Genomic DNA, 57,671 nt, shown 5'->3' on the forward strand with positions numbered 1-57,671 from the left:
CTCGTTGTTCAGTTTTCAAAGATCAATTTCTTCCTTATTCATCCATCGCCTTCAAAAGCGACCTGATCAATATACCACATCAGCCTATTCGATTGCAAGAACTTTTTTTTAGTTGCTTTCGTTCTTTCGTTCGACCGCCGAAGCGACAAGAAGTAATATAACAAATACGCAAAGGCATTGCAAGCCTTTTTCTAATAGTAAAATATGGTAACAAAAAAGCTCCAGCGCATGATGCACCAGAGCTTAAAGCTTCTTAACCTTGACTTCCTATAAAGATGTAACGAGCTAGAACAAGAATCGCTAGAACCCACATGAGCCAGTGAATGGAATAACGCTTCTCACTTTTACCACCCAAGTTCGCTGCTGCTGCCAATACCACGTAGGTGACGACACCAAAGGAAATACCATTCGCAATATTGTAAGTGAAAGGCATCAATACAATAGTAAGGAACGCCGGAATCGCGATAACGAAGTCTTGGAAATCAATCTCACGAATCGATTGCACCATCAGAACACCAACAACGATCAAAGCAGCCGCAGTAGCGGAACCAGGAATCAACATCGCGATTGGAGCTAGGAACAGAGCAAGCAAGAAACATACGCCCGTAGTTACGGCCGTCAAACCAGTACGTCCACCCTCTGCCACACCCGCTGCACTTTCAACGAAAGCAGTAACAGTACTTGTCCCAACTAATGCACCACCGCTAACGCCGATTGCATCAACGAACATCGCTTTCCCTACACGTTTGTTGCCTTCTTCTTTGTTCTTCATAATACCAGCGCGACTCGCTGTTCCAACCATGGTGCCGAATGTATCAAACAACTCAACGAATGTAAATGTAGCAATAACAGAGACGATACCCGTTGTCATAATCCCTGCAAAATCAAAGTCAGCAAAACGAAGCTTACTTAAATCGGGTACCCATGTCGTCTCTGCACTTGTTAAAGTACCGAGATTAACCATACCCATGAAGTAACCGATAATTGTAGTAGCCAAAATACCGAACAAGATAGCACCGCGAATACGAAGTACCATAAAGATGGAAATCAGCAGAATACCCACAATCGTTAGAATAACGCCTTTATCTTCTAATGAACCCATATGAAACACAGTTTCAAATGAAAGAACATCTGTAAATTGATGTGCTTTGATATCATTGCCGCTTTCTACAGCAACAGTAAGAATACCGCTGTTTTTGAAGCCGATCATAGCGATAAACAATCCGATCCCCACCGTAATTGCATGCTTCAAGCTATCTGGAACAGCGACAAGGAGCATTTGACGAATTTTGGTCACCGTTAAAATAATAAAGATAATCCCCGAAATGAATACAGCGGTAAGCGCCATTGAGAACGTAAACTTACCTTGTGATGTCAAGATAATCGTTGCAAAATAGGCGTTCAAGCCCATTCCCGGCGCAAGCGCAACAGGAAAGTTAACGAATAACCCCATAGCAATCGTCATGACACCCGCAGCAATCGCTGTTGCCAAGAAAATCGACGTCCAGTCCCCGCCTGTAGCTCCCGTTTTGAAAGCACTCAGCACGTCTGGATTGACTGCAAGGATGTAAGCCATTGTCATAAACGTTGTAATCCCCGCTATGATTTCTGTTCTTACGGTCGTGCCGTTTTGTTTCAATTTAAAAAAGCGATCCATTTTTCCTACTCCTCCTAAAACGAATGGTGGGGAACAGCAAAAAACCCGGAATCATGTTACCTGATTCCGGGTACGAAAAAGGAGCTTCCCTATGAGAGTTGCCCCTTCTATGCATAGCACAAAAAGTCGTCGTAACTCACACAGATTCCGTCCTTTTTTTCGTAGCCAGATCATTTGCGGTGATCTCGTAGAAACTCTCGGGCCAATCCCCAAGATTATACGAAAAACTGTTATCCATTTCACATTTTAGTGCGGAAATAACCCTTTGTCAATAAAAAAGACGAACGTTCCAGGGTTAAATTTTCCCAGAACGTTCGTCTTTTCTAATTTATCTATTCCCACTCAATCGTAGCTGGCGGTTTGGACGTAATGTCGTAGACAATACGGTTTACATTCTCAACTTCGTTCACGATACGAACCGAGATTTTCTCCAACACATCCCAAGGAATACGCGCCCAGTCGGCTGTCATGCCGTCGATGGAAGTTACAGCGCGAATACCTACAGTGTAGGAGTACGTTCTAGCGTCTCCCATAACCCCAACACTTTTCATGCCCGGAAGAGCCGTAAAGTATTGCCAGATCTCGCGATCTAGGCCTGCTTTGGCGATTTCGTCGCGCAAGATGGCGTCGGATTCACGAACGATTTTCAACTTATCCTCAGTTACCTCGCCTAGTACACGAATAGCCAGACCAGGACCTGGGAAAGGTTGTCTCCACACGATCGCTGCAGGAAGACCGCATTCTTCGCCCACTTTACGCACTTCGTCTTTGAACAAAGTTTTGAGCGGCTCGATCAGCTTGAACTTCATATCTTTCGGCAATCCGCCTACGTTGTGATGCGATTTAATCGTTTGAGCTGTAGCTGTACCGCTTTCTACGATATCCGTGTAAAGCGTACCTTGCGCCAAGAACGTAAAGTCATCGAATTGAGCGGACTCCTCTTCGAACACGCGGATAAATTCGGTACCGATAATTTTACGTTTTTGCTCTGGATCGTCTACGCCGGCCAATTTGCCGAGGAAACGTTCACGCGCATCGATTTTGACCACATGCATGTCGAATTTGCCAACAAATGTCTCCATAACGCTTTCTGCCTCGCCTTGACGCAGCAAGCCATGGTCAATGAACATACAAGTCAATTGCGGGCCAATCGCTTTATGCAAAAGGATCGCAACAACGGAGGAATCTACCCCGCCGCTAAGCGCGCAAAGGACTTTCTTGTCGCCTACTTCTTGACGAAGTTCTTTGATCATATCCTCAACAAAGGAGGACATTGTCCAATCACCTTCACAACCACAAACGCCGTAGATGAAGTTATGGATCATTTCGTTCCCTTGCAGGGAGTGACGAACTTCCGGATGGAATTGTACCGCATGAATATTGCGCTCACGATTGCTCATTGCAGCAATTTCAAGGGAATCCGTGCTCGCTTCAATCACGAAACCTTCTGGAAGAACGGAAACGTGGTCCCCATGGCTCATCCATACTGTTTGCTTAGCTTCCAAACCTTTCACGAGCGGGCTTTCATTGGTAAACGAAAGATCTGCCTTACCATATTCACGCGTATGCGCGCGTTCAACTTTACCGTTCAATTGATGAGCAATAAGCTGCATCCCGTAGCAAATCCCCAAAATCGGAATCCCCAAATCAAAAATTTGCGGATCAACAGCTGGAGCTCCCTCACCGTACACGCTGGATGGACCGCCTGAGAACACAATACCCTTAGGCTGAAGCTCGCGAATTTTCTCAACCGTGGTATTGAACGGCAGCAATTCGCTGTACACGCCCAAATCACGAATTCGTCTAGCAATCAGTTGGTTGTACTGGCCTCCAAAATCTAAAACGACGATCATTTCACTCGGTTTACTCATTATCCGACCTCCTAAGTTCATAGCGGTTGAGCTGTCAGGGGTACCCCTGTCCACTTACCGCTATTTATAGGTACTAATTTTAAACATTAGGTACCTAGGATGTAAAGGGGTTTAATGTGTCTTTTGAATGGCTTTCCATATTGCCATAATTTCCCGCTTCGTATAATGCGAAGTATTGGCGGCATCATACCGGATGCTTTCATAAATTAAGGCGAATTTGAGCAGCGCTTGTTTTTGTCCTTGATGCTTGAAGCTCATAGCTGTTACATAGTCTCTCACGGTTTGATCCTTAGGTTTGGCACCATACCTGCGGAATAACTGGAGCCATAAACGGTCCATATAAGGAATCATGGGATGCAGATTGTTTAAGCCGTGTTTGTAAAATGGAACGAGCGCTGCGTTCACCAAGAAACCTTTTCGCTTCAACAGAAGCACAACTGCCGCCAGAACGAGAAGGCCCCCTAGCAACATGATGAAATGGTTACGATTTGTTTTGGCATAATCAATGACTGTATGTTTCGCAGCTTGCAGCCATTCGCTTGAATTCGCTGTAAATTTCCCCGGCACCGGAATGTTCATCAGAGAAGCTGTCATCGCAGATTGTTCCATAGCAGCCGTAGTTAAGGTCTCTCTTGGATGGTCGGAAGAAATACCCGAGAATCCCGGCGTAGGTTCAAACGGCACCCACCCCATAGAAGGGAAATAAACTTCCACCCAGGAGTGTGCATCCGAATTACGGACCAGCACTTCTTGAAGCTGGTCTGCCCCACTGTCAGCTGATTGCAGCGTTCCAGGAGCGAACCCTTTTACCCAGCGAGCAGGCACGCCGACAGAACGCAGCATTACAACCATCGACGTTGAAAAATGATCACAATACCCGGTCTTATCCACGAACAAAAAGTGGCTGACAAAGTCCTCGCTCCGGCTTGGAGCCGTAGGTTTCTCAAGGCTGTACGTATAGGTGTTGCTCAAATACTGCTCAATCGCAACAGCTTTGGCATATGGCGTGAGCCGATTAGCTGTAATTTGCTCGGCAATGCTGCGAACCGACCTCGGCAATGTTGCTGGCAGCTGTAGATAATCGCCTGTAATCTCAGGCGGATAGGCACCCATATCCGAGTTCAGCAAAGTCGGATTTTCCTTAACAGGCTGCACGGATATTTTGTAATACGACAAAGGATCTGCCATTTCAGGCAAAACAACTTTACCGCTGAGCGGAGACTTGAGCAGGATGTCTGGTGATAACGGCTTCCCCTTTTCCGTCAGAAGAGAGTCCACACCAAGTAGATTGCCACCCAAGAACAACTGTTTATTCGGTGATTTATCGCTCCACAAAACTTCCTGTGTAACAAGTCTGTCGTTAGTTGTTTGAACGGGTGATGCATACGACTCAAGTGTTTGATTCGTTTGGGTCCAGCCTTTGCCGTCGTAGAAGTTTTTGGATTCCCCGCGCCAGTAAGTCAATTCAGAGGTTTTGGCTGTGAAAACCGGAGTCGTGTCTACTTGGAGTGGACCTCCTAAGGACGTATCATTTTGACCGTAGCCTGATTTGGCCACAGCTCCTCCAGCATGACTCTCCTCCTTGTAAAGTTCAACCAAACGATCGGACATATACGCCCAGCTTACCGGTTTCATCAAAGGTTCCGGCTCAGCTTGCTTAGCCGAATACCATGCAGTTGCGGCTAGAACCCCCACTATGGCTGCACTAACGGCCACCCACCTAAAAGCGCTCCCTGGACGAACCGAAGCAAAGCCGTAGGTTTGTTCAATTCTAGAAAGGTTCAGCAGTGCTAACAGTAAAAGTCCATATCCTATTGTGCGCATGATGCCTTGCACGGTATCCGCACCAAATACCAATTGAAGAACAACCAGATACATCAACGTGGCGGCGACAAACCACAGGCTGTGCTGCCTCTGCAGCATAAGCGCCTGGATCACGGAAATGAGAAGCGACCAGCCCAGCAGAAATAGCAAAGTCCGAAGTTCACCGCTGATGAGGTCGAAATGTGCTTGCATTACATGGCTAGCATCCTGAATGATCGTTCCAACTAAGTCAATGACCCATGCACCGGTTATAAAGGTTTCACGGTTAAACATAAATCCGACAAAAAGCAGAATCAATACACCTTTGGCTGTCCAACCCCATGCGTAAGGTACCTTAAAGCAATCTATAGCGATGCATAACGCAAAAACGACCAATATAGGGCCGGATTCAATCGACGTATCTGCCATCCATGCTAGTGGACGGAGCCATTCCGAAATCAGTAAGAACAGCAAGAGAGAGATTAGGATGTCTCGGAAAAAGGTTTGGTGAAGCGGCGATGATGTCGCTATACCGGTCACTGTGCTGGCGTGGAAGATGGGTCTCGGTGGAATGGCTCCCGAAGGACGAACAACCTCATCTGCTTTACGAGATGAGTTCGAAGATTGAAAGAGCATGCGCGAATCGCGCCGTGGTTCAAGCGGTTGCATCCGCGACACCTCCTTGTTTCGGCCACTGAATCCGCGGGTGCGGCACTTCCGTGAAACTGCAGCCTGCGGCCTGCAGCTGCGAAGCCCCCTCTCGCTCAGCGACCGAGAGGGAAGGCTTGGCGTGCACGTAGATCACGTGCACGGAACGGCGCTTGGTGCGCGCATCCGCAATCGCGCGCACCAGCGCCACATCCAGCGTCGATGTGATACACACCATCGACGCATCGGGCGGCAAGGCCGCCGCCTCTTTCCTGACGAGGTCAGGAAAGGCCATAGCGGGCTTGCCGCCCACGCTCGCGAGTACTTCGTACGCGAGCGTCAGGTCTGGGCGAATCGTCGGCGCGATTCGCTTTCCGTTCGAGCTGCTGGCGAAGCCGCAGCTCTCGCGCCCGCCAGCGGCGGCTTCGAAGAAGCCTGCCGCGAGGGCGACGCCCTTCTCCAGCAGCGGCTGAGCCGCCTCGGCTGGGCTCGCCGCAGGCGCCGCATCGAGCAGCAGCATCCGCTTCGCGGAGGCGGCCTGCTCGGGGTCTTTGGTCATCAGCCGGTTCAACCGGGCTGTGGATTTCCAGTGGATGCGGTGATAGGGGTCACCGCTGGCATAGTCACGGATACCGCTGATCAGCGGCGTCTCCGCTTTGGGACCGCGGGCGGTAGGCACGTCGCCGTCGTCCGCGTGAAAGGTCATGCCGGAGCGGCTGAGCGTATCCGCCTTCGGGTAGACGACGCACCGGTGGATCTCGTCCCGGTGCGTTCTACGAACAGCAAAACCGAACATATCCCCGGTGACCGCTTCACACCCCGCGAAGCGATAAACGCCGCGCATAAGGCCTGTTATTTTATAATGGAAAAGTATCGTGGACTGAAACCATGGGAAAAGCAGCTTGCTGTAAATCAGCTGAGCCCCGCTCCCTTCATGGACCCACGTTTCTTTGACGACCAACCATGGCATTGGCATCCGTGCGCGGTGCCCGATCCCGAGGGTGATGGTGATATCTTCACCCGATACAAACACTTCTCCTGATAACTGTCGGTTGATCGACAGCCCTTTGAATGCAAAGACATAAAAGAAGCCAGCCTGAATCCATATCAGGGTCAAGATGATCCCTAAATACCAGGCAGCGAAACCGCCTTGCCAATAAACCAGCAAAACCGATAAGACACACCCCACAAAGAGCAGCGACGTTTTACCCCAGCTTTTCATGAATGTGCCCCCTACTTCGACGAAACATAGCGTAGTACTGGAGTTTGTAAGGAAGCTAATAGTTCGGCTAGTATCCGTTCGGCTGACTTGCCCGTCATCCGGGCTTCGGAAGTCAGAATAAGTCGGTGCGCCCACACCGGCAGCACCAAATCCTTAATATCGTCCGGTACAACAAAAGTTCTGCCTTTCATAAAAGCAGACGTTTGGGCTGCACGCATCAACGCGTAGGATGCCCTTGGACTTGCACCGAGGTACAGGTCTGTATGTTCCCTTGTAGCTAAGGCAAGGCGAACGATGAAATCTTTTAAGGTATTATCGACATGAATCATGGCTGCTTCTCTTTGTAATTGCACAAACTCATCCTGCACAATAACAGGCTTCACTTGATCAATTGGATGGCGATCCTGCAGTCGGTCGAGCATCAGAATCTCTTGATCCGGCGTCGGATAACCTAATGATAGTTTCATCAGGAAACGATCCATTTGCGCTTCAGGCAGCGCGTAAGTCCCCTCGTAATCTACGGGATTTTGAGTGGCTAGCAAGACGAAAGGCTTCGGCAGTTCATAGCCCACTCCATCCACCGTAACCCGCTTCTCTTCCATCGCTTCCAGAAAAGCAGATTGTGTTTTCGGAGAGGTCCGGTTGCATTCATCTGCCAATACGATCGGCGTCATTAAAGGCCCGGGGCGAAACTCAAAGTCACCTGTCTTCGCATTATAAACAGACACGCCCGTCACATCGGACGGCAGCAAATCCGGCGTGCATTGTATTCTCTTAAACTCGCAACCAATGGTTCTTGCCAAAGCGCGCACAAGCATCGTTTTTCCCACACCGGGCACGTCTTCCAATAAAAGATGACCGCCGCTTAACATCGCGATGAACGCCTGCTCAATCGTCTCTCTTTTGCCAACAATGACTTTCTCCACGTTCAGGATCATCCGTTCCACGAGAGGCTGCGGCTGATCGAATATTCGTGTCTTCGACTGCATAGTCAAGAAGCCTCCTTACATAAGGGTATGCTTCTAGTTTTTCCAGTCTTCTACTATTTTAGACATTAGCCTGCTAGGGCAAATAGAGAGTTTTTTAGAATACTATTATTTTCTTTCAGCATATAAAATTGCCGGAATGCCATAGACACTTCTCGTCTGCCCTCTTCCATCACCGTATCCGTAATTCTACCTCCTAACGAATCTACCGTTTTGCGTAGGGGCACGACCATCGTCCCTTCCTGCAACTCCATATCAGCGAGCGAGTAGGTTGCTACGCTATTTCCCAAAGCATACGCGCGAATCGTTCTCGTCGGTAAGTCATATTCAATATCATAGATGCCGTAATGGGCATTAGCTGTCTTGGTTTTATCCTGCCACTGTACATTTCCACCTAGTTTTTCTATTAGAAAACGCAATGAAAGCTCAATGCGATTCGATCGCAACTGATATTGCGCCGGCTCCAAGGTAACACTGCTCCACCTAGAAAAATGGACCTTCAACGGTACGGGCGGTTGTATAGCGAGTAATGGCGACTCTTGCTCTCCTACTGCCACCTTTTGCTTCGCTAGCTGCTCGTCTGTGTTCTTAGGCTCCTCTTTGATCTGCTGCAGCCCCGGGTGCTGATGTACGGTCGCATATTGCTGTGTTTCCTCCCATAGTTGTTGAAAATGGGCCGCACTCATGTTTCTCGACCACTTGGATTTCCCCACCTGGAATTGCTTCGGCTTCACTTCAGTTGTCAGGGGTGCGAAAGCATAACCCAGGTTTTTATAGTATTCAATCACCTTAGGCAGGATCTCTACCGTCGATTCATGCCCCGTGCCGTCGTGAAATAGAACTGTTAATTCGTGCTCAAGCGGCGATTCCTTTACCGTTTGCCAGATCTCACCTGACGGCACATTAACTCTCTTCGAGTCTCCGCTGTCTACATTCCAGTCCACGACGGTATAGCCTGCTTTATCCATTAAATAGTAATAATAGGCATCAAAATTGGTATAAGTTCCTCCAGGCGCACGAACGAATTGCGGGCGGGTATCTGCGATATCGGCGAATATTTCCTCACTGCGCTGAATTTGATCCCAGAACGTTTGAAAATCGCTGTAAAGCTCTTTATATACATGATTATAGGAATGATTGCCTAAGGTATGTCCGTCTTTCAAAATTCTTTTCACCAAATCTGGATGCTCTTTGGCTTGTTCGCCCAGCGCGAAAAACGTAGCTTTCACGCCCTCTTGCTCTAAAATATCTAGAACCTTACCCGTTAGCTTGCTAGGACCATCATCAAAGGTTAAATAAACCGTAGGCTGCTCAGGAGTTACATAGTTTTTCTCTTCCTGCTGCACGCGCTTGCCTGTTTTGAGCTTTTGATAGACCTCCTGCTCATCTTTTGCGGAGTTTCCATCCTCCTCCGTGGCCTTTACAGGGACAGCAGAGAGAAACAGCGAAACTAGTAGTAGGATGACCATAGTGAGTTGGATACTTGTCCGTTTACTGGCTGCATGTTGAACTTGAAAACGCATGCGATGATCCCTCCGCTTGTTCTATCATTTTGCTAACTGATAGAGTATATGGGAGATAATCGGGGAGTATGTCTCTTATCTAGCAGTAATTTTCCGAAGATGAGCAGCAGCCACTCCCGATATGAGAAAGGGAACTAGAGTCCTCTATTTAGTCGTAATCGGGTGCTTTCATTAGATAAGCGGAACTACAGGTTCTTAATTGTTGAAAAATCCAGTATTTCCCCTAATTTCAGCTAGATAGAGGATCACAGTTCCTCTCCAGCTAGCGAAAAGCCATTCTCAGATGAAATAGCAGACTGTAGTTCTCATCCCCCTTACCTCGCGCCCACCGTGTCCATCGAATAAAAAAAGGCCGCCGAGAACATCTCTCGACAGCCATTCCTTCTACAATTCCACGACCGCATCCAGCACCGACTGGACATGATTTTTAATCCGCACCTTACTCCATTCCTTCACTATGTATCCTTCCTCGTCTATGAGGAAAGTCGAACGGACAATGCCCATGTACTCACGGCCATACAGCTTTTTGAGTGCCCATACCCCATACTTCTCAGCCACCTGATGGTCGCTATCCGAGAGCAGCAGGAAAGGCAGCTCATACTTCGCGATAAATTTATGATGGGCATTCAGTTCATCGGGACTAATTCCGATGACTTCGACCCCGAGCTCGGCGAACTTGCCGTTATAGTCGCGGAAATCGCAAGATTCCTGCGTGCAGGTTGGCGTATTATCTTGTGGGTAAAAGTAGATAACCACCTTTTTCCCTATGTAATCATGCAGGGATACGCTGCTGCCACTCGATGCAGGCAGTGTAAAATCTGGGGCAAGACGTTTGACCGTCTCTTGCTCTTTTTTCTTGGCCATTCTATGAACGCTCCTCTATCCATTCCTTCTTATCTCCCCCATTATGCGATATTTGCAGCTTCACATCAAACCTCAATGACCAAAACTAGCGTATGCCATGAAAAACATGGTAGGTTTAATAGGATGGTATAAAACTTAAAGGAGTGAAGAATCGTCATGCATCCTATTCAACGTATGTCATTACTCTCCACATTGGGACTGACACTAGCCCTTCCTACTTTATCAGTCTCTGCCGCAGCAGCGGATAATAGCGCACTTATTACACGCGGACAATTCATTAAACAAATTACCGACCAGCTGAAACTGTCACCTTTGAATAAGCAAACCGTACTGCCTTCCGACGTCAGTGCAGAGTCTCCCTATGCTGACACCGTACGCATCATGCGTGAACGCCAAATCCTGCAGGGATATTCGGACGGCACCTTCCGTCTGAACCAAGTGGTCAGCCCTGCGGAAGCTTCCCTCATTCTGGGGAGATTCCTAGGTATAGCGGACAGCAAGGCAAGCGCTGTTCTACAAACCGATTTCAGCGTTGATTTCAGCGGACAAGCTGCCGGCATTACCCTTGACACGGCAGGATCAGCCATTAAGAAGGCGTTAGCGAACGACCCATCGGTCTCTTCCTGGCTCGTTGCTGATCCAACTTCACCAATTGATCTAAAAACGTTCCGTGGTCACATGGAGATGGGCATGCATATTCTGTTTCATCCAAATGCAGGATCTCCGTTAGACAACTTGCAGACATCTGTCCAATCAGACATCAGCTATAATAAAGATCAGGGCCTCCATCAAACCATTACGACCACCGCACCAGGATCAGATATGGTCATGAAAACGATCAAAATGGACCAATACATGGTCAGTCAAGGCACTTTCATGTCGATGCCGAGTGCAGCGAATGACGGCATTGAATGGTATGATATGTCCAAGCAGGTGCCATTCACTTTCGAACAGCTGATGGAGCTGCAGAAGAAAAGCATGGACATGAGCAAAACCTTGGTAACGCCATATTTCTTCTACAAGGATCTTGGCACAACCGAGAAAGATGGGCAAAAGCAGCGCAAGGTTTCTATTCGAGGTAAACTGACCAACACCGCCGATATTGTCAAAACATTAAGCGGGCTTGGCGGCAGCCAAGATGCGTTCAAAGAGGTGCTTAACTCCCCTGCGATCGCAGGAATGAGTGTGTCCTTATCTGCTGTGCTTACGGTAGATGAGCAGTCCAAACTTCCTGTCAGTATGGATGGAGATTATATCGTCGAGTATGGCGAGGACCCGAATATTCCACTTGATCATGTGGACATGACTATGTCCATGACCTATCAGGATGTGAATCAGCCAATAGATATTCAATTGCCTGAGGAGGCTAAGAAAGCGAAACCTCTTCCTGTGCCTGCTCAATAAATACAAAAGACGAACCTTGATTCCCACAATTCGTGGAGATTGAGGTTCTTTTGTGTTTGGTGGCGGCGGAGGCTATCCATTCCCATTCCAATTCGCACTTACCGCTTTTTTCCATTAGAATGAATGTTAGAAATTTATCGCAAGCAGGTGATTCCTTATGTTTAAAATATTGCTGATCGAAGATGATGCAACTCTCTTCACGGAAGTGAAGGACCGGCTCGCTCAGTGGTCCTACGATGTGCATGGCATAACGGATTTCGGCCGGGTCATCGAAACGTTCGCGGCCTTGAAACCGGATCTCGTGATTATTGATATTCAACTCCCGAAATTCGACGGCTTCCATTGGTGCCGAATGATTCGAACCCACTCCAATGTCCCCATTGTCTTCTTGTCCTCACGCGATCACCCTACGGACATGGTGATGTCGATGCAGCTGGGCGCCGATGATTTCATCCAGAAACCGTTTCATTTCGACGTGCTTATCGCCAAAATCCATGCTATTCTCCGTCGGGTCTATAACTATAATACGGAGCCGCTCAAGCTGAAAACCTGGTGCGGTGCTACGATTGATTATGAGAAAAATACGGTGACTAATGAGGCCGGCACGATCGAATTAACGAAAAATGAAATTTTCATTCTAAAGTTCCTTATCGAACGCAAGAATACAATCGTTAGCCGGGACATCATCATTAACAGTCTCTGGGACGACCAGCGGTTTGTAAGTGACAATACCTTAACTGTCAATGTTAATCGCCTTCGGAAAACGCTGGACGAGCTGGGTTTAGGCCGTTTCATCGAAACAAAGGTCGGGCAAGGCTATATGGCCACGGAAGAGGCTCATTTCCATGATTAGGCGCTATCTCGTCGAAAGAAGAAGCTGGCTCCTTTTCTTTTTATCCGTACAGACCCTTGTTCTACTTATTGCCTTTTTGGATAAGGCCATTCCATTTGGACCTATTCTATACATTGTTTTTCTTACCACAACGTTATTTCTGATCTTTTTCGTTTTTCGCTACAACAAAGAAACTCGGTTCTATAAGCAGCTTGAAGAACGAGATAACAACCTGGACCTCACCAGTATAGAAGGTGCGGATACTCCCCTGGAGTCTATCGTAGAGACTAGCATGATGAATCTGGCCGAACATCTCCGTCAATCCGCGTCTTGGCATCAGGTGGCGTTGGAACAAGAGAAGGACGATTTGCTCGCATGGATTCATGAAGTCAAAACACCGCTCACGGCAATGCGGCTAATGATGGACCGTCTGGAAGATGAGCCGATGAAGACCGCATTAACCTACGAATGGCTAAGGATTCACCTTCTCCTGGATAGGCAGCTTCATCAGAAGCGGCTCCCGTTCATGGAGAACGACCTGTATATCGAGCAGGTGAATTTGGAATCATTGACCTATGCAGAAATTAAGACGCTCAAGACATGGTGCATCCAAAAAGGCATCGGCTTCGATGTTGATTTCGAAGTCACGGACGTGCTGAGCGATGCCAAATGGCTCGCTTTCATTCTGCGTCAGTTGGTGACGAACGCCGTGAAGTACAGCGATCCTCACGCTTCGGATATCATCATCCGAAGCCTCAGCGACAATGAACGGACGGTCCTTGAGGTCATCGACCACGGCCGCGGCATCGAACCTAAGGATCTGCCGCGCATCTTCGACAAGGGCTTCACCTCCACAGCCTGGCATCAAGACAGCGCAGCTACGGGGATGGGCCTCTATTTGGCCAAGAAAGCCGCCAAGTCGTTGCTTATTCAGATCACTGTGAGCTCGGAGCCTGGCGCGGGCACAACCTTCGCCCTCACCTTCCCCCAGCCGAATGAGGTCTTGCGCATCACAGGCATGTGACAGCTTTGTCACATGCCTTTCTTCTTTGTTCGCCCGATCGAGGGAGAAACGGGTCAGCTCTTTTTATAATAAAGCTAACGAATAAAGGAGTGTGTGTAATGACAATTCTGGAAGCAGTGAAAATTCATAAAAGCTACGGCAACAAATTTAACAAGCAAGAAGTGCTGAAAGGTCTCGATATTCGCATTGAAAAAGGGGAGTTCGTCAGTATTATGGGGGCGTCCGGCTCGGGGAAAACCACTTTGCTCAATGTGCTTTCCTCCATAGATAAGGTTAGCCAAGGCTCGATTCAAATCGAGGGCAAAGAGATTACGACTTTGAAGGAAAAACAATTAGCCGAGTTTCGCAAGCGGCATTTGGGATTTATTTTCCAGGATTACAATCTGCTTGATACCTTGACCGTCAAAGAAAACATTCTTCTGCCGCTTTCGATTACCAAAACTTCCAAGCAGGACGCGGAGACCAAATTTCAAACAGTCGCGACTGAGCTGGGCATTTATGAAATCAAGGATAAGTATCCGAATGAGATTTCAGGCGGGCAGAAACAGCGGACCTCCGCGGCCAGAGCGTTCGTACATGAGCCAGGCATTATTTTCGCTGACGAGCCTACTGGTGCTCTAGACTCCAAATCCGCATCCGATTTGCTGCATAAGCTGAGCGATATGAACGAGAAGCGGAAGGCGACCATCGTCATGGTTACGCACGACTCCGTCGCTGCGAGCTACGGGAGCCGGGTTATTTTCATCAAAGACGGGCAAATGTACACGCAGCTTTATAAAGGGCAGGAATCCAGACAAGACTTCTTTCAAGACATTATGAAAACTCAGGCAGTTCTAGGCGGTGTGCAGAATGAGCATTAACCAGCTGATTTTTCAAAATTTGAAAGCGAACATCAAGCACTACTATTTGTATATATTCGCTTTAATGTTCAGCGTCGCGCTTTACTTTGCTTTCGTCACTTTGCAATACGATCCCGCTTTGGATCAGACCAGAGGCTCCATTAAAGGAGCAGCAGCCATCAAATCAGCATCGGTCCTGCTAATCGCGATTGTCGCCATCTTCAACCTGTATGCCAATAACATCTTTGTCAAAAGGCGCAGCAAGGAAATCGGCTTATTACAGCTGATCGGTATGACGAAAACGTCGATTTTCCGTATCCTCAGCACAGAGAATTTCATCCTGTATTTCAGTTCCCTGCTTATAGGAAGCTTCATCGGATTCTCCGTGTCGAAGTTGATTCTGATGGTTTTGTTTCAAATTACGGGTGTCAACGCGATCGCAACGCTCCACTTTTCGACCCAGGCACTAGTCCAGACACTTATTGTGTTCGTGGCGGTCTATTTGCTTATCATGCTGGTTAACTATGTGTTTATAAAAAGACAAACCATTCTGTCATTGTTCCGAGTTTCCACGTCAACCGAAATCAAAGTAAAGCGGATGTCCCTTGCAGAAGCAGTCCTCGGATTGATTGGTATTACGCTCATCCTGCTTGGGTATTATGTTTCATCAAAGCTGCTCAGCGGTGATTTCACCACAATGGTCGAGTTGTTCTCAGCCATGATCTTTATTTTGGCTTCGGTCATTGTCGGTTCTTATCTATTTTATAGAGGCTCCGTTCGTATGCTGCTTAACGTCATCCGCAAGAAGAAAAACGGTTATTTGAATGTTCGCGAAGTACTCTCACTCTCTTCCATCATGTTTCGGATGAAATCCAATGCCCTGCTGCTGACCATCATTACAACCGTGTCCGCATTAGCCATCGCTTTATTGTCTCTAAGCTACATTTCGTACTATTCTGCGGAAAAAACAGCAAAAAACGATGTGCCGGCCCATTTCTCCATCACTCAAAAGGAAGATGCCGACAATTTCAAAGCGGCGCTGGACGACCGTCATATTTCACATAATGACACGACCATTGAAGTGATACAGGTAAAAGCCAACATAAAGGGAATTCTTGCGGGCAATATGAATGGGCTTATGGCCGATCCGAGCATCATGACGCTGTCCGTAATCAGCGACGTAAATACGCCTTCCTACGATATGGCACCCGAACAAACACTGTTTACCGGCACCAATGATCTATTGAGTAAATTTATGAATTTTAAAAAATCTGGGCAAATCGAGCTAGCCGGTCAGCAAATCGTTGCCCCGCTAACCTACTTAGGCTCGAAGAAGCTGTCCATTGTCTCTTGGTACTTCACAAACGGCGGCATGCCGACAGCCATTGTAGACGACTCTGTCTTCCAGCGACTAAAGCTGGATCTGGTGCCCTCGCTGCAAAAGAAGTCACCAACGTATCAGGGCATCGATATTGTGAAAGAGACTGAACTGCAAACAGCTAATCAGATTTTCGGAGAATTAGGCTTTGATACAAATGGTCGTGGTGATTCCCGGCTAGATAGCACTCTTAACCAAAAAAATAGAATGGGACTTACTATGTTCATCGTTGGTTTCCTCGGTCTTACGTTCCTGATCACATCAGGCTGCATTCTATATTTCAAGCAGATGGATGAGAGCGAAGACGAGAAACCGACCTACACGATTTTGCGTAAACTTGGCTATACGCAGGAGGACCTGTTAAAGGGGATTCGCCGCAAGCAGCTATTTAACTTCGGAATCCCACTTGTCGTAGGCCTTACTCATAGTTACTTCGCCGTTCAATCCGGCTGGTTCCTGTTCGGAGCGGAACTGTGGACGCCCATGATATTGGTCATGGTGCTGTATACCGCCTTATACTCTGTCTTCGGATTTCTTTCCGTCCAGCATTATAAGAAAGTCATCCGCAGAGCGCTTTGATTGACGGACGATTTATCCATTATCCAACTACTTAAACATCTATATCCGCTACATGCCTTAGCTTATCAGGGTTCACAACCAAATAGACAGCCGCAACCTGACCCCCTTCAATATGGAAAGTCATCACATTGTTCGGCTGTCCATCCTGATAAGAGACGACACCCAATTGCCCATTTACGGTCGTCAGCTCAAAGCTAAAGCCACTCGGAACTTTGGACAGTACGCCTAATAAAAACATCGCAATACGTTCCGCTCCCTCAATAGGCCGTATTGCCGCTCTAACCTTGCCCCCACCGTCCGAATATAGGACAGCTTCTGTTTTGACTACACTTAGCAATTGAGCCATATTGCCGGAAATTAAGGCATGTACGAATTGCTCAACGATAGCGTTAGCCTGCTCCCCCACTGGCTGTTTAGGCCTTATGCTCCCTATACTCTCGTCATCCTGACTGGCAAAGACGCTGATCGCGCTCTTGGCTCTGCGGAAAATCTGACGGCAGTTCACGCTACTTTTTTCAACAATGTCAGCAATTTCCTCATAGTCGTATTGCAGCACTTCCCTTAAAAGGAAGACCGCCCTCTCTACCCAGGAAAGCTGCTGCAGCAGTAATAGGTAAGCGGTGGATAGGGACTCTTTTTGCGTATAAAATAGTTCTGGCGCATCACTTTGGCTCTCTATCGCCACAAGCGGCTCCGGTAACCACGGGCCTACATAGACTTCGCGCATTTTGCTTGCGGAACGCAGTTTGTCGATGCAGCGGTTGGTTACCATTTTGCATAGATAAGCTTTAGGATTCTGGATGCCTTGCGGATTTCTCTCATTCATATATAGAAAAGTTTCTTGGACAACATCCTCGGCATCCATAACACTACCCAGCATCCGATAAGCTAACGTGAACAAAAGCGGTTTATACGCTGTATACATCTGCTCGGCATCACCAGCAGTTTCCATAGCTCACACCCCCTGCTATTGCCATTTTACGCCATGCTGCTGCTCTTTAAAATAGCGGTCGCAGCCCGCTTGGCACTTGCTGCTGAAGCATCGGCGAGCATTTCGCCGTGCGTGACCCAATCTCCGGCCACATAAAGGCCGCTGACTCCCTCAACTGCCGGCCCTGTGAACCGGCTCGACTTTCCTCGATGCAGCGTGTCATGGACAACGGTGATATTTGGAAGGAATTGACGTGCCACTAGCTCATCTTCCCAACCGGGATGAAGGGTATTCATCGCTGCGGTGAGCATGCGCTCGTCAGCTTTCGGATCACCTTCACCTGGACCATTATACTTCACCAAATGCACAACCAAGGTTCCATTGTCGCTTAATTTGGCGTTCACCGTATGGTGAGAGAAGAATATCGGTTGATCAAGGCCCATCGCAATATCTCGCCCGCCTTCAGGCAATTTTCTCAATCCAAGATCCAAGCATGCCGCCATGGACGGACGAGCTTGATCCTTCCACTGTTTAAGTAAGGTACGGTCGGCCGCATCACTTACTAGCTTATAAGTTTCTGACGGCGAAGCTGTGCTTATGACGTTAGCTGCCTGGATATGCTCCCCCTCGGCAAACTTAAGTTTATTAACCCTACCATTTTCCAGCACGATTTCTTTTACATCTTTCCCGCTTATGATTTGTACACCCGCTTGGATGGCTTTGTCTCTTAGCTGATCCACAATTGTTTGCCAACCTCCATGAAGGTAAAGGACACCTTTTAAAGCACGTTGCAACTGAGCAAGCGCCGCCCCCGCTAATTGAAAGTCGGGATCCTGTGCGTAAGTAGCCGTTCGGCATAGCGAGTAAAAGACGTGCCGGACCATCGGATCCGAAATCTCCGCCTCCGCCCAGTCTCTCAGGCTCATGTCAGGGATGCGGCTTGCGTCCATTCTGGCAAGCTTCATCACAAGTTTCATGAGCTGCATTTTACCCGGCCACGTCAACAGCTTCGAAGCTAGCATACTGGTGAGATTTGCAGGCATGGGGACGATTCGATTGTTCCACATCGCCTTAATTTTGGATGAAGGCTTTCCCCCGTCTAATTGGATTCCCAGCTCCGTCAAAATCGCATAAGCCTGCCCCGCGCGATACAAGGCATGCCCGCCAAGATTAAAAAAGGCGCCGTTCTTCTTATTCGTCATCGCCCGACCTCCCAAGCGTGCAGCTCTTTCAAGTATAACCACCGTCTGCCCGCTTTTTGCTAATTCGATAGCCGCGATTAGGCCTGCCAAGCCACAGCCTATTACAGCTGTATCGTATTGTTTATGCAACTCCGTCATGCTCCATCTCCTCCGTTTTATCTTTTCAGTACATATGGCGAGTGAGGTTTGCGTTTTGTGACAAAAGGGGCGCGTTGTTTTTCAGATGGTTAGTGGTGGGGCACGTGGGGCGAGGTTTTCCACGACAGTTAACGATGTTTTACATCGTTACAGCGGGCAATTGGCGCGTTCCGCATGCGTTAGCGATGAAATACATCGTTACGGCGGCGGGATCAGCATCGGTCGGAGACTTCCACGACAGTTAACGATGTTTTACATCGTTACAGCGAGCAATTGGTGCGTTCCGTATGCGTTAGCGATGAAAAACATCGTTACGGCAGCGGGATCTGTGGTGGTCGGAGGAATGCCAAAAACCTCCAACCCGCATAAGCAGAGTCGGAGGCCAAGGCCAAACTATTCTACGATCCCGCGCCGCGGTACCGTTTCACGCCAATATTCCAAACCGTAATACCAATAAAGCTGAAAACAACGCCCATGACCGGTGTCAGCAGCGCGAACCATTTCCAGTTCGCCGGATCAATGAAATACGCCGCAGGATAAAAGCCAACGAACGCGAACGGCAATATCCACGTCAAAATGCTGCGGAGCAGCTTATTGTAAATCGTAGCCGGATAACGCCCATAGTTCTGGATGTTCCAAATCAGCGGCAGAATGCCCGTAGGCGCATCAGAGTAAAAACCAAGCGCCGTCAGCGAGATGTACACGCCAGCATAGATCAGGATGGAGCCCACTACCATCAGGATGAAAACAAGCGGGTCATGCCAATGGAAAGGAATCCCCAGCTTCACCCAGGAATAAATCATGACAACCAGCCCTGCCAAAGCGCTAAAGAGTGAAGATGGACTGAGATTCTCCAGCATCAGCTGCCATAAGTTGTAAGCCGGACGGGTCAGGATACGATCCATTTCCCCTTTAACAATATATCGTTCACTAAAGCCCCACAGATTAAAAAAAGTGATGAATATGCCATAGGGGATCATAAAATAGCCGTAAATGAACAAAATTTGTTCTTGATTCCAGCCGCCGAGCGATTGTGTTTGCAAAAAAACGACGAGAATGAAGAATAAGTTGAGCCCATTGAACATCAAATCGGAAAGCACTTCAATCCAGAAGTCGGATCGGTAGGTGAGACGGGTTTTCATGTAATTTTTCAGATACTCAACAACTAGGGAGACATAGAACGCCATGTATTAACCCCCCTGTACGAATAAACGCGTTTTGGATTTGACCCAGAGAACTACCATGGGAACGAGCAGCAGCAAGAACCATAGAACCTGTATGCCGAGATTTTGAAAAATGGCCGCACCCGCAATTTTCCCTGTAAACACTGCGCTCGGCAAGTACGTAATGGCTTGAAACGGCAGCCACTCTAGAATCGATTTGGACCATCCCGGGAAAAAGGAAATCGGAATAATTAACCCTGAAAATAAGTCGACCGCAACGCGCTTCATGCGCATTAGGCCTTCGTTATTTTCCAGGAAGAAAGCAAACAACCCCGTGATGATATTAAGCTGCGTATTGATCAGGAAACTGAAAAACAGCATAACAAAGTAGATCACCCAAAGGCCAGGATCGCTTGGGAACTCAATCGGCAGCAGCAGCCATATGAAAATCATGCCCGGCACGGTGAAGAGCAGCAAGCGGAAGACACCTTCTCCGAGTCCCTGCATCATTTTCACAAATACATAATTATACGGCCGAATGAATTGGATCGCCACACTGCCGTCTCGAATTTCATTGGCAATTTCCCGGTCCAAGTTATTGAAGTAAAACGCGCGTCCCATCCACGAAACCGCGACATACGTCGTCATTTGGCCTAGTGTCAGACCGCCGATCATCTCTTGCCCGCCATAAATGGCTTTATAAACAAAATAATAGGACCCAATATTGAGAGCATAGATCAAAATGCCGCTGTAGTAATTCACCCGATAAGCAAGCATCATGAGAAAACGCATGCGAATAACTTCCAGATAAGCACTAAGCATGTGTGAAGGCTCCCTCTGGCTGCTTTGTTTCCTCTGGACGTTTCACATCAGCTGAACCTGCTTTATATATTTCTCGTACGATGTCATCTGTGTTGGTTTCGTTGATTTTGATATCTTGAATTTGCACAACGCCAACCACTCGACTTAGCACTTCAGATACGTTCGCGCGCTCGTAAGGAATGAACACCTTGGCGGACAATTCGTTCTCAAGCTGCCACGCCACATCCAGACCACTCGTCAACTCTTGCAGACGTGGTAATGTAATCGAATACTCGAACTGCAGCACCACTTCCTTGCCTTTGCCCCACTTGGCTTTCAGCTCTTCCAGACCGCCATCATAAATAATACGGCCGTCATCGAGCATAATAACACGCGAGCAAAGCGCCTCAATATCCTGTAAATCATGCGTAGTCAGCAGGATCGTTGTCTCATAACGCTGATTGAGTGATTTCAAAAATTCGCGAATTTCTGTTTTCACGACGATATCCAAACCGATGGTTGGTTCGTCTAAGAAGAGAATCGCCGGATTATGAATCAGCGAAGCGGCAAGTTCACAGCGCATCCGCTGCCCCAGACTCAATTTACGGACAGGTCGTGATAGTAAATCAGATAATTGCAGGCGGTCGACAAGTTCGTCGAGGCGCTTTTTGTAGTCGGCTTCGGAGACACGGTATACTTTTTTCAACAATTGAAATGATTCTACAACACCGATATCCCACCACAGCTGACTGCGTTGGCCGAACACAACACCGATTCCAGCTACGAACTTCTCGCGCTCTTTAAATGGAACGAAACCATTGACCTTAATGTGTCCGGAGGTCGGTACAAGGATGCCGGTCAGCATCTTGATCGTGGTTGATTTACCGGCGCCATTTTCACCGATATATCCGCAAATTTCGCCCTTAGGAATCTGAAAGCTAATGTCCTTTACAGCTGTAATATGTTTGTACTCTCTATGAAATAAATCTTGGAAGGCGCCCTTTAGCCCCCCACGGCTCTGCTGAACTTGAAATTCTTTGCGAAGCAATTCTACATCTATGGCTAACATGAACTTCCTCCTGTCTAGGTAGACTCGGCTACACTTGGCTACATATAACGGCAAAATTCGCCGTAACTTGCTATCGAAGTTTGGTAGCATCTATAATATGGATCATAAAGATAAAATGTACAACAACTGCACCAAACCCATGATACATGAATTCTGTAAGAAAAAAAAGTACAGATTATCCCTACCTTAGAAAGGAGCGCAGAACCATGAGAATTATTAAACGAACCTTGCTCCTGATCGGCTTACTCCTGATAGTGGTGGCTGGTTATTATTCCTATTCCTTTTATCATTTTGCGCAAAATATTTCCAACAAACCGGATGCGCCCAAAGGCAGCACACCTCTTATTGCCCAAGCGGTTAAGGACAAGGGTGACAAGTACACGCCTCCTAAGTGGGAGGGTAAGAACCGCGTTAACATTTTACTATTAGGCGGAGATTCCCGCGGCATGGTGAAGAATGAGCTGCCCCGGTCCGACAGTATTATGCTCGCTTCAATTGATCCGGTGACTAAGAAGGCTCACCTCTTCTCGATCCTTCGTGATACATATGTGAAAATCCCCGGCGAAGGCGAAGACCGCATCAACACAGCGATTACGACAGGCGGTCCGAATTTAGCCATGAAAACCGTCAGTGACTTGCTCGGTGTTCCGGTGCAATATTATGTTTATACCGATTTCAAAGGGTTCATCGCTCTTATTGATGCCGTTGGCGGGATTGAAATTGACGTCGAAAAGGATATGAAATATTCCGATTCGGAAGATGACCATGTGTATGATATTAATTTGAAAAAAGGACTACAGCATCTCGATGGGAAAACAGCCCTGCAGTATGTGCGCTTCCGACATGACGCTTTATCGGACTTCTCTCGTACAGAACGCCAGCGGAAATTCCTAACGGCCGTTGCACAGAAAATGCAAACTACGTCATCTCTCATTAAATTGCCTAAGATTTTGAACGCAATGGATCCTTACATTGATACGAATCTTAGCGTGACGGATATGCTGAAGCTCGCTTCCTTAGGCTATGAAGCCAAGGCTGATGGAATCGTCTCTTCTCAGCTACCACCGAGCGAGCTCCTTGTCGAGAAAAACGTTCGAGGAGCTGCAGTTATTACGGCAAACAAAGATAAATTGCAGCAGTATGTGAGGGACTTATTTGCTGGCAAAGCGGACGCGGATACAGGCCCAACGAAGCCATCGCCGTCACCTACACCAAAAACTTCCGTGAAAACAACGTCGAAGTAATTGGAGCGACTAAAGATAACGGATGATTGAGCGACTGAAGGCTTACGTAAAAATAACGGCAGAGTAAGTGACTGAAGATTAACATGCCTCTACTTGCGCTGGGCTTATTGCCCCTCAAGTAGAGGCTTTTTATGAGATCATTAACTGCTCGATTCGTCCGTAACGGACTCCATCGCCGCTATTTGGGCTTTTTGTGGCATTTAGCGAGCAGGTTCGGACACCAGAGCCGTTATCAGCCACGAATCTAGTAAAATCAACATCAGAAACATCAATTAACGGCATCTCAGTCCGTTACATCCAATATTTACGCTCAACAAAGGAAATAACGCCTCCTGAGTCCGTTAGTTACCGTCCAATATACATACTACTTAATAAAGGAATGATATCTACTTATGGAACGCAAAAACTCTGAGCAGCTATATCAAGAAGCTCTAAAGCACATCGTGGGCGGGGTCAACTCCCCTTCCCGCTCATTCAAAGCCGTCGGCGGCGGCGCCCCCGTCTTCATGAAGCGTGCGCAAGGCGCACACTTTTGGGATGTAGACGGGAATCGCTTCATTGACTACCTCGCCGCCTACGGCCCTATCATTACCGGTCATGCGCACCCGCACGTGACCGAAGCGATTTGCCGCGCGGCACAGAACGGCACGCTGTACGGCACCCCGACCGAACTCGAAATCGAGTTCGCACGAATGCTGAAGTCCGCGATTCCCTCGCTGGACAAAGTGCGCTTCGTCAACTCCGGCACCGAGGCCGTGATGACGACGATCCGCGTGGCGCGCGCCTTCACCGGGCGCACCAAAATCATTAAGTTTGCCGGGTGCTACCACGGCCACTCCGATCTAGTGCTTGTGGCGGCCGGCTCCGGGCCGTCCACGCTCGGGACGCCGGACAGCGCCGGCGTGCCTGCAAGCATCGCGCAAGAGGTCATCACCGTGCCGTTCAACGACATTCCGGCACTGGAAGCCGCGCTCGCGCGATGGAGCGAAGAGATTGCCGCGGTGATGGTGGAGCCCATCGTCGGCAACTTCGGCATGGTCATGCCCCATGCCGGCTACCTTGAGCAGCTCTGCGCGGCTGCTCACAGATACGGAGCCCTCGTCATCTACGACGAGGTTATCACGGCGTTCCGCTTCCACTATGGAGCGGCACAGACCTACCTCGGCCTCCCTCTCGTGGAGGGCGGCACAGCCGAGGCGGCGGCGCGCTTCGCCGCCGTCGAGCCAGACCTTACGGCCCTAGGCAAAGTGATCGGCGGCGGACTGCCGATCGGGGCCTATGGGGGCCGCAAGGCCGTGATGGAGCAGGTCGCTCCGCTCGGACCTGCGTATCAAGCCGGCACGATGGCGGGGAACCCCGCCTCCATCTCGGCCGGCATCGCCTGCTTGGAGGTGCTCCAGCAGGCAGGTGTTTACGCCAAGCTCGAGCAGCTTGGCGCGACGCTTGCAGACGGCATCGTGGAATCCGCTGCGAGACACGGCATCGCCTTGACGCTGAACCGTATCGGCGGCGCGTTCTCAACCCACTTCTGCGATCATCCCGTCACCAACTATGACGAAGCGCAGGATACAGACGGCGAACGCTTCGCGGACTTCTTCCGGCTCATGCTGGAGCAAGGGATCAACCTCGCTCCTTCCAAATATGAAGCATGGTTTATGACCATTGCCCACACGGAAGAAGACATCGCTCAGACACTCGATGCGGTGGATCATGCTTTCAAAATCATGAAAACAAGATAAGGTTAAATTTTTTCGAAAATACACACAATTAAAGTGATTACGTATAAAAAAACATCAAATCATGCCCCATCGCGCAAGGAATTTTCTGTTACCGATTCCGTTAGACTTGCCCTAGAAACGAACTATGATCCTATTAGGATGATAGTTCGTTCGTATTTTAAGTAGCCACCAAGCAATAAAAGAATTACCTTTATTCACCATTATACAAAAAAGGTAACGCTTACATTTTTGTTTTCGCTCTGCAACTATTGTCGGATGCACATTTTCGTGCTATTCTAAGATTACTTTTACCCTTTTAACGAAAAGTCTTGTTTTCGCAGTATTTTCCTAGAAAGTTAGGGCATGATTTACAAATTCACGTTCGTTTTTTGTATACGATGCCTTACTTTAAGACGGGTCGATTCTTGACTGATTTCAAGGGAGCCATTTCCTCGAAATTGGCATGCTATTCAGTTAAATTGCATTTTTATTCAAAATCTCGCATATTTCGTTTTTGATCACTTTCCGGTCATCCACTGAAAATGCTAAGAGTTGCGGGCTCACGAAAGCCAAAATGCAAGAAATGTAGTGAACGAGGAGTTAAATATATAGGGGAGGTGACGGTCAGGCGACTGACCTGAGCAATGAATGAAATTATGCGTAATGAAGGCCGTTTTCAAGATCTACTAGGAACCGAACACGACAGCTGCGGTATTATTTGTATTATTGAAAAGAACGGTCATCCTACCCGTGAAAACATCCAAAAAACGATTGATGCCCTAGTAAAAATGGAACATCGCTCAGGATTTATTAACGGCGAAGGCGACGGTTGCGGTATTTTAACTGACATTCCACGCGCTCTTTGGGAAAAGAAATTAACAGATGCGGGTCAAGACGGCAAACTTGCTTACGATAACCGTTTTTCTGTTGGACACATCTTTGTTCCGCGCAAACTTGACCTGACCGTTACCGAGATTCAGAATGGCATCCGTGAGTTATTTGCTTCCCACGACGTGTCCATCATTCTCGAGCAAGAAAACCAAGTTGATAGCAACGTTCTTGGTCCTAATGGACTAAACGATGAGCCTACGTTCTGGCAAATCGCTGCAATCAGCAACAAAACAGAAGGCCAAGTGGCTGATCACCTTTTTGAGCTGCATATTGCGATTGAAGATCGTTACAACGTTCACGTTGCAACATTAAGCAATGTAACTTCAGCTTACAAAGTGTTAGGCGCAGCAAGCATTCTTCCGAAATATTTTAACGACACGCGTGATCCGCTTTTCGCTTCCCAAGTTACAATCGGTCACAACCGTTATTCCACGAACACACTGTCCAGCTTCTTCCGCGTTCAACCATTCTCCCTGCTTGGGCACAATGGCGAAATCAACACGGTTAAGAAACTTCGTCTCGAAGCAGACATGGTTGGCGTTCCACTGGTTAGCGGCGGATCTGACTCCCAAGACATGAACAGAACGATTGAAACGTTCATTCACCGTTTTGGATTATCGCTTTTCGAAGCCATGGAAATGGTTTTCCCTCCTATTATTAATGAAATGAAACAATTCCGTCCGGAACTTCAAGATCTGTATGTTTACTACCGTCAAGTTTGGGGTCACTTCGCCCAAGGTCCAGCAGGTATCGTTTCCCGTTACGGTAACGAGTGTATTTTCAGCGTGGATGCGCTTGGTCTACGTCCTGTTTGGATGGTTGAGAGCGAAACTTCCCTATACTTCTCCTCGGAGCAAGGCGTTATCACGGTTGGCGACATGGTTGCTGATCCGAAGCCTATCGCACCAGGTGAGAAAGTCGGCGTTGTGCTGACACCGGGTGAACATGTTCAAGTCATTCCTTACCATGAAGTACAGACTCTTGTATATGAACGCGCAAGCAAACGTCTGAATATTAGCGGACTTCGCAAATATCTGAATCCTTTGAAAACTGACACACAAGCCGAGCTCAACGAGAACATGGTTGCAACGGATCAATTGTACAGTGCGTTCGGTTGGGATCGCGACGGTATTTCTTATATCGAAACGATGTCTGAAACAGGCGCCGAGCCAATCCGTTCCCTGGGTCACGACTCCCCTCATGCGGCTATTGCTTGGGAACGTCAAAACGTGCCTGACTTCATTAAAGAGAGCGTTGCGGTTGTTACCAACCCGGCGATTGACCGTGACCGCGAAATGGAGCATTTCTCGACTCGTGTTATTGCAGGATCACGTACGCCAGTTTACGCTCAGGTTGATGGCAATCTGCGTCTTGAGCTTCTAGCTCCGCTTGTACTTGAGGGTACGAACGGTGTAGACAGCGAAGAGCATTTGTCCCAGCCTTCCTATGAGCAGTTGGTTGCTTTGTTCCGTGCACAAGGTGACAATGCTGTAGCTGTGCTTTCCACGACTTTTGCAAGAGGAACTTCTCTTGGCGCTGGTTTGGACGCTTTGGCCGCTGACGCTATTGCTGCCGCTCGCGCTGGCGCTGCACTTATTATTCTTGATGATTCAGAAGCTCACCAAAACGATCGTTTATGGCTTGAGCCTCACTTAGTTGTATCCAAAATTGATATCGCACTTCGTGCGGAAAAGCTTACTTTCGGTGACAACTTGCGTCGTCACGTTACATTGGTGCTTCGTTCCGCAGCTATTCGCAACCTGCATGATATCGCAGTAGCTTGTGGTGTTGGCGCAGACGTTATTTCACCTTACTTGTTGTTCTCAACTGCTTCTGATAAAGAAGGCAATGCGGCAGCAGCACGTAAAGTATATGCAGCTCTTACGAAAGGTCTGGAGAAAGTCATCTCCACGATCGGTACGCATGAGCTTCGCGGTTATACACGTTTCTTCTCCTCCATCGGCTTCCACCCGGAAGTGGCTGAGGTGCTTGATATCGTGAACTACCTTGGTAGTGAAAAAGCTGGAACAGGCTTTGCACAGCTCGAAGCTGACGCTGAAGCTCGTTACAACGATTTCACCAATCCGAAAGCAAAAGCAGCGAAAAACTTCCGTTTCTTCCAACGTATGTGGAAAGCGCTCGGCGATGCGGCTTCAGGAGCTGCTGCTTACGGCGACTACCGCGACAAACTGCGTGAAGAAGAGAAGAAGAACCCAATCTCCATTCGCCACATTGCTGGATTCAATGTTGAGAAAGCACTTGGAGAAGGTCGCAAAGCACTTGATCCATCGAAGGTTGATATCTCCATTGGCGGTCATTCCTTGCCGATGCTGATTTCCTCCATGTCCTTCGGTTCACAGAACGAAACAGCTTTCCGTGCCTACGCTGAAGCCGGCGAACGCCTGAACATGGTAACCATGAACGGCGAGGGCGGAGAAATTAAAGATATGCTCGGACGCTACAAAAAAACGCGCGGTGCACAAGTGGCATCCGGACGTTTCGGGGTTAACGTTGAACTAGCTAACGCGGTTGCTTTCCTTGAGATCAAAATCGGTCAAGGTGCTAAACCGGGTGAAGGCGGTCACTTACCTGGCTCCAAAGTTACAGCAAAAATCGCTGCAGCTCGTAACGCAACAATCGGTTCTGACCTGATCTCCCCTTCGAATAACCATGATATTTATTCGATCGAGGATTTGGCTCAAATCATTTCCGAGTTGAAAGAAGCTAGCGGTCGCAAAGCGAAAATTATCGTGAAAATCCCAGTCGTACCAGGTATCGGTACAATTGCGGTGGGTGTTGCCAAAGCAGGCGCTGACGTTATTACGCTTTCCGGTTTTGACGGCGGTACAGGTGCAGCACGTATTCACTCCTTGACACACGTTGGTCTTCCTACTGAAATCGGAACGAAACTTGCCCACGTGGCTTTGATCGAAGCAGGTCTTCGTCACCGCGTTGAGCTGTGGTCCGATGGGGGTCTGAAATCAGGTTCCGACGTAGTTAAAATGGTTATGCTCGGTGCAAACCGTGCAGGTTTTGGTAGTATCGCTATGCAATCGATCGGTTGTACAACATGCCGCGGCTGTCACTTAGACACTTGCCACGTTGGTATCGCAACGCAAATCGATTCCTTGGAAGAAGCGGAAGAAAAAGGTCTTCGCCGTTTCGTCCCTCGTCAATTTGACGTAGCTGTAGACAGCTTAGTTCGTTTGTTCGGTGGTATTGGCGAAGAAGTACGTGAAGTTGTTGCTTCCCTTGGATTCACAAGCTTGCAAGACCTTGTAGGCCGTTCTGACCTGCTTGAGCAAATCAGCCACTTGGATCGCATTGATCTGTCTGACATTCTTCGCCCTGCTCCGCTTCAGTTCGTTTCTGATGCTGAGAGAGCTATGGAAGAAGCAGCAGTATCCTCTGATATCCGTATCGCGGCTGGTGCAGAAGGTCTGGAATTCTTCCCTGAATCCTTGGCGTTTGACGCTCCAATCGTTCGCAACTGGTCCAAAGTGGATGCAGAGTCACGTATTCTCGGAACTCGTTACTCCAGCCATCGCGTTAGAGACCGTTTCGACGGCAGCTACGATGAACTGCCAGCTATCGCTCTGAACCTCGTTGACGGATCTGTTCCAGGTAACGGCTTAGGTGCGTTCAATGCTCGCGGCGTTGACATTACCGTTCAAGGTGGTGCCGAAGATGGTCTTGGTAAAATGGCGTTCGGTGGTAAAGTGGCCATCGTGAAGTCACTTGGCAAGAACAACACATTCATCAATGGTAGCGTTGGTAAATCGTTTGGTTACGGCGCACAAAAAGGCTTGTTCTTGATTCAAGGCAGCGCAGATACACGTGCTTGTATCCGTTTCTCCGGTGCAGACGTCGTATTCGGCGGCGAAATTACGACGCCTCTACGAGATGAGCTCGGCGGTCTTGCTGCACGTGCGAACCTCAAAGGCTTTGCGTTCGAATACATGACAAACGGCCGTGCCGTTGTTATGGGCGATCCTGGTCCATGGATTTGTGCAGGTATGACAGGTGGAGTTATCTACCAACGTCTTGTACCAGAAATGGGTCTAGACCAAGCAGCTATCGAACGTCGTATTGCCAAAGGCGCAAAAGTTAAAATTGAGACAATCGGCGTACAAAGTATCAAAGATCTTACTGAGTTGCTCACAGCTTACCGCACAGAGCTTGCTAACTCCGGTCAAACGGATGCTGCAGTCAAAATCGACGGTTTGCTAAGCAATCTTGAAACTAACTTCATCCGTATCTCCCCGGTCAACATGCAAGCTGACCAATCCGTTGCTACGGAATAGATAAATGAAAGCTCCACAGGACCCTTAAGGTCTTGTGGAGCTTTTTTTATACCGTGGCGAGAAAACCACGAAGGCTCTGCATAAAAGAGCCGCACAAATCACACGTTATTAGGGCAACACCCATCCGCATACCATAGGAGGTTTTTTGCTATGAGCCAATCGAAACGCCGCGAAGAAGCAGCATGGAAAAGCCGCAAACAAGCTAGACATCCACATGGTAAGGTGAAGTCTCTGGCCGAATTCGCCAGTGAGTACGACGCGGGACGTAACAAGTAACTTAAAGCCCCCTCCAACGTCCAAAAGAGGGACCAACTCAAAGCAACCCGGTGATCGCGCATCCTAGGATACGCGGCCGCCGGGTTCTTTGAGTTACGCGAGGCTATTGGCACTATCCCTTTCACTCAGCATGCAGCTTGACATTCACTATTGACACTATCCCTTCCACTCAGGGAGTCACTCTGGATACCGTTCACCGACACTATTCCATTCAATCACATTCAATCCAGTTGAATCACCAAAAATCTCCTGACTCTTGGGGATAGTGCCGATAGTACCTTTCATCCTAACTAAACACATCCTTGGCGCTGTCCGTAAGCACATAAGTATCCTGCGGCTGACTCGTGATGAAATGACACGGGTCTCCTAGCGCGAAGATGTACAATTCGTGCATAGCTCGCGTGCAAGCCGTGTAAAACAGCTTGCGCTCATTCTCATGGCCGTACAGATGATGGGAACCATCATAAATGAGTACGGCATCGAATTCGACCCCCTTCGCCAGATACGAAGGGATGACGAGCACACCCGACTCGAAGGTCGGGCTGTGTTTGGTGACACGCCCCAGCGGCACCTGCAGCAGGGGCTCAAGGGCTTGATGCGCGAGCTCAGCCTCGCTCGCGGTTTTGGTAATGATCGCGATGGAGGCATAGCCTTCATCCAGCAGCCGCGCTACTTCGGCTGCCTGCTGGCTATGCAGCGATCCGCGATCGCTGGTCTGGATCACCCGCGGCTTGCTGCCGGCGCGGGTGAAGGGCTCTATGGCATCGCCGCCAGGCACGATGCCGCGGGTGAACTCCACGATCTCGCGCGTGGAGCGATAGCTGCGGAACAAACGGATGACTTCCGTTTGTTCTGGCCCGTACAGAGCGGCGATCGGATCGATTTCGCTGTACGCGGAAGCGTGGGAATAGATCGCCTGGCTCAGATCGCCGAGCGCTGTCATGCGGCAGCGCGGGAAGAGCCGTTTCAGGTAAGCCAGCTGAAACGGAGAATAATCCTGCGCTTCGTCGATAATGACGTGGCGCACGGCACCGTTCGTTTGGAAGCCGCAGACAGCTTCCTGCAAATACAGGAACGGCGTAGCGTCCTCGTACGGCAGCCTGGCCTGCGCCAGCTCCTCCAGCGTCCGCCCGCAGATTTCGGACCAATAGCGAGGTTTCTCTGCTATCAGCTCTCTTTCATCCGCGGCTGTCCCCTCTCTCTTTTCAAACAACTGTCCGTAAAGACCCGTCATATCAACGAATTTAAGCTGTTTCACCGCGCTTCGAATAGACTTTAAATGCTCTTTCATGACGGTCCGAGCGAGCATATGCCTTTCTTGCTCATAATCATCGAAAGAAGAATCAAGTCCCTCTTCCATTTTGCGCAGCTTGATGTAGGCACGATGGTACTCTTCACTGCTGAGAAGTTCGATCTCTTCATCGACCCAAGCTTCCTCGATCTCAAGCTTTGCAAAAAGCTCCAGCTGCTCTACTATCCATTCTTTCATAAGCTCCAAGCGGTTAGGAAGCCGAATCGCGGTATCATAGCTGTAAAAACGCTCCACCAAACGAGCCGCGCTAAGTACCTCTTTGTCACGAAACTTAATAGGGTTAAATAACATCCCCACTTGCTCAAGTTGCTTCTTATAAGCCTCTATAACAGCAAGAAAAGCAGTCGAAGATTTATAATAAATTCCGCTCAAACGCGCTTCATAGGCTTCTTCCATCCCTAGTGTTCTCTCAGACACATCGTCGAGGCCACCCCTCGTCAATACATATTCCAATTGTGTAAAAGAGTCCTCTACCTCAAACATGTAGCCCAATCGATGCTCCAAATAAGCTTGATAGGTTGTTTGCTGCATATTTTCTTCACCTAGCTCTGGCAGCACAGTGGACACGTAATGATTAAACAGTGGATTGGGCGAAAACAAAACCATCTGATCCGAACTCAGCTTATCTCGGTGCTTATATAGGAGGTAAGCAACTCTCTGCAACGCAGCTGACGTTTTACCGCTGCCCGCGGCCCCCTGCACGATCAGCATATGGGCGCTGTCGTTGCGGATGATACGGTTTTGCTCTTTTTGAATGGTCGCTACGATCGTCTTCATTTGTGCATCCGAGCTCCGGCTGAGCACTTGCTTCAGCAGTTCATCACCGATGGTTACACCGGTATCGAACATAAGATGAATCTGACGGTCACGAATGACAAATTGGCGCTTCAAAACCATTTGACCCTCTACCGTGCCATTCGGTGTAGTAAACTGCACTTCTCCTGGTGCAAAATCGTAATAGAGGCTGGAGATTGGAGCACGCCAATCATAGATCAGATACTGACCGGCTTCCTCATCCAGAAAAGATGAAATACCCAGATACACAGCCTCTTCTTCGTGCTCACCGCGTTCAATGAAATCGATTCGGCCAAAATAAGGCGAATGGACGAGCCTTCTCAGCTTGCTTAATGTTTGGGCTGCCTGGCGATGCGTTCGTTCCCGCTCAGATAGCACTTCTGATTGCTGTCTCATGCTCGCGATGGATTCTACCGCATCTTCTGCCGTACTCATATCCATCGTGACTTCGTCCCAATAATGCTTACGAATCTCGACAACATCCGATTGAACCAGGCCAACCTGCTCCTCCAGTTCCGTGATTTTGGCGGCTATCTGCTCTGTAACTTCCTGCACTCTTTGCTTTTCTGCTGCCTTTGCTTGATCTGTTAGACTCATTCCAACGCCTCTTTTCTTACCATTTTATTACGATTTGACATAGGGGTTGTTTTGGTGCTATAATTAAATTGGGATAAAAATGTTTAATAATTGAAAATATTTGAATCAATCTTTATTTTAACAATTAACTCTCCAAAAATCAATAAAAACCCTAGGTCTTTGACCTGGGGTTTTCTGGCATTCTTTTTCATAAATTCTTTTTCACACATTCTTTTTCACGACATCTGCTAGCCTCTGACTCCTGAAATCTCAGCAGCCATGCTGCTCACGAATTTGATTCACAGCGCGGATATGATGTTTTGCATGGCCTGCCATCATTTTAAGCAATTGCACCACGGACTCTTCACGGTTCATCGTGGTGACGGTTCTCTCAAGCGCATTAGGCAAATGCTCGCATAGTCCAAGAATATGCTGCCTCATAGCCCTGAACAGCTGTACTTCTGCGTGAATCGGCCGATTCCGATAATCCAGTCCAGCGCTCCAATCATCCTGTGAAAAGCTGTTACCTTGATAGGTGCGTCCCGGTTCTGCCAACGCGAATTTCACCTTGTGCAGCGTAACCAGCTCTAAGTCGATCAGATGCAAGATTTGCTCGCGAATGGACCATTTGCCGGGAGCTTGCGCTAGACTAAGCTGCTCCTCCGTCAATCCCGCTATTGCGCTCTCTAATTCGCCAGCACCCGCTGCATACATCTCTACAATCTCAGTATTTGTGGCCGGTAACTCTTCCCAGTACACAAACGTATATCGATCGATGTCATGCACAAATAGCTTACGAATATGGCCTAGATCCTCTTCTTTTCGCAGTTCCTTACAGTCTCTGGCTTGCAGGTTAAGCTCCACATCATTCACTGAAGCTACGCCAACGTAGATGAGATCTCCCTTTTTTGGCGAGGCGTGTTTGCTCAGCAGCCAGCCTGCTAATAATTCCGTTTGCTCTTCCGTTACTAGCTGAGCATACGGTTCTTTTTGCTGTATCAACACGGCCTCATAGTCTGTCGTGATTCGCAGCAATGCAACAGGACCGGAAGCGGCTCTTTCGAGCAACTCCCAGCCCAGTTGTTTCGTATAAAAGGCAATCGATGCCTGAAGATCATCTACCTGCAATAGCAGCTTCGCCCCGTTATGTTCCATCGCTCTACTTCTTGGCCGCTCGATAGGCCTCAATATATTGCGCAGCTCGCTTGGCAACTAGGCTGTAGTTGCCTGTTTTGACCGCTTCGCTGGTCAAATCCGAACCAATGCCGACAGCAACGGCGCCGGCCTCAATCCATTCACCGAGGTTGCTCAGTGATACCCCGCCGGTTGGCATAATGTTCGCCTGTGGCAGCGGACCTTTAATGGCCTTAATCATCGCCGGCGAGTAGAGATTGCCGGGGAAGAGCTTCACGATATCGACGCCAAGCTCCAGCGCCGTCTGAATCTCTTGAATCGTCATGCAGCCAGGCATGACGGGCACGCGGTAACGGTTGCAGAGGGCAACCGTGTTCGGGTTAAGCGACGGGCCGACTACGAACTCGGCCCCGCTCAGGATCGCTGCACGCGCTGTCTCCGGGTCTAGGGCTGTGCCCACCCCGATAATCGCGTACTTGGAAGCGTCCTGCGCCTGGCTCGAGTAGCGCTTCGCCAGCTCCTCGATTGCGCGCAGCGCAAATGGCACTGTCATCGTGACTTCGATGACTTTAATGCCGCCTGCAATGGCTTGATCCGCCATTTCAACGACTTCTTCCGGCGTCTCTCCACGCAGTACGGCAACGACGCCTTCACTTGATATTTGCTGAACAAGTTTCAATTTCTTCAATGGAATCTTCCCCTTCTTATGCAAGCATGAAATTAGCGTTCTATATGTTTAACATCGTTAAGAATGGCGTCTACTTGCTCCCAAGTTGGAGCGCCTTCCCAATCTCCCTCGGTTTGAACAATCAAGGAGCCTACCAGATTACCGATACGCACAGCTTCTGCATAGTCGTACTCTTTGGATAAGCCTACCAAAAATCCCGCACAAAAACCATCACCTGCGCCAACCGTATCCACCACTTGCTCTGCTTTAAAATAAGGAACCGCTGTGATTGAATCTTGTGTTACGACATAGGTTTCGTTCTCCCCGCCTTTGACGATGGAAACAGCGGACAATTCACGCAGCTTGCTCACGATGACATCCCAGTCATCCGTCTGGTAGAGCAGCTTTAGCTCATCAAGGCCCGGCAGGAAAATATCCGCCAGCTTAGCAAACTCAAGAAGCACAGGGCGCGCTTCCTCTATTCCCCAAAGTTTCAATCGCAGGTTAGGATCGAAACTAACTTTAACGCCATGTTTGCGTGCCAAACGAACCGCTTCAAACGCAGCCTCTTTGCAAGACTCGCTAAGCGCCGGAGTAATGCCAGTGATATGAAGGATTTTTGCCCCGGCAATATAACCTTCGTCCAAATGCTTAACGCTCATCTGGCTTGCTGCTGAGTTTTTGCGATAGTAGTACACGGAGGTTTTGCCCATGATCATTTCGCGCATCATAAGGCCTGTCGGAGCTTCTGCTGTCAGTTCAGCACGGGAAACATCGACACCTTCTCCGCGGATTTTTTTGTAAATTAGACGGCCCATCGGGTCTTTGCCTAAACGTCCAAACCAGCCTACTTTGCCTCCAAGGCGGGATATCCCGATAGCCACGTTGCTTTCCGCACCGCCAAACAAGCTGTGCAGCTCAGACGAGTACTCCAGTCCCTTCCCGTTAGAAGGCATCAGCAGCGCCATCGTTTCGCCAAAGGTAATAATGTCAGGTCCAGTAACCGATTGCGATTGCGTATTCGTCGTCATATGAGTTCTCCATCCATTTTCTGATCGTTAGTTGAAACGTTTAAATAATACATATATCTCATATTATAGTGTATAACGACCATTTGTACCAGATAGTAAGATTAGAATCTTCCCTTCCCCTAGTAGGCGAATCCTCCAAAAAGGAGAAAAAACCTCAGACTTATGTCTCAGGTTTCATCCTTCCTATATGACAGCTAAAATCCGGTAGCTTCGGCTTTAATCAATTCTTGCTTAAGTTCATCATGGATCTCGCCGTTGGTGGCCAGTATGTTGCGAACCGCCAAATTGTAAGGTCTACCTTCGGTATCGGTCACCTTACCGCCCGACTCTTGGATAAGCAATGCGCCCGCTGCAATATCCCAAGCATTCAGACCAATTTCCCAGAAGCCGCTCAGACGTCCTGAGGCTACATAGGCCAAGTGAAGCGCAGCTGAGCCTGCGATCCGGAGGTTGCGCACTTGGGGAGATAGCGCCTGAATACCTTTCAGGTTAATCGGTAATGCTCCATTGCGATCCGCTGGAAGACCTGTTGCAACCAGACTGCTAGATAGCTGGCCATCCAGTGAAACGACTGTCTTCTTGCCGTGCATATAAGCGCCTTTCCCCTTCTCAGCAACGAACAGCTCGTCACGAGACGGGTCGTAAACGACACCAACGATGATCTCGCCCTTGTGAGCGAGTGCAATTGAAACAGAGAAGAACGGGAAACCGTGAACAAAGTTCGTAGTTCCATCAATGGGATCCACGATCCATAAGTATTCTTCTTCGCTCATGGCTTGAAGCGCTTTGGCCGATGCTTCCGGACCAGGTTCTACCCCTTCTTCACCGAGAATGGAGTGATCCGGGAAATGCGTCATGATCAAGTTGCGAATAAGCTTTTCCGAGCCTTTGTCCACTTCGGTCACCAGGTCCTGCGGAGAAAATTTCGTATCAACACGGCTGATTTCGCCCATTTTGCTCTTGATCCATTGCCCAGCTTTGGCTGCCGTATTGATAGCCACTGCCGTAAAACTCTTACTGCCGATGACGAACGGCTCCGCCCCACCATTTACCACTTATATCAACTCTTTCTTTTTTATTTAGATTTAGAAGTAAGTTAAGTATAGTAAATTATACGTTTTAAATACTAGTGCGTTTCATCCCAAAATATTCGTACATTTATACATTTATTAATAAAAAAAGAAGATTTTCAGATATTTACAAATAAAAAACCATACTGCCGCGTAGGCAATACGGTTTTCTGAAAGTCATAAGACATTAAAATAGCTTAAATTCCAACGATATGGTAACCACCGTCAACATAAATTACTTCACCTGTAATGCCGCGGGACAGGTCGCTCATCAAGAACATCGCGGTATCGCCAACTTCTGCTGTTTCCGTTGTTTTGCGCAGCGGAGCTTTCTCTTCTACTTGACGCAGGATCGAGTTGAAATCTTTGATGCCTTTGGCAGCCAAGGTACGGATCGGACCAGCGGAAATACCGTTCACACGAATGCCGAATTGGCCGAGATCAGCCGCCAGATAGCGCACAGAAGCTTCCAATGCAGCTTTGGCAACGCCCATGACGTTGTAGTTTTTCATTGCGCGCTCGGCGCCGAGGTAGGTCATTGTCATAATGCTGCCGCCTTCTGTCATTAGCGGGTAAATCCGTTTGGAAACGGCAACAAGGGAGTAAGCGCTGATGTCATGCGCTAAGGCAAAGCCGTCACGCGATGTGTCAACGAACAGTCCGTCCAATTCTTCCGTTCTTGCAAAAGCAATACTATGTACAAGGCCATGCACGACACCGAATTTTGCTTTAAGCGTATCAGCTAACGTATCAATTTCAGCGTCTACCGTTACGTTACAAGGCATAAGCGTTGAACCTGGAATTGTGTCAGCAAGCTTGCGCACGCGTTCCTCAACACGCTCATTTTCGTACGTAAAGACTAGATTTGCTCCTTGTGCTGCTAAAGATTGAGCAATAGCCCATGCGATGCTGCGATCATTGGCAACACCCATGACAAGTATATTTTTTCCTGTTAACAGTTGACTCATGGCCGGAAAAACCCCTCTCAACATTGGATTATGCGTCATTCATACCCATTCTCCAAAGTACCCCATTTTGCCAAACAATTCAAGAAATAAATCTGAGCCATTATAGCTCAATCGAGGCTTGACCCAGGATAACGATTCCTTCCTGGAGCTTAAAATCCTCCATAAGACGAAATAGCGCCTCATCCTTCATCTTCGCTTCAATCATGATATCGAGCCTTGGGGTAATAGGGGCAATCGCACGAAGAAAAGTTAGAAGTGGCCCTACCTCCACATAATCGGCGTGGCTTCGAGGATCCGTCTCGCTTTTGGGGCTTGAAACGTGAATCTTCGGTGGGAGTTCGTTTGTCCAGGTTTGTTGAATTCGCGGCCACAGCTCGGCGGCATCTTCTCCCTCGTTGTTCACTGCATGATGATGAACATCCAGAACCATGGGAACACCTACTGTTTCAGCAATTTCCAGCGTCTCTAGCGCATTGAAAGTTTTATCGTCGTTCTCTAACGTAATCCGCTTTTGGATTTCAGGGCGCAGCGTGGAAAAGTTTTGGATAAATCGCTTTGCGGCCTTCTTCTTATCCCCATATGAACCGCCTACATGGATGTTGCACATAGCCTCCTCGCCAAGTCCCATCGCATTCAGCATCGCGTTATGCCGTTCCAAATCCTGAATGGACTTCTGCAGTACATCATCTTTGGGAGTGCTTAGGACTGTGAAGTGGTCTGGATGAAAGCTTACGCGCATCCCCGCCTGCTTGGCATAAGCCCCTAGCTCCTCGAATTCCGCTGAAAGCGTTGGAATGGGGTCCCAGTCCCCTAACATTTCATGCCCGATAAGAGGGATGAATCTAGAGGAGAAGCGGAACACCATGATATCATGAGCCCGGTTATGCCGTAGCAATCTCAATGTATTATGCAAGTTTTCCGCACCCAAGCGTTCCAGCTTCCGGATGGCAGCTTCCTGGTCCAGAAGCTTGCTGAAGCTCGTGACTGTCATTGTTTTGGATGGCGAGGCATTTTTGACAACCGCCGACATCGCCACATACCCCAAGCGAATAATCATGCACATGTAACCCCCAAGAAAGTTCAGGTCAAAATCCTGTGTTAGGTTACCCTTTTTCCAGCTGTCACATTCACTAAACCGACTAGGATAACGCAGCAATGATTTTAAAACCACAAAAAGCAGTTATCGCAATAGGTAAAGGGCTTAAAGCAAGCATACCGAACTTAGTGGCGCGGTCTTCTTTGCGCAAAGTTAGTAAATTACCAAACAACCATACGAGGAGATACAGGAGCAATGCCCCAGCTGCCATGTACTTTTGTTCAGTTGAAGAAGGGGCCATGAAACCGTAAAAGCCGAAAATCATATAAATAAGCACATACGGCGTCGGTATACCGAGTACGATATTAAAAAGCCAGTAGGCGGTAAATTTCATCCTATTCATCCCTTTGCTGTGGAGTCTGCTCAATTAATTGTAGCTCCGGTTGGAAAGGCGAATAAGTACTAATTTCTTATAGTACCTTTAGCTGGGGGGGGGACACCTCTCGGAGGGTTTCTTTCGCCATAGTGATGTTTTCCATCGCTAACGTATGCAAAACGCACCAACTGCCTGCTTTAACGATGTAAAACACGCTTATCTTTCATAGAATCGCTCGAAACCACCGATCCCGCCTCCATAGTGATGTTTTTCATCGCTAACGTATGCAAAACGCACCAACTGCCTGCTTTAACGATGTAAAACATGATTATCTTTCCCGGAAATCCTGTACCACCCACTACGTTGCACTTTGTGCAACATTATGACCGCAATTAGCCCTCCACACTCCCTACAATGTACTTAGTACAACATTATGGTCTGCAAACTGCTGTTTTCGAGCCACAGCGCCAAGATGATTGTACTTTGTGCAACGAAGCACGCGATTGCAAGCAATAAACCGCTTTCATGTTGCACAAAGTACAACAAATCACACCATCGCTCCACAAAATGAGCGGAGGAGCCCCAAACCAAAAAAGACACCGTCCTCACGGACGATGTCTCCCTCTTCTTCCTCTTTCTGTACACTCCGCTGCTAACTAAGCTTGCTCACCAAAAAACATCTCATAAGCAAGTTTCGTCTGTACCTGCGCCTCTTCCTCCGTCAAACGACGAACGAGTTCCATCTCCACTTGTGTCACTTCTTCACCTTGAAAGTTGATTTCCGCGATGGAAGCAAGGATTTTGACGATCGCGATCGCTTGATTCTCAGGGGTGTAGGCAATAACTTTCTGCCCTGTCGGGAACACGCGGAAGCCGCTTTTCACCATTTTGCCGCGGCCATACTCTAGAAGCTCGAAGAGCTCCTGCGCGGACTTGAACTTACAAACTGAATTAAACTCCGATTGGAATCCCATTGGCATCTACTCCACATCAAAAGAATATTGGATACTTTGCTTCGCTGTATGCCGCTCAACTGCTAGACGAATGAGATCATCCAGCAATTCTGTATAAGGTTTGCCGGATTCCTGCCACAGCAGCGGATACATGCTGTAAGGCGTGAAGCCAGGCATCGTATTGATTTCGTTGATATAGATCTTCTGATCAGTTTTGCCTAGGAAAAAGTCAACACGGGATAAGCCGCTGCCATCAACAGCCATGAAGGCTTGAACCGCAAGCTGTCTAACTTGCTCCGCTGTTTCAGCCGGAATATCTGCCGGAATCACCATAGCGGATTTGCCGTCTATATATTTGGCTTTGTAGTCGTAAAATTCATTCGAAGATACAACTTCGCCTACGACCGATGCTTGAGGTTCATCATTCCCAAGAACAGCAACTTCAATCTCGCGGGCATCAATATTTTCTTCAATAATGACTTTACGGTCATATTGGAAAGCGAAATTAACCGCTTGAATAAGTTCATCTTGATTTCTCGCTTTGGAAATACCGACGCTTGAGCCTAAATTAGCGGGTTTCACGAAGCATGGATAACCAATCGCCGTTTCAAGCTCAATGAGGTGATATGCGCGATTCTTCTCCCATTCCGTCCGAGTGAAGTGGCGGAAAATACATTGCGGAAGTCCCTCTTGCGCAAATATTTTCTTCATCATGACTTTATCCATACCAACTGCGGAGGCAAGCACGCCTGCTCCAACGTAAGGGATATTCGCCATTTCCAATAAGCCTTGAACCGTCCCATCCTCACCAAACGTACCGTGTAACAGCGGGAAAATAACATCTAGGCTTGTGTCCTTCGTTCCAGCCCCCGCGGCAGCAGCGATAGCTACATCGCCCTTCGCGTGAACAGCTCCGAAAATAGGGGCTAAGGCATTAGAAACAGGTGCATTCGCGGAATCTCCGCTGCTGAAGGTCAATACCTCTTTCGATGCAACGGGTGCCAAGAGAGGCGCGCCGCTTTTCCACTCTCCTTTTTTGGAGATGTAAAACGGTACCACTTCATATTTGGTGAAGTCTACGGCTTTCATAACGGCCATTGCGGTTTGCAAAGATACGTCATGCTCTCCTGATTTCCCCCCATAAATTAGTCCAACTCTTATTTTGCCGCTCATTGCGTACCTCCGTCTAGTCGTTCTATTCCTTCAAAATATTACGTTCACATTTCATCTGCCACCCGAACGAAGAAATATTTGGTCCGCTCCGTCCATGCCGGTGAATCTTTATAAGCCCAATAGCGATTGCGGCTATTATACGTGTGTGCATTAACCAGTGGCATGCCATTAGCATCTTTGCCAATCACAACAACGTTGTGCTGATAACGGCCATCGCCGTCCCAGTCATAGCAAATCGTGTCGCCAGGCTGAAGTTCGCGCGGATCATGAACCTCATGACCGTGCAGCCCTTTGCGGCTATGCGCCAAAAAAGATTGCAAGCTATTGGCAACCGCCCAACTGAAGCTCCACAACTCTTGGTTGCCTCTTTTGCCAGCGTACCACCAGCCCAAATCCCTTTTCCCAGTATAGTCCATTGGAGCCCCGCCTGCAAAGAGGCATTGCGATACAAAGTTCGTGCAATCTACTTCAAATTCCTCGTATTTCGGGTTCGGTGTCTGCCACCACGTTTCCGCATATTGGACGGCTTTGTCACGATTATAAATGATTTTACGAGGAACGAATTCCGGGGCTCCGCTGTTGAGTATACTATGGTTGATATACGGGAGTGACGGTGCTCGGCGAAGGCCATCCACAAATTCCGCCTGCTCAGAGAAAAAGACGCTCCGCGGCTTGTTCGGAAGCGATTGTTCTCCCTGTAGGGACTCTGTGCTTCTGACTAGCCAGCGATTCGCTGCACTGTCAATGATGACTCGTTCCGACTCAATACGCTCCTCCAAATGGTCGATTGAACCAATTCGGTACTGGATAAACCGATGCAACACGATATCCGCAATAACACCATGCGCGGATTCTCTAACGCCAGTAAGGCGCAGCTTCGTTTCCCCTCGCATAAGCTTGGCATCGCGATCGCGAAAACTTTCCAAGAGTCTGCGAACCCTGACCTCCTGTTTACGTACATAGGCGCTGTCTGACAAATAAGCTTCCAAAGGTGCTGCAGAGCCTTCGAGCTCTGTCTGATTTTTCGCATGGACGTAATTGTAGAGCGCTGTTTTCCAGGACATCGGGGTTACCCTCCTAATAAAGTTTTTGCTAGGAATGTTGCGTGCGCTGTGGCTTGCTCTGTTTGAAACTTTTATTTATGGAAAGTACATTTTTGCGGCAAAATAACAGTCATCATAGGACGAGCCCGATTTGCTTTGAATTGATTCAATATATGACATTTGCATGGTAAAAATGATTGAAATAAATCTTTACTCATACACACCGAAACGCTATACTTGAGTTAGGGGATTAATGAAATTGAGTTTCACTAGATGAAACCAATGGATGAAGATATTAAAGGAGGAATTACCTATGTCCAACAAGGACACTTTTTCTGTGCGTAAGCAGTTAACTGTCGGAACAAACTCGTTCCAATATTACAGTCTTCCTGACTTTGAAAACCAAGGTCACGGTACTGTAAGCAACCTTCCAGTTTCCATTCGCGTTTTGCTTGAAGCAGCTATCCGTCAATTCGACGGCCGTGCAATTACAAGCGAACACGTTAAACAAATCGCCGGCTGGGCTGAAGGCCGCGACGAAAACAAAGAAATTCCTTTCATTCCAGCTCGTATCGTTCTTCAGGATTTCACTGGTGTACCTGTCGTCGTTGACCTTGCGGCAATGCGTGCGACAATGGCTCGTGAAGGTGGAGATCCAAAACGGATCAACCCGCTTGTTCCTGTAGACCTTGTTATTGACCACTCTGTCATGGTTGACGCTTTCGGTTCCCCGGACGCGCTTGACATGAACATTAACTTAGAATTCGAAAGAAACGAAGAGCGTTACCGTTTCCTTCGTTGGGCACAAACAGCATTCGATAACTTCCGTGCGGTTCCGCCTTCAACAGGTATCGTTCACCAAGTTAACTTGGAGTACCTTGCTTCTGTTGCAGCTACAAAAACGATCGATGGCGAAACCGTTGTTTATCCGGATTCCCTCGTAGGTACTGACTCCCATACAACGATGATTAACGGTTTGGGCGTTGTAGGTTGGGGCGTCGGCGGTATTGAAGCAGAAGCTGGTATGCTTGGACAACCACTTTACTTCGTAGCTCCAGACGTTGTTGGTTTCAAATTGACTGGTCACTTGGCAGAAGGCGCTACAGCGACTGACTTGGCTTTGACAGTTACACAAATTTTGCGTAAAAAAGGCGTTGTTGGTAAATTCGTTGAGTTCTTCGGTCCTGGTTTGAGCAACATCTCCTTGGCTGACCGCGCAACGGTTGCGAACATGGCTCCTGAGTACGGCGCAACAATCGGTTTCTTCCCAGTAGACAGCGAAACATTGAACTACTTGAGAGCAACGGGCCGTGAAGAAGATCAAATCGCGCTTGTAGAAGCTTACTACAAAGCACAAGGTATGTTCCGTACTGACTCCACACCAGATCCAGTATTCACAGATGTGCTTGAACTTGATCTTGGTTCCGTAGTACCGAGCTTGGCTGGTCCAAAACGTCCACAAGATCGTGTTGAGCTTACGAATATGAAAGAGTCCTTCAACTCCATCATCCGTACGCCAATCGACAAAGGTGGATATGGTCTGACTGAAGAGAAAATCAACGAAGTCGTTGATGTCGTCTACCCAGGCGGCGAGACTGTTAAAATGGGAACTGGTGCCGTTGTAATCGCAGCGATCACTTCCTGTACGAATACGTCCAACCCAAGCGTTATGCTAGGTGCTGGTCTTGTGGCTAAGAAAGCCGTAGCTCGCGGTTTGAGAAAACCGGCATTCGTGAAGAGCTCCTTGACGCCAGGTTCCCTGGTTGTAACTGAGTACCTCAAGAAAGCAGGCTTGCTTGAGTCCCTAGAAGCACTTGGCTTCCACGTTGCAGGTTACGGCTGTGCAACTTGTATCGGTAACTCCGGTCCGCTTCCAGATGAAGTGAGCAAAGCTGTTGCTGACAACGATATGACAGTAGCTGCCGTTATCTCCGGTAACCGTAACTTTGAAGGACGCGTTCATGCTCAAGTAAAAGCTAACTACCTTGGATCACCTCCACTTGTTGTTGCTTATGCTCTTGCAGGTACAGTTAACATTGATTTGGCTAACGATCCAATCGGATATGACCAAAGCAATCAACCTGTGTACCTCAAAGACATCTGGCCTACAAACCAGGAGATTGCGGAAGCTCTTGGCATCGCTATGAGCCCTGACATGTTCCGTGACAAATACAGCAACGTATTCCGTGCGAATGAGCGTTTCAACCAAATCGCGATTCCAGAAGGCGATCTGTACGAATTCGACACGAATTCCACATACATTCAAGAGCCTCCTTTCTTCACTGATTTGGGCACAGTTCTTGACGATATCGCTGATATCCGCAGCGCGAAAACTTTGGCACTCATGGGCGATTCCGTTACAACGGATCACATCTCCCCTGCAGGTAACATTAAAGTTGACAGCCCTGGAGGTCAGTACCTGATCAACCATGGTGTAAAAAGAGAAGATTTCAACTCCTACGGTTCCCGTCGTGGTAACCACGAAGTCATGATGCGCGGAACGTTCGCGAACATCCGTATTCGTAACCAAGTGGCACCAGGAACAGAAGGCGGCGTAACAACTTACCTGCCAACTGGCGAAGTTGAGTCCATCTACGATGCATCCATGAAATATCAAGCTGCAGGCCAAAACCTCGTTGTTATCGCGGGTAAAGAGTACGGAACTGGAAGCTCCCGTGACTGGGCAGCCAAAGGTACATTCCTACTTGGCGTAAAAGCCGTTATCGCTGAAAGCTTCGAGCGTATTCACCGCAGCAACCTGGTTGGTATGGGCGTTCTTCCTCTTCAATTCCTTGAAGGAACAAGCTGGAAAACACTTGGTATCACAGGCCGTGAAACATTTGATATCACTGGACTGAGCAATGATGTTCAACCAGGAACGACGGTTAAAGTGACAGCAACTCGTGAAGATGGTACAACTTTCGAGTTCAACGTACTTGTTCGTTTGGATAGCTTGGTTGATGTGGATTACTACCGTAATGGCGGTATTCTACAAACCGTTCTTCGCCAAATTTTGGCTGAGAAAAACTAAGATAACCATCAAGAAAGCAATACACACACACTTACGAAATCCGAGATTGCCTTATGGCATTCTCGGATTTTTTGCAATTTTGGAGGCGGCTGTATCCTTAGAGCCACAAGTGATTGACTTACATTGGTAATAACTGCGGGTTGAGACCCCCTTCCTACGCACCTATAATGGGTAACAGCGAAAGGGGAGATGAAGATGAACTCATTAAAAAGGCTCGTCCTAGTCATGCTGATCGCTTCGATTGGTCTAGGTTTTTCAGTAAGCGAATGGAGCCAACCAACTTCAGCCGCATCGGCTACTACGTTAGAGACAGGTAGTCAAAACGGTGATGTCTGGGATGCTCAGTTCCGTCTTAAAGTGTTAGGCTATTACCAACAGCCGCTAGATGGCGTGTACGGTCCAGTTACCGCCGCAGCTGTGCGTAATTTTCAATATAATTATGGCTTAACGATAGATGGAATTATTGGTGCTAACACATGGCAGAGCTTACGTAAGTATTCGGTAAATCAAGAGGATCTTGATATGCTGGCGAAAGTGATCTACAGCGAGGCACGCGGTGAATCCTATGAAGGACAAGTCGCGGTTGCAGCCGTCGTCATGAATCGTCTCAATTCAAGTGAATTTCCGAATACAATCGAAGGGATTATTTTTGATTCAGGAGCTTTTACCGCAGTGGATGACGGACAATACTGGTTGACGCCGGATAGCACAGCCTATCGAGCAGCAGAAGAGGCTGTACGAGGCTGGGATCCAACTGGCGGTGCCCTGTACTATTTCAATCCAAAAACGGCAACAAGCAAGTGGATCTGGACACGTCCGCAGACAGTTCGAATCGGCAATCATATTTTTGCCAAGTAAAATGAAAAACACCTCTCATGTGGCCGCTCCGAAACGGAGTCGCCTAATGACAGGTGTTTTTTCGCTTATCCCAGTTAAGTAGGTTCCTTGTACCAAGGATTCAAATGCACAAGGACCTCGTCCACATCGTTATGAGCTGATTTGATCTTTTGTTTAATGCCGCGAATAATATCATGACCTTCCTGAATCGTCAATGTGCCCGATACACCAAGCCGCGCGTCGATTAGTATGTAGTGTCCGTGCTCGCGTGCTCTCAAGCGGTCAATCCGCTTGATCTCGGGTACAGAACGGATTAGCGTCGCGTACTGTTCAATCTGTGTCGTACTCACACTTCGCTCCATGAGAATACCGAAAGAGTCTTGTCCCATTTCATAAGCCAATTTCAATACTAGGATCGAGACAATAATCCCCGCCACAGGGTCTCCATATGCTAGAAAACCATAGCCGAAGCGATCCCCGAGCAGCGCCAAACCAATCCCAATGGAAGCGGCAATCGATGCGTAGACATCCGCCAAATGGTCATAGGCTGTGGCGATTAATCCTTTGCTGTTCATATTCTGGCCAATCCGCATCGTGTACACGTAAAGAATTTGCTTCCAGATGAGCGAGATGACTGCTGCGATAAAAGCAATCACATGCGCCTCGCCGGCAGGCTCGAATAGGGCATGAATGGAATGATAACCAATGTATATGGCGGCTCCGGCTAAAATAATCGCGACGATAAAGGCGCCAAGCACCTCCGCTTTACCATGACCGTACGGATGGTCCACGTCAGCTGGCTTGGACGAAACGCGCATGGAGCTGTACGCGGTCGCCGTGGCAATGACATCGCCGGCATTATGGATGCCATCGGCTATGAGCACTTGGCTGTTGAATAGAAGGCCAACGATAATTTTGATGGCGGTAAGCACGATATTGCTGGCAAGACTGACCCAGATCGCCAGCATCGAGGCTGTATTCTTCATACTTGCCACTCCCCTTCCCTCTTCTAGTATGGCCTCCTAGAAGCAAAAAATCCTCTATCCAAGTACTCGGATAGAGGATTGCGGGACGATGCGCTAACGCAGCATCGTGCCCATACGCCGCGCCGCTTCCATAATGAGCGGCGCCTGCTCTTGCATCAGCTCCAGCGTAAGCCTGTTCGCTGGGCCTGATACGGCGAGGGCGGCCACAAGCCGGCCGCCGCGGTCTATAATCGGCGCGGACACGGCCGCTGCGCCGGGCTCGCGCTCTTCCACGCTCGTGGCGAAGCCAGCGAGCTTGGTGTCGCCCAGCTGCTGCAGGAACGCCTGCTGATCCAGCCCGGTCGGCCAATCGGCCGAGGCTAGAAGCTGCTGCTGCACAGCGGGCTCTGCGAAGGCGACGAGCACCTTGCTCGAGGCGCCGACGTAAAGCGGCATTCGCGCCCCTACAGGGGCTACACGGCGAATGGCGTGGTTGCTCTGCACGGCTTGGATGCGGATGCGCTCCAGGCCGTCCTGCACGTAGAGCGAGATCGTCTCGCCGAGGAGATCGCGCAGCCTTTCCATCTCCGGCAGCAGAATAATGCCGGGGTCTCCCTCTTGCGAGAGATTAGCGGACAGCTCCCATAATCGGTAGCCTAGTCTGTATTTATCTGTGGCTGCATCGCGCATAATAAAACCCTTACCTTCTAGAGAAGCAAGAAGGCGATGCACCGTACTTTTATGTAAATCCACACGACTTGCGATTTCTGTCAACGTCAGTTCGGTCGTTTCGGTAAAACAGAGCATAATATCCAAAGCACGCTCTACTGCTCGCACCGTCAGCTTATTATCTTCCATGACGAACACCACTTTCATAGTCAACTGCCTGCGGAAGCATCAAATAGTTTCACTATATGAAACCCAGTTATATCTAGTATAACCAAACTCCAACGTGGCGTAAAGGTCAAACATCTGTTTCTTGAATTGTTACAGAAAGGTTACAGAGGCTTTACATTTCCCGCACCCTCATTGACTTGTAAGCGCATTCAGAATAATATTAAGATAATAGATTACTTATCTGAAAATTTAGATAATTATTCCTTTCTCCTTATAACATCTCAGAGCAGCCCATTTGAACACACTACTTTTCTGGAGGGAGGGTACTGCGATGTCATCAACATCACTATCCCCAGGCTCACTTCAACCTACGCTCGATCAGGTCGTTACTCGTCCGCTTTTACGCAAAAAAAGGCTGGTTCTCACCATCCTAATTTCATTCCTGACCTTATGTACCTCTTTGTTGCTTGCTTTTCACGCCTATATTGCCTGGACGCTGGCGCGGCCGCATATTGATCCGCTTCACTCGGATCCCATGAGAGCCGTTGGTCTTCCCTACAGCAGCGTTACGTTCCCAAGTTTGAACGCATCCTCGAATTTAGACGGTTGGTTCATTCCCGCTCCTTCCGACAAAACCGTGATCTTCTCGCACGGCTACGGAGGCAATCGCGAAGAGTTGTGGGTCCCGCTGTATAATTTGGCCCGCGAGCTGCATTTGCAGAACTATAATGTGCTGATGTTTGATTATGGGTATGTTCACCCTGGCAACGAACACGTCATGACCGGCGGCATTCAGGAATCACAGGAGCTGCTCGGAGCGATTAACTACGTTAAGCATTTATCTGGTGGTCCTATTTATATCTGGGGCTTCTCGATGGGTGCTGGAACAGCGCTGCAAGCTGCACTCCAAAATACTACGGATATTTCAGGGATGATCCTGGACAGCACGTTCATGCTGAATCCAGATACTCTCTATCACAATATGAAGCAGGTTGTTAATGTTCCGAAATTCCCATCTCTACCGCTCGTCCGCTTATTTTTCCCACTTCTGAACGGAGTGAGCTTACATGAAGTACCTTATAAGAAGGTCACTTCGACCGCTTATTCGATGCCTATTTATTTCATTCATGGAACCGAGGACTACAAAGCTCCATATGAAATGGTAGAGGACATTTTTAAGGTGCAAAATAACGAGCAATCGAAACTTTGGATTATACCCAAAGCACAGCACGAGCTGTTATACCGCGCAGAACCCAAAAAGTATGTGCGCAGCACACTGAGCTTCCTTAATGGCCTTACAACGACAACGAAAGAAGCTGTTGCTGTAAATTGACTCTGGTATTCCCTCCTCCCTATAAAATCGACCCCTTGCGGGGTCGATATTTTTTTGCGGGAATACCAGCACTATCGGCTCACGTCTGAAGCAATGAAGCCCATTCATCCCGAGCTGGAATAGGGACCTGCATTTTGTACATCAAAATTCAAACTACTACCGTCACGCGAGTAAAATCATGCATTTTGTGCATCAAATTTAAGCATTTCAGCCCAATTCGAGTCATCTGTTCCGATTTAGATGTATGATTTACATCTTCTCTCACAAATTAACCCATCTGGCCAAGATTTCATGTACTTTTTGCAGGTATATAGACACTGCCACTTCTTCGCAACTAGTCCATCTCATAGATCGAGCCGGACTTGCTCGCAAACAGCTCTGCATACACCTTCTCCGCGTACGCATCGGTCATGCCGGATATATAGTCCGCTACGAACCGCGGCCAGCTCCAGTTGCCCATCCGGCGCTCGTAGCTATCGATCCAATCGGGTGGAATGATCCACATTCCCCTGTCTTGATCGATAAAGCTTTCCCACAGCCGCTCGACGATGATCTCGCTGCGTTTCTGAAGGCGCAATACCCGGAAATCCTTAATCAGCGTGACCCACGCCAGCTTCTTTAAGATTTCCATTGTCCGCAGAAGATTCATATCCTCCGCCCCGTCTCTCACGAGAGCAACCTTCTTCCAGCCCCGCTCAGGATCATCCAAAATATCCAAACGGCTTGCGAACGAACTCACCCAGCGGGCTTTCATCTCTCTGCGCGTACGCGACTCTTCCCGATTGCATTCGGCGAAAATCTGCTGCCACTGCTCCAGGTAATCAGTCAGCACCTTCCTGACCATTTGCTCGATATCCACTTGCTCCCAGCCGAATTTGTGCTTGTTGGGATCATTCAATATCTCCATAACCAAATGGCGGATCAATCGTTGATCCTCAAAAAATGTAGCATTCATCTGGATTTTACCAGCCCGAATGCCGTCTTCAATATCATGCGTAGAGTACGCGATATCATCGCATAGATCCATCAATTGTGCTTCTAGTGTGGAGCAGCCTTCCGGCATGTTCCATTCTCTCCGGAGCTCACGGATAATCTCCCACTCGGAGGCGTAGACCCCCTTGAGGCGGCCCTCTTCTTCCAGCAGGAAAGGATACTTATTAATACCGAGCAGTACGGCCGCGGTGAGATCCAGACCGCTTTCACTGCCTGCTCTTTTTTCAAGAAACATCAGGATGCGGAAGTTCTGGGCATTGCCCTCATATTTGAGGCCATGATCCTTCAGCAGGATGTGGTTCAACACCTCTTCCCCTTTGTGACCAAATGGCGGATGGCCGAAGTCGTGTGCAATAGACGCACACTCTACAACGGTAGGGTCAATAATGAGACCCGGATGTTCTCTTTTTTGCAGAAAAGGATTCGTCCGTTCCAGTCGTTTCGCGACTTCTCTCGCGATTTGGGCAACCTCTAGCGAATGGGTCAGCCGTGTCCGATAGTAGTCGCCTGAACCGGCTCCGAATACCTGCGATTTGCCCTGCAGCCGCCGAAAGGTCGGCGATTGGATCAGCCTTGCGTAATCCCGCTCGAATTCATCCCGTTCTTCACTCACTTTAGAGGAAGCGGCCTCTCCAGGCCGAAATTTTCGTATGTTGTTCATCAGCTTGCCCCCTCTGATACTCTTGCCAACCCCCGGCTTTATACACCTAGCAATTCGTATTCTTGCTATTATCAGTTTATGCTATGGCATGTACGCTAGTCACCGTGGGGCTATTTATTTATAAAAGAATACTATATTCCTCTATTCACCAACAAGCCATGAAGGCACATTCCCTACAAAAAAAGGGATGCTGCACAAGACAATTGTCTCCATGCACACCCCTTTTACTCGCTAATTATCGATTAATCAAAGATAAAAATTCGGAACGCAGCGTTGCATCCGTACGGAAAGAACCGCGCACTGCCGATGTGATCGTCTCGCTGCCGTACTTTTTGACACCTCTGGAGCACATGCACATATGTTCGCCCTCTACAACGACCATCACGCCGTGCGGCTTCAGCACTTCAGCGAGAATATCGGCGATTTCAGACGTTATTCTCTCCTGCACCTGCAACTTGCGGGTAATTACATCGACTAGACGAGCAAATTTGCTTAACCCCGCAACTTTACCGCTCGGTAAGTAGCCAACGTGCACTTTGCCGAAGAATGGCGCCATATGATGCTCGCATTGGCTGTAATAAATAATATCTTTAATAATCACCAATTCCTCGTGCTGCTCATCAAAGGTTACACCAAGAACGTCCCGCGGGTCCGCCTCATAGCCCGAAAATATTTCTTCATACATGCGCGTTACGCGTGCAGGTGTGTCCAGCAAGCCTTCCCGGTCCACATCTTCCCCGATCAATCGCAAAATTTCGCGCACATGCTGTTCAATCAGCTCACGATTCTCAGCTACTCTCGCATTTTTGTATTCGACTGATGCCAACTACTCCACTCTCCTCATTCATATCCTTTAGCCCATGCAGACTGTCAAAACCTTGATCCCGTCTCTCATAGCTCTACTGTCTTTATGTGCTTTGGTTAACAGCATCCCGCCCTGCCAAAGCGAAACGATAGGTGCAGCCAGCTCGACTGGGGTTAGCCCCTGCAGCGATAGCTCTCCTTGTTTCCGCCCTTCTTTCAGACAAGCCTCAATCTCTGTCTCCATCTCACTGAAAAAGCGGCTTAACGGCTTACGCAGCTCCTCTGAGGAGTCGCTAAGCTCTAACGCCAAGTTCCCGAAGAAACATCCCTTACGACACTCGTTCTCATCGCAGAAGCTTAACATGCGTTCAAACAATTCCAGCACGCGCTGCTTTGGCGATAGTTTAGTATTGCCCAGACTTGGCTCTAACACAGATTGCCGCATTTCATTGACCTTGCGCTCAATTACCTTCAAGCCCAGTTCTTCTTTGCTTTTAAAATGATAGTAAAAATTGCTTTTACATACCCCGCTGCTCGACAAAATGTCCTCTAGTCCCGTTCCTTGGTAGCCATGATCATGAAATAGATCCATCGCAGCTTCCAGAATGCGGTCTTTGTTGCTTGCCATCGACTAGCCACCTCTGAATCGTACTGGTATGTCCTAATTTTTACAAAACTTGACGATAATACGAAGGGCTCCTGCTCTCAGCCGATTGTTACGGTTAGATAGCAAAGCCCTTTGAAGGGGTACTCGCACCCCGTATTATTTCCACTTTTGGTTTTTCATCATTTGCTGCGCTTTGTTTAACTGCTGCTTATTCATGTTGTAGCCCATTTGCTTCGCCATTTTGGCTAGCATCTCGGGATTATTTTGCATAGATTCCAACTGCCTTTTCAAGTAAAACACACCGATAAAAAATCCCCCGACTAAGCCCACAATCAAAGTGAGAATAGGAATAAGATAACTCCACATAACGTTGCCCCCTGCAAGTGTTAATTGGTTACATTGCTTGCCTTATCATACCATTTCTACTTATCGCTTTACAAATGACTTGGCCATAAATTACAGAACTTGTTCAATAAAAACCGTCGTATGTTTGGCCAAATCAATTTCCTTAATATCCAGTTCTCTGTCCATCTGATCCTGCTTGACGATTCTGATGATCGGACGGCTCGGCAATCCGCGATGCTGACCAACGACGACCCCTGTCTCCCGATTCGATAGACGAACCGAAGCCCCAGTCGGATAGATGGAAATGATTTTCAGAAATTGAATCAACACATCGCGATCTAGCTTCGTCCCAGCCAGCGCCATCATATGCTCGCATGCCTCATAGGGCAGCATTCGGCGTCCCAAGGAAGTATCGAAGAGCAAGTTATCATACATGTTCGCAACAGCTGTAATTTTGGCATAAATATGTATTTCGTCGCTGGTTAAGCCTCTTGGAATGCCCTGGCCATTTAATTCTTCATGATGTTGGAAGGCGACATGGGCAATAAGCAAGCTGAATTCACGTTTGTTTTTCAAAAGCTCAAATCCGCGCCACGTATGGTGCTTCCTGCTGTCAGAAGATTCATCGTCATAGGTAAGCTCAACTTTCCCTACATCATGCAGAAGTGCGCCAATAGCAAGCTCTTTCAGCTGACTGTCATTAAACCCCATATTAATTCCTACGAGCACTGCCATCATACAGACGTTGGTAGCATGGACGTACATCTCGTTATCCTTGGTCCGAATGTCGGTCAGTTGGACGAGCACATCCCGATTTTTCATGACCTCATCGAGCAAAGTATTGATTGAAATGCTCATAGCGCGAGAGTTAAATTCCTTGCCGGATTGGAGCGCCGCGAAGGTTTGTCCCATTTGCTGCATAACGATACGTTTCGTTTCTTCTGAAATAATTTCGGGAATTTCCACATCTTGCAGGTTCGGATCCTTGATATAGATCATCGTAACACCGATTCGATTGAGCGTATTGATCATGAAAACCGTTAACTGCACGCCTTCTGAAAGCAAAATCGAACCATTGCTGGCAAATATCGTGCGACCTAAATATTGACCCGACTCAACGGAATCCAAATGTACATATTTCATAGGATCACTCCACGGTTAGTTATAGTTTGGATTCATATTCGGTCGTTCCATGCGATCATATGCGTTCTATGCGTTGCGTTCTATGCGTTCTGTGCGTTCTAAATCGAGCAAATGTATTTTCATGTCCAGTCCCCCGGCATACCCCACCAGGTCGCCGCTTACGCCAATAATGCGATGACATGGGATGATCACTGGAATCGGATTTTTATTATTCGCGCCGCCTACCGCTCTAACTACTTTGGGTGATTGAATCGCCTCAGCAATGTGCTTATAGGAAGCTGTTTCTCCGTATGGGACGGCAAGCAGTGCGGTCCACACTTTTTTCTGAAAATCCGTCCCCTGCAAATCCAGCTCTCCATCAAAACTTAACCTTTCGCCTATAAAATACTCCTCCAGCTGCTGCACGGTTGGCGCAAGGCTTGCTGCATCTTCTTGGAGCTCCGTCCCCTTGCCAAACCAACGGGAAATCCACTCTTGCAGGTCCTCTTGATTCTGAGCCAAGGTGCCGAAGGCGACACGGCACAGTCCTTTCGAGCTTGCAATGAGAACTAGCGCACCTATGGGTGTAGCAACTTCCGTATAAGACAGGAGGTTCGTAGCGGTCTGCTGATCGTGTGTCATGTCGGACTCTTCTCCCTTGTGATGACTGTCATCGCCTTCTCAATATCTAGCTGCACAGCTGGCTCCTGCTCGGCCTCCTGGGCTTTGTCCAGGGCAGCAGCGGCATCTTCGCCGCCTATGCGCCCGAGCGCCCACGCAGCCGTTGCCCTAATCTCAGGCCGCGGATCCTGTAGCAGCAGCTCAGTAAGGACAGGCACAGCCGAGCTGTCCTTGAAATTCCCCAGTGCGATGATCGCATTGCGCTGAATAGGCTTTTTGCCCCGCCAGGACGCCGCGATGCGTCCGTATTGCTCTTTGAAATCCTTGTTCGACATGGTGAGCAAGGGAATCAGAAGCGGCTTGACCTTCTCAGGGTCAGGCTCGAACTCCGGATGATGCGTCCAGTTCATCCCCTTGTTCTTCGGGCAGACGATCTGGCAGGTATCACAGCCATAGAGCCGGTTGCCGATCTTGAGCTTGTACTCATCAGCGATATATCCCTTCGTTTGGGTGATGAAGGAGATGCAGCGCGATGAGTTCAGTTGTCCCGGGCCAACGAGCGCTCCAGTAGGACAGGCGTCGATACAGATCGTGCAGTCGCCGCATTGATCCATCATCGGTGTATCAGGTCCAAACGGAATATTCGTGATAATTTCACCCAAATAGACCCATGAGCCCCATTCCGGCGTAATGACGGCGCAGTTTTTGGCGGACCAGCCGATGCCGGCCCGCTCCGCGACAGCCCGGTCGACCAGCACGCCGGTGTCGACCATGCTTTGCAATCGCGCGTCAGGCATGCGCTCCGCGATGAAAGCCTCCAGCTTCGCGAGTCGGTCGCGAAGCACATCATGGTAGTCGCTCCCCCAGGAGGAGCGCGAAATGATCCCCCGATACGCCCCTGGCTCGGATCGGGGCGGGTTAGCCAGCTTCGACGGGTATGCCACCGCGATGGAGATGATCGACCGCGGCACGTCGAAACTCAGCTCGGGATGTACCCGCTTCTCGATATCCGGCTCCTCGAAGCCGGATTCAAACCCCTTCTCGCGGTGACGGAGAAGGATGTCTTTCAGTTCTGTGAACGGCTCTGCTGACGTGAAGCCGATCTTATCTATACCGAGGGACGGCGCGGCTTCCACGATCTCTTGCTGTAGTTTTCTGACATCTGTCTCTGACGCTGCGACGATGGAAACCGCCAAAACACCTTCACCTCTTTTAGGTTCGTTTCTATGTTAAAGCTTAGCGGCCATGGCGAATGGCCACAGCACATACTCGGCCCGGCCTTGAATCAGGCTGGCCGGAACTTCCCCGAATCTGCGGCTGTCTGCACTCGCTGCCGCATGGCGGTTATCGCCCATCACGAAGACGCGGCCCTCCCCGATGTGCACCGGGCCGAAATCGCCGTCCTCGATGGGCGAATCCGTATACGGCTCGTCGACCTTCGCGCCGTTCACATACAAAGCGCCGCCTCGGCCTTGCACCTCGTCGCCTCCAACGGCTACCACCCTTTTCACTAAGAAAGGGTGCTGAGTAAAGGCGTACTCCTCCGTCTCCTTCAGGATGACGATTTCACCCCGTTGCGGCGATTTAAAGTAGGTAATCGCCTTGTTCACAAACAGCCATTCTCCTTCTTGCAGCGTCGGATCCATCGAATGTCCCCGAACCGTGGACAGATTAAATCCAAACTGATGCACAAGAATAACGACAAGAAGAGCTACAAGGATGGATTTGGTCCAATCCCACAGCTCATGGGTGAGGCTCCTTACCTCTGCCTGTTTGACATTCCTGGGCTGTGAAGCTGCTTGATTCGATTCATTGCGGCCTACAAAGAAGCTCATTTATGCTCCTCCGTTCCAATGCTTTTCCCACTGCTCGTAATAATGCATCACCAAGTCATCTTGAAATGGCGGGTTATCCGTACTTGCCAATTCCAAAATGGCGGCAAGTCCATCCTTCACTTTTGACTCAACAAGTGTTGAATAGTGATAATTCAGTTTATGACGTTCATATTCATCTTGATCTACGATATGCACGGAACGATCCGGCATTCGAATCACATCAAGGTCGTAGTCGATATAAGTCAGCACTTGGCCAGTCACATACATGGGAGACGCCACATTGCAGTAATATCTCACTCCTGTATCTTCAATAAGAGCAACAATATTAAACCATTGCTTGGGAAGGAAAAAAGAAACGCCCGGAATACGGCTGACCCATTCCTTACCGTCAGCTTCCTGAATCTTCGTCTGGCTGTTAATGAACACCATCATGTCTAGCTGGAGATGGTCGGCATGCAGGACGTGCGGCGGCACTCGCCAATTCGTGAGCCACATCCGATGTAAGTGTCCGTCATGCTTGAAGCTTTTTATCACATACGGCGCGAAATTATCCATGTCTCAAAGCTCCTCTATTGATAGCTGCCGATAAGTTCCCCTATTATATAGAAAAGCATATCTGACCCCCAAATGCAATGGCGGCACAGATATGCTTCCCTAGATTCAAATCTATTCGATTTCACTCACGTCACTTCGTGGCTACACGCTGACTTTCTTTACAATGCTCAAGCGGTGCGCCGCACGGGAAAAATCAGATGTACTATAACCTGCTGACTCATACACAGGGAGTACGACTTCATTATGGACGTCCACCGTTACCATAATTTTGTTCACGTTCCGTTGGAGGAACCTCATTTTCATTGCTTCGATCAAAGCTTTTCCGATACCTTTACGCTGATACTCTGTGGCAACTGCAATTCGATAGTAATAGCCATTGTTGTTATCGATGGTGCCAATAATCATGCCCACGATTTCTGATTCTTCTTGTGCAACCAGCACAAGCTCCGTATCCCAAGAAAGTTGACGAGCAAATGCTTCCATCGTTTCCTCATAGCAGGTTTCCGACAAAACATCCTGTAAAAGTGATGTCACCGAAGACGTATCACCAAGCTGAAATGAACGAACATGCATACGGTTCTCTCCCAATCCCCTATTCATTTGTTAGGATTAATTTTATGGTAA

48 protein-coding genes and 1 riboswitch are annotated in these 57,671 nt (G+C 48.5%); of the genes, 12 read left to right on the forward strand and 36 right to left on the reverse strand.

The features are described from left to right. Positions 1 to 253 precede the first annotated feature (253 nt). The 7 genes from AC58VC_RS28715 to bcp form a co-directional block, all read right to left on the reverse strand. A complete protein-coding gene (locus AC58VC_RS28715; RefSeq protein ID WP_497373833.1) occupies positions 254 to 1,657 on the reverse strand; it encodes an NCS2 family permease in 1,404 nt (467 codons plus the stop codon). Positions 1,658 to 1,799: 142 nt separating this feature from the next. Continuing rightward, positions 1,800 to 1,900, reverse strand: a riboswitch (purine riboswitch). A gap of 89 nt (positions 1,901 to 1,989) precedes the next feature. After that, positions 1,990 to 3,528: a glutamine-hydrolyzing GMP synthase gene (gene guaA / locus AC58VC_RS28720; protein WP_161406619.1), complete on the reverse strand. Its 1,539-nt coding sequence runs from the start codon at positions 3,526 to 3,528 to the stop codon at positions 1,990 to 1,992. 111 nt (positions 3,529 to 3,639) lie between these two features. Next, positions 3,640 to 6,000 carry a transglutaminase-like domain-containing protein gene (locus AC58VC_RS28725; RefSeq protein WP_497373836.1) on the reverse strand — a complete coding sequence of 787 codons (2,361 nt, stop codon included), beginning with the start codon at positions 5,998 to 6,000 and terminating at the stop codon, positions 3,640 to 3,642. Beyond that, positions 5,987 to 7,201, reverse strand: coding sequence for a DUF58 domain-containing protein (locus AC58VC_RS28730; protein ID WP_497373838.1), 1,215 nt, complete (start codon positions 7,199 to 7,201; stop codon positions 5,987 to 5,989). The genes AC58VC_RS28725 and AC58VC_RS28730 overlap by 14 nt, the downstream gene beginning before the upstream one ends. Before the next feature lie 11 nt (positions 7,202 to 7,212). Next, positions 7,213 to 8,190: an AAA family ATPase gene (locus tag AC58VC_RS28735; RefSeq protein WP_497373840.1), complete on the reverse strand. Its 978-nt coding sequence runs from the start codon at positions 8,188 to 8,190 to the stop codon at positions 7,213 to 7,215. Between the two features lie 65 nt (positions 8,191 to 8,255). After that, on the reverse strand, positions 8,256 to 9,710 hold the full coding sequence (locus tag AC58VC_RS28740) for a polysaccharide deacetylase family protein (protein ID WP_497373842.1): 1,455 nt from the start codon (positions 9,708 to 9,710) through the stop codon (positions 8,256 to 8,258). 384 nt (positions 9,711 to 10,094) lie between these two features. Beyond that, entirely contained in the window at positions 10,095 to 10,574 is a 480-nt protein-coding gene (gene bcp / locus AC58VC_RS28745) for a thioredoxin-dependent thiol peroxidase (protein WP_497373844.1), read from the reverse strand. 156 nt (positions 10,575 to 10,730) lie between these two features. On the opposite strand from bcp, the gene AC58VC_RS28750 reads away from it, so the two are divergent. The 5 genes from AC58VC_RS28750 to AC58VC_RS28770 all read left to right on the forward strand — a co-directional run bounded on the left by AC58VC_RS28750 (position 10,731) and on the right by AC58VC_RS28770 (position 16,630). Then, positions 10,731 to 11,978 carry a DUF6612 family protein gene (locus AC58VC_RS28750; protein WP_497373846.1) on the forward strand — a complete coding sequence of 416 codons (1,248 nt, stop codon included), beginning with the start codon at positions 10,731 to 10,733 and terminating at the stop codon, positions 11,976 to 11,978. Between the two features lie 157 nt (positions 11,979 to 12,135). Next, complete coding sequence (locus tag AC58VC_RS28755; protein ID WP_497373848.1) at positions 12,136 to 12,831, forward strand: response regulator transcription factor; 696 nt, start codon at positions 12,136 to 12,138, stop codon at positions 12,829 to 12,831. Beyond that, positions 12,824 to 13,834 carry a sensor histidine kinase gene (locus AC58VC_RS28760; RefSeq protein WP_497373850.1) on the forward strand — a complete coding sequence of 337 codons (1,011 nt, stop codon included), beginning with the start codon at positions 12,824 to 12,826 and terminating at the stop codon, positions 13,832 to 13,834. The genes AC58VC_RS28755 and AC58VC_RS28760 overlap by 8 nt, the downstream gene beginning before the upstream one ends. A gap of 98 nt (positions 13,835 to 13,932) precedes the next feature. After that, positions 13,933 to 14,694, forward strand: a complete 762-nt coding sequence (locus tag AC58VC_RS28765; RefSeq protein WP_497373852.1) for an ABC transporter ATP-binding protein — start codon at positions 13,933 to 13,935, stop codon at positions 14,692 to 14,694. Then, complete coding sequence (locus tag AC58VC_RS28770) at positions 14,684 to 16,630, forward strand: FtsX-like permease family protein (RefSeq protein WP_497373854.1); 1,947 nt, start codon at positions 14,684 to 14,686, stop codon at positions 16,628 to 16,630. The genes AC58VC_RS28765 and AC58VC_RS28770 overlap by 11 nt, the downstream gene beginning before the upstream one ends. Before the next feature lie 31 nt (positions 16,631 to 16,661). Here the strand turns inward: AC58VC_RS28770 and AC58VC_RS28775 are convergent, their stop codons facing one another. The 5 genes from AC58VC_RS28775 to AC58VC_RS28795 all read right to left on the reverse strand — a co-directional run bounded on the left by AC58VC_RS28775 (position 16,662) and on the right by AC58VC_RS28795 (position 21,934). Then, positions 16,662 to 17,582 carry an RNA polymerase sigma-70 factor gene (locus AC58VC_RS28775; protein WP_497373856.1) on the reverse strand — a complete coding sequence of 307 codons (921 nt, stop codon included), beginning with the start codon at positions 17,580 to 17,582 and terminating at the stop codon, positions 16,662 to 16,664. 26 nt (positions 17,583 to 17,608) lie between these two features. Continuing rightward, positions 17,609 to 18,901 carry a phytoene desaturase family protein gene (locus tag AC58VC_RS28780; RefSeq protein ID WP_497373858.1) on the reverse strand — a complete coding sequence of 431 codons (1,293 nt, stop codon included), beginning with the start codon at positions 18,899 to 18,901 and terminating at the stop codon, positions 17,609 to 17,611. Positions 18,902 to 19,299: 398 nt separating this feature from the next. Next, a complete protein-coding gene (locus AC58VC_RS28785; protein WP_497373860.1) occupies positions 19,300 to 20,088 on the reverse strand; it encodes an ABC transporter permease in 789 nt (262 codons plus the stop codon). A gap of 3 nt (positions 20,089 to 20,091) precedes the next feature. Next, complete coding sequence (locus AC58VC_RS28790; protein WP_497373862.1) at positions 20,092 to 20,886, reverse strand: ABC transporter permease; 795 nt, start codon at positions 20,884 to 20,886, stop codon at positions 20,092 to 20,094. After that, positions 20,879 to 21,934 carry an ABC transporter ATP-binding protein gene (locus AC58VC_RS28795; RefSeq protein WP_497373864.1) on the reverse strand — a complete coding sequence of 352 codons (1,056 nt, stop codon included), beginning with the start codon at positions 21,932 to 21,934 and terminating at the stop codon, positions 20,879 to 20,881. The genes AC58VC_RS28790 and AC58VC_RS28795 overlap by 8 nt, the downstream gene beginning before the upstream one ends. Positions 21,935 to 22,140: 206 nt before the next feature. Between AC58VC_RS28795 and AC58VC_RS28800 the strand changes: the two genes are divergently transcribed. The 4 genes from AC58VC_RS28800 to AC58VC_RS28815 all read left to right on the forward strand — a co-directional run bounded on the left by AC58VC_RS28800 (position 22,141) and on the right by AC58VC_RS28815 (position 30,367). After that, positions 22,141 to 23,178: an LCP family protein gene (locus tag AC58VC_RS28800; protein ID WP_497373866.1), complete on the forward strand. Its 1,038-nt coding sequence runs from the start codon at positions 22,141 to 22,143 to the stop codon at positions 23,176 to 23,178. A gap of 392 nt (positions 23,179 to 23,570) precedes the next feature. Beyond that, positions 23,571 to 24,917 (forward strand): glutamate-1-semialdehyde 2,1-aminomutase, encoded by a 1,347-nt coding sequence (locus tag AC58VC_RS28805; protein ID WP_497373868.1) that lies wholly within the window; start codon positions 23,571 to 23,573, stop codon positions 24,915 to 24,917. A gap of 623 nt (positions 24,918 to 25,540) precedes the next feature. Beyond that, complete coding sequence (locus tag AC58VC_RS28810) at positions 25,541 to 30,091, forward strand: glutamate synthase-related protein (protein WP_497373870.1); 4,551 nt, start codon at positions 25,541 to 25,543, stop codon at positions 30,089 to 30,091. A 150-nt stretch (positions 30,092 to 30,241) separates the two neighbouring features. Next, complete coding sequence (locus AC58VC_RS28815; RefSeq protein WP_235959360.1) at positions 30,242 to 30,367, forward strand: DUF6254 family protein; 126 nt, start codon at positions 30,242 to 30,244, stop codon at positions 30,365 to 30,367. A gap of 286 nt (positions 30,368 to 30,653) precedes the next feature. On the opposite strand, the gene helD is transcribed toward AC58VC_RS28815, so the two are convergent. The 12 genes from helD to AC58VC_RS28875 form a co-directional block, all read right to left on the reverse strand. Further along, on the reverse strand, positions 30,654 to 33,071 hold the full coding sequence (gene helD, locus AC58VC_RS28820; protein WP_497373872.1) for an RNA polymerase recycling motor HelD: 2,418 nt from the start codon (positions 33,069 to 33,071) through the stop codon (positions 30,654 to 30,656). 249 nt (positions 33,072 to 33,320) lie between these two features. Continuing rightward, positions 33,321 to 34,205 carry a DinB family protein gene (locus AC58VC_RS28825; protein WP_497373874.1) on the reverse strand — a complete coding sequence of 295 codons (885 nt, stop codon included), beginning with the start codon at positions 34,203 to 34,205 and terminating at the stop codon, positions 33,321 to 33,323. A gap of 4 nt (positions 34,206 to 34,209) precedes the next feature. Further along, positions 34,210 to 34,872, reverse strand: a complete 663-nt coding sequence (locus AC58VC_RS28830; RefSeq protein WP_497374320.1) for a bifunctional 2-keto-4-hydroxyglutarate aldolase/2-keto-3-deoxy-6-phosphogluconate aldolase — start codon at positions 34,870 to 34,872, stop codon at positions 34,210 to 34,212. 32 nt (positions 34,873 to 34,904) lie between these two features. Continuing rightward, positions 34,905 to 35,882 (reverse strand): sugar kinase, encoded by a 978-nt coding sequence (locus tag AC58VC_RS28835; protein WP_497373876.1) that lies wholly within the window; start codon positions 35,880 to 35,882, stop codon positions 34,905 to 34,907. 194 nt (positions 35,883 to 36,076) lie between these two features. Continuing rightward, positions 36,077 to 36,937 (reverse strand): inositol monophosphatase family protein, encoded by an 861-nt coding sequence (locus AC58VC_RS28840; protein ID WP_497373878.1) that lies wholly within the window; start codon positions 36,935 to 36,937, stop codon positions 36,077 to 36,079. Positions 36,938 to 37,149: 212 nt separating this feature from the next. Beyond that, a complete protein-coding gene (fabI, locus tag AC58VC_RS28845; protein ID WP_497373880.1) occupies positions 37,150 to 37,920 on the reverse strand; it encodes an enoyl-ACP reductase FabI in 771 nt (256 codons plus the stop codon). Positions 37,921 to 38,020: 100 nt separating this feature from the next. Further along, positions 38,021 to 38,977, reverse strand: a complete 957-nt coding sequence (gene uvsE, locus AC58VC_RS28850; protein WP_497373882.1) for a UV DNA damage repair endonuclease UvsE — start codon at positions 38,975 to 38,977, stop codon at positions 38,021 to 38,023. An 82-nt stretch (positions 38,978 to 39,059) separates the two neighbouring features. Then, on the reverse strand, positions 39,060 to 39,359 hold the full coding sequence (locus AC58VC_RS28855) for a hypothetical protein (RefSeq protein ID WP_497373884.1): 300 nt from the start codon (positions 39,357 to 39,359) through the stop codon (positions 39,060 to 39,062). A 170-nt stretch (positions 39,360 to 39,529) separates the two neighbouring features. Then, entirely contained in the window at positions 39,530 to 39,658 is a 129-nt protein-coding gene (locus tag AC58VC_RS28860) for a hypothetical protein (RefSeq protein WP_497373886.1), read from the reverse strand. Positions 39,659 to 39,988: 330 nt separating this feature from the next. Beyond that, positions 39,989 to 40,306, reverse strand: a complete 318-nt coding sequence (locus AC58VC_RS28865; RefSeq protein ID WP_161406644.1) for a hypothetical protein — start codon at positions 40,304 to 40,306, stop codon at positions 39,989 to 39,991. 6 nt (positions 40,307 to 40,312) lie between these two features. Further along, entirely contained in the window at positions 40,313 to 41,458 is a 1,146-nt protein-coding gene (locus tag AC58VC_RS28870; RefSeq protein ID WP_497373888.1) for a D-alanine--D-alanine ligase, read from the reverse strand. A 44-nt stretch (positions 41,459 to 41,502) separates the two neighbouring features. Continuing rightward, a complete protein-coding gene (locus AC58VC_RS28875) occupies positions 41,503 to 42,522 on the reverse strand; it encodes an amidase domain-containing protein (protein ID WP_497373890.1) in 1,020 nt (339 codons plus the stop codon). A 292-nt stretch (positions 42,523 to 42,814) separates the two neighbouring features. On the opposite strand from AC58VC_RS28875, the gene acnA reads away from it, so the two are divergent. Next, positions 42,815 to 45,532 carry an aconitate hydratase AcnA gene (acnA, locus tag AC58VC_RS28880; RefSeq protein ID WP_497373892.1) on the forward strand — a complete coding sequence of 906 codons (2,718 nt, stop codon included), beginning with the start codon at positions 42,815 to 42,817 and terminating at the stop codon, positions 45,530 to 45,532. Positions 45,533 to 45,757: 225 nt separating this feature from the next. Next, entirely contained in the window at positions 45,758 to 46,390 is a 633-nt protein-coding gene (gene sleB / locus AC58VC_RS28885) for a spore cortex-lytic enzyme (RefSeq protein ID WP_497374322.1), read from the forward strand. A gap of 74 nt (positions 46,391 to 46,464) precedes the next feature. Here sleB and AC58VC_RS28890 read toward each other — a convergent pair whose 3' ends face one another. Beyond that, complete coding sequence (locus AC58VC_RS28890) at positions 46,465 to 47,355, reverse strand: cation diffusion facilitator family transporter (protein ID WP_497373894.1); 891 nt, start codon at positions 47,353 to 47,355, stop codon at positions 46,465 to 46,467. A 93-nt stretch (positions 47,356 to 47,448) separates the two neighbouring features. Beyond that, positions 47,449 to 48,192 carry an IclR family transcriptional regulator gene (locus AC58VC_RS28895; RefSeq protein WP_497374324.1) on the reverse strand — a complete coding sequence of 248 codons (744 nt, stop codon included), beginning with the start codon at positions 48,190 to 48,192 and terminating at the stop codon, positions 47,449 to 47,451. A 310-nt stretch (positions 48,193 to 48,502) separates the two neighbouring features. On the opposite strand from AC58VC_RS28895, the gene AC58VC_RS28900 reads away from it, so the two are divergent. After that, entirely contained in the window at positions 48,503 to 49,504 is a 1,002-nt protein-coding gene (locus AC58VC_RS28900) for an alpha/beta hydrolase (RefSeq protein ID WP_497373896.1), read from the forward strand. A 334-nt stretch (positions 49,505 to 49,838) separates the two neighbouring features. Here AC58VC_RS28900 and AC58VC_RS28905 read toward each other — a convergent pair whose 3' ends face one another. From AC58VC_RS28905 to AC58VC_RS28950, 10 genes are all read right to left on the reverse strand, one after another. Next, positions 49,839 to 51,158, reverse strand: coding sequence for a deoxyguanosinetriphosphate triphosphohydrolase family protein (locus tag AC58VC_RS28905; protein ID WP_477498485.1), 1,320 nt, complete (start codon positions 51,156 to 51,158; stop codon positions 49,839 to 49,841). A gap of 235 nt (positions 51,159 to 51,393) precedes the next feature. Next, entirely contained in the window at positions 51,394 to 51,984 is a 591-nt protein-coding gene (gene folE / locus AC58VC_RS28910; protein WP_145668982.1) for a GTP cyclohydrolase I FolE, read from the reverse strand. A gap of 27 nt (positions 51,985 to 52,011) precedes the next feature. Further along, positions 52,012 to 52,590 (reverse strand): TetR/AcrR family transcriptional regulator, encoded by a 579-nt coding sequence (locus tag AC58VC_RS28915; RefSeq protein ID WP_497373899.1) that lies wholly within the window; start codon positions 52,588 to 52,590, stop codon positions 52,012 to 52,014. Positions 52,591 to 52,725: 135 nt separating this feature from the next. Further along, a complete protein-coding gene (locus AC58VC_RS28920; protein WP_047687552.1) occupies positions 52,726 to 52,935 on the reverse strand; it encodes a YneF family protein in 210 nt (69 codons plus the stop codon). Positions 52,936 to 53,025: 90 nt separating this feature from the next. After that, positions 53,026 to 54,057 (reverse strand): HD-GYP domain-containing protein, encoded by a 1,032-nt coding sequence (locus AC58VC_RS28925; RefSeq protein ID WP_497373901.1) that lies wholly within the window; start codon positions 54,055 to 54,057, stop codon positions 53,026 to 53,028. A 66-nt stretch (positions 54,058 to 54,123) separates the two neighbouring features. After that, complete coding sequence (locus tag AC58VC_RS28930) at positions 54,124 to 54,678, reverse strand: methylated-DNA--[protein]-cysteine S-methyltransferase (RefSeq protein ID WP_497373903.1); 555 nt, start codon at positions 54,676 to 54,678, stop codon at positions 54,124 to 54,126. Then, positions 54,675 to 55,853: a tRNA epoxyqueuosine(34) reductase QueG gene (gene queG / locus AC58VC_RS28935; RefSeq protein WP_497373905.1), complete on the reverse strand. Its 1,179-nt coding sequence runs from the start codon at positions 55,851 to 55,853 to the stop codon at positions 54,675 to 54,677. Before queG ends, AC58VC_RS28930 begins: the two co-directional genes overlap by 4 nt. A gap of 33 nt (positions 55,854 to 55,886) precedes the next feature. Then, positions 55,887 to 56,492 (reverse strand): signal peptidase I, encoded by a 606-nt coding sequence (gene lepB, locus AC58VC_RS28940; RefSeq protein ID WP_497373907.1) that lies wholly within the window; start codon positions 56,490 to 56,492, stop codon positions 55,887 to 55,889. Next, positions 56,493 to 57,047 carry a DUF402 domain-containing protein gene (locus AC58VC_RS28945; protein WP_497373909.1) on the reverse strand — a complete coding sequence of 185 codons (555 nt, stop codon included), beginning with the start codon at positions 57,045 to 57,047 and terminating at the stop codon, positions 56,493 to 56,495. It lies immediately after the preceding gene. A 141-nt stretch (positions 57,048 to 57,188) separates the two neighbouring features. Further along, the gene (locus AC58VC_RS28950; protein WP_497373911.1) at positions 57,189 to 57,620 is read right to left on the reverse strand and encodes a GNAT family N-acetyltransferase; all 432 of its coding nucleotides are present in this window, start codon (positions 57,618 to 57,620) and stop codon (positions 57,189 to 57,191) included. Positions 57,621 to 57,671 lie beyond the last annotated feature (51 nt).

The organism is Paenibacillus sp. J22R67, from assembly GCF_059692175.1.

Excerpts from the sequence above, each read along its gene's own strand:
- AC58VC_RS28715 (WP_497373833.1), bottom strand. The coding sequence starts at position 1,657 with ATGGATCGCTTTTTTAAATTGAAACAAAACGGCACGACCGTAAGAACA.
- guaA (WP_161406619.1), bottom strand. The coding sequence starts at position 3,528 with ATGAGTAAACCGAGTGAAATGATCGTCGTTTTAGATTTTGGAGGCCAG.
- AC58VC_RS28725 (WP_497373836.1), bottom strand. The coding sequence starts at position 6,000 with ATGCAACCGCTTGAACCACGGCGCGATTCGCGCATGCTCTTTCAATCT.
- AC58VC_RS28730 (WP_497373838.1), bottom strand. The coding sequence starts at position 7,201 with ATGAAAAGCTGGGGTAAAACGTCGCTGCTCTTTGTGGGGTGTGTCTTA.
- AC58VC_RS28735 (WP_497373840.1), bottom strand. The coding sequence starts at position 8,190 with ATGCAGTCGAAGACACGAATATTCGATCAGCCGCAGCCTCTCGTGGAA.
- AC58VC_RS28740 (WP_497373842.1), bottom strand. The coding sequence starts at position 9,710 with ATGCGTTTTCAAGTTCAACATGCAGCCAGTAAACGGACAAGTATCCAA.
- bcp (WP_497373844.1), bottom strand. The coding sequence starts at position 10,574 with ATGGCCAAGAAAAAAGAGCAAGAGACGGTCAAACGTCTTGCCCCAGAT.
- AC58VC_RS28750 (WP_497373846.1), top strand. The coding sequence starts at position 10,731 with ATGCATCCTATTCAACGTATGTCATTACTCTCCACATTGGGACTGACA.
- AC58VC_RS28755 (WP_497373848.1), top strand. The coding sequence starts at position 12,136 with ATGTTTAAAATATTGCTGATCGAAGATGATGCAACTCTCTTCACGGAA.
- AC58VC_RS28760 (WP_497373850.1), top strand. The coding sequence starts at position 12,824 with ATGATTAGGCGCTATCTCGTCGAAAGAAGAAGCTGGCTCCTTTTCTTT.
- AC58VC_RS28765 (WP_497373852.1), top strand. The coding sequence starts at position 13,933 with ATGACAATTCTGGAAGCAGTGAAAATTCATAAAAGCTACGGCAACAAA.
- AC58VC_RS28770 (WP_497373854.1), top strand. The coding sequence starts at position 14,684 with ATGAGCATTAACCAGCTGATTTTTCAAAATTTGAAAGCGAACATCAAG.
- AC58VC_RS28775 (WP_497373856.1), bottom strand. The coding sequence starts at position 17,582 with ATGGAAACTGCTGGTGATGCCGAGCAGATGTATACAGCGTATAAACCG.
- AC58VC_RS28780 (WP_497373858.1), bottom strand. The coding sequence starts at position 18,901 with ATGACGGAGTTGCATAAACAATACGATACAGCTGTAATAGGCTGTGGC.
- AC58VC_RS28785 (WP_497373860.1), bottom strand. The coding sequence starts at position 20,088 with ATGGCGTTCTATGTCTCCCTAGTTGTTGAGTATCTGAAAAATTACATG.
- AC58VC_RS28790 (WP_497373862.1), bottom strand. The coding sequence starts at position 20,886 with ATGCTTAGTGCTTATCTGGAAGTTATTCGCATGCGTTTTCTCATGATG.
- AC58VC_RS28795 (WP_497373864.1), bottom strand. The coding sequence starts at position 21,934 with ATGTTAGCCATAGATGTAGAATTGCTTCGCAAAGAATTTCAAGTTCAG.
- AC58VC_RS28800 (WP_497373866.1), top strand. The coding sequence starts at position 22,141 with ATGAGAATTATTAAACGAACCTTGCTCCTGATCGGCTTACTCCTGATA.
- AC58VC_RS28805 (WP_497373868.1), top strand. The coding sequence starts at position 23,571 with ATGGAACGCAAAAACTCTGAGCAGCTATATCAAGAAGCTCTAAAGCAC.
- AC58VC_RS28810 (WP_497373870.1), top strand. The coding sequence starts at position 25,541 with ATGAATGAAATTATGCGTAATGAAGGCCGTTTTCAAGATCTACTAGGA.
- AC58VC_RS28815 (WP_235959360.1), top strand. The coding sequence starts at position 30,242 with ATGAGCCAATCGAAACGCCGCGAAGAAGCAGCATGGAAAAGCCGCAAA.
- helD (WP_497373872.1), bottom strand. The coding sequence starts at position 33,071 with ATGAGTCTAACAGATCAAGCAAAGGCAGCAGAAAAGCAAAGAGTGCAG.
- AC58VC_RS28825 (WP_497373874.1), bottom strand. The coding sequence starts at position 34,205 with ATGGAACATAACGGGGCGAAGCTGCTATTGCAGGTAGATGATCTTCAG.
- AC58VC_RS28835 (WP_497373876.1), bottom strand. The coding sequence starts at position 35,882 with ATGACGACGAATACGCAATCGCAATCGGTTACTGGACCTGACATTATT.
- fabI (WP_497373880.1), bottom strand. The coding sequence starts at position 37,920 with ATGAGTCAACTGTTAACAGGAAAAAATATACTTGTCATGGGTGTTGCC.
- uvsE (WP_497373882.1), bottom strand. The coding sequence starts at position 38,977 with ATGATTATTCGCTTGGGGTATGTGGCGATGTCGGCGGTTGTCAAAAAT.
- AC58VC_RS28855 (WP_497373884.1), bottom strand. The coding sequence starts at position 39,359 with ATGAATAGGATGAAATTTACCGCCTACTGGCTTTTTAATATCGTACTC.
- AC58VC_RS28860 (WP_497373886.1), bottom strand. The coding sequence starts at position 39,658 with ATGTTTTACATCGTTAAAGCAGGCAGTTGGTGCGTTTTGCATACGTTA.
- AC58VC_RS28865 (WP_161406644.1), bottom strand. The coding sequence starts at position 40,306 with ATGGGATTCCAATCGGAGTTTAATTCAGTTTGTAAGTTCAAGTCCGCG.
- AC58VC_RS28870 (WP_497373888.1), bottom strand. The coding sequence starts at position 41,458 with ATGAGCGGCAAAATAAGAGTTGGACTAATTTATGGGGGGAAATCAGGA.
- AC58VC_RS28875 (WP_497373890.1), bottom strand. The coding sequence starts at position 42,522 with ATGTCCTGGAAAACAGCGCTCTACAATTACGTCCATGCGAAAAATCAG.
- acnA (WP_497373892.1), top strand. The coding sequence starts at position 42,815 with ATGTCCAACAAGGACACTTTTTCTGTGCGTAAGCAGTTAACTGTCGGA.
- sleB (WP_497374322.1), top strand. The coding sequence starts at position 45,758 with ATGCTGATCGCTTCGATTGGTCTAGGTTTTTCAGTAAGCGAATGGAGC.
- AC58VC_RS28890 (WP_497373894.1), bottom strand. The coding sequence starts at position 47,355 with ATGAAGAATACAGCCTCGATGCTGGCGATCTGGGTCAGTCTTGCCAGC.
- AC58VC_RS28895 (WP_497374324.1), bottom strand. The coding sequence starts at position 48,192 with ATGGAAGATAATAAGCTGACGGTGCGAGCAGTAGAGCGTGCTTTGGAT.
- AC58VC_RS28900 (WP_497373896.1), top strand. The coding sequence starts at position 48,503 with ATGTCATCAACATCACTATCCCCAGGCTCACTTCAACCTACGCTCGAT.
- AC58VC_RS28905 (WP_477498485.1), bottom strand. The coding sequence starts at position 51,158 with ATGAACAACATACGAAAATTTCGGCCTGGAGAGGCCGCTTCCTCTAAA.
- AC58VC_RS28915 (WP_497373899.1), bottom strand. The coding sequence starts at position 52,590 with ATGGCAAGCAACAAAGACCGCATTCTGGAAGCTGCGATGGATCTATTT.
- AC58VC_RS28920 (WP_047687552.1), bottom strand. The coding sequence starts at position 52,935 with ATGTGGAGTTATCTTATTCCTATTCTCACTTTGATTGTGGGCTTAGTC.
- AC58VC_RS28925 (WP_497373901.1), bottom strand. The coding sequence starts at position 54,057 with ATGAAATATGTACATTTGGATTCCGTTGAGTCGGGTCAATATTTAGGT.
- AC58VC_RS28930 (WP_497373903.1), bottom strand. The coding sequence starts at position 54,678 with ATGACACACGATCAGCAGACCGCTACGAACCTCCTGTCTTATACGGAA.
- lepB (WP_497373907.1), bottom strand. The coding sequence starts at position 56,492 with ATGAGCTTCTTTGTAGGCCGCAATGAATCGAATCAAGCAGCTTCACAG.
- AC58VC_RS28945 (WP_497373909.1), bottom strand. The coding sequence starts at position 57,047 with ATGGATAATTTCGCGCCGTATGTGATAAAAAGCTTCAAGCATGACGGA.
- AC58VC_RS28950 (WP_497373911.1), bottom strand. The coding sequence starts at position 57,620 with ATGCATGTTCGTTCATTTCAGCTTGGTGATACGTCTTCGGTGACATCA.